Annotated in this window: 45 protein-coding genes and 2 pseudogenes (2 of these 47 cut by a window edge); 19 read left to right on the forward strand and 28 right to left on the reverse strand. The window is 41.0% G+C overall.

Going from position 1 to position 57,671, the window contains the following annotated elements; all coding sequences use genetic code 11:
• The 10 genes from KK487_RS17915 to KK487_RS17960 form a co-directional block, all read right to left on the reverse strand.
• Positions 1-676, reverse strand: the beginning of a protein-coding gene (locus tag KK487_RS17915) for a TonB-dependent receptor (RefSeq protein ID WP_128583668.1). 2,318 nt of this gene lie to the left of the window's left edge; only the first 676 of its 2,994 coding nucleotides appear in the window; it begins with the start codon at positions 674-676; its stop codon lies off the left edge, out of view.
• A 74-nt stretch (positions 677-750) separates the two neighbouring features.
• Positions 751-3,408, reverse strand: a complete 2,658-nt coding sequence (locus KK487_RS17920; RefSeq protein WP_016900600.1) for a glycoside hydrolase family 16 protein — start codon at positions 3,406-3,408, stop codon at positions 751-753.
• A 271-nt stretch (positions 3,409-3,679) separates the two neighbouring features.
• Entirely contained in the window at positions 3,680-4,468 is a 789-nt protein-coding gene (locus tag KK487_RS17925; RefSeq protein WP_016900601.1) for a sterol desaturase family protein, read from the reverse strand.
• Positions 4,461-5,111 carry a CDP-alcohol phosphatidyltransferase family protein gene (locus KK487_RS17930; protein ID WP_013463029.1) on the reverse strand — a complete coding sequence of 217 codons (651 nt, stop codon included), beginning with the start codon at positions 5,109-5,111 and terminating at the stop codon, positions 4,461-4,463. The genes KK487_RS17925 and KK487_RS17930 overlap by 8 nt, the downstream gene beginning before the upstream one ends.
• Before the next feature lie 28 nt (positions 5,112-5,139).
• Positions 5,140-5,778, reverse strand: a complete 639-nt coding sequence (locus KK487_RS17935; protein ID WP_016900602.1) for an ATP-binding cassette domain-containing protein — start codon at positions 5,776-5,778, stop codon at positions 5,140-5,142.
• Between the two features lie 24 nt (positions 5,779-5,802).
• Positions 5,803-7,518: an ABC transporter permease gene (locus KK487_RS17940; RefSeq protein WP_016900603.1), complete on the reverse strand. Its 1,716-nt coding sequence runs from the start codon at positions 7,516-7,518 to the stop codon at positions 5,803-5,805.
• Positions 7,515-8,792, reverse strand: coding sequence for an ABC transporter substrate-binding protein (locus KK487_RS17945; protein WP_016900604.1), 1,278 nt, complete (start codon positions 8,790-8,792; stop codon positions 7,515-7,517). Before KK487_RS17945 ends, KK487_RS17940 begins: the two co-directional genes overlap by 4 nt.
• Positions 8,779-9,603, reverse strand: coding sequence for a DUF547 domain-containing protein (locus KK487_RS17950; RefSeq protein WP_013463033.1), 825 nt, complete (start codon positions 9,601-9,603; stop codon positions 8,779-8,781). Before KK487_RS17950 ends, KK487_RS17945 begins: the two co-directional genes overlap by 14 nt.
• Positions 9,584-11,737: a dihydrolipoyl dehydrogenase family protein gene (locus KK487_RS17955; protein WP_036955083.1), complete on the reverse strand. Its 2,154-nt coding sequence runs from the start codon at positions 11,735-11,737 to the stop codon at positions 9,584-9,586. The genes KK487_RS17950 and KK487_RS17955 overlap by 20 nt, the downstream gene beginning before the upstream one ends.
• Before the next feature lie 14 nt (positions 11,738-11,751).
• Entirely contained in the window at positions 11,752-14,106 is a 2,355-nt protein-coding gene (locus KK487_RS17960) for a TonB-dependent receptor (protein ID WP_013463035.1), read from the reverse strand.
• A 586-nt stretch (positions 14,107-14,692) separates the two neighbouring features.
• Here KK487_RS17960 and KK487_RS17965 point away from each other — a divergent pair.
• Positions 14,693-15,016: pseudogene (locus KK487_RS17965) on the forward strand (hypothetical protein); the annotation flags it as partial.
• A 359-nt stretch (positions 15,017-15,375) separates the two neighbouring features.
• Here the strand turns inward: KK487_RS17965 and KK487_RS17970 are convergent.
• The 4 genes from KK487_RS17970 to KK487_RS17985 form a co-directional block, all read right to left on the reverse strand.
• Positions 15,376-17,043: a pseudouridine synthase gene (locus KK487_RS17970; protein ID WP_036955139.1), complete on the reverse strand. Its 1,668-nt coding sequence runs from the start codon at positions 17,041-17,043 to the stop codon at positions 15,376-15,378.
• Between the two features lie 151 nt (positions 17,044-17,194).
• Positions 17,195-19,243, reverse strand: a complete 2,049-nt coding sequence (locus KK487_RS17975) for a S9 family peptidase (RefSeq protein ID WP_036955082.1) — start codon at positions 19,241-19,243, stop codon at positions 17,195-17,197.
• 128 nt (positions 19,244-19,371) lie between these two features.
• Positions 19,372-20,598: a threonine/serine exporter family protein gene (locus tag KK487_RS17980; RefSeq protein ID WP_016900607.1), complete on the reverse strand. Its 1,227-nt coding sequence runs from the start codon at positions 20,596-20,598 to the stop codon at positions 19,372-19,374.
• A 123-nt stretch (positions 20,599-20,721) separates the two neighbouring features.
• Complete coding sequence (locus KK487_RS17985; RefSeq protein ID WP_016900608.1) at positions 20,722-21,945, reverse strand: glycosyltransferase; 1,224 nt, start codon at positions 21,943-21,945, stop codon at positions 20,722-20,724.
• A gap of 508 nt (positions 21,946-22,453) precedes the next feature.
• On the opposite strand from KK487_RS17985, the gene KK487_RS17990 reads away from it, so the two are divergent.
• Complete coding sequence (locus KK487_RS17990; protein WP_036955080.1) at positions 22,454-24,916, forward strand: S9 family peptidase; 2,463 nt, start codon at positions 22,454-22,456, stop codon at positions 24,914-24,916.
• Positions 24,917-25,153: 237 nt separating this feature from the next.
• Positions 25,154-25,771, forward strand: a complete 618-nt coding sequence (locus KK487_RS17995) for a LysE family translocator (protein WP_016900609.1) — start codon at positions 25,154-25,156, stop codon at positions 25,769-25,771.
• 43 nt (positions 25,772-25,814) lie between these two features.
• Here KK487_RS17995 and uvrA read toward each other — a convergent pair whose 3' ends face one another.
• The gene (uvrA, locus tag KK487_RS18000; protein ID WP_016900610.1) at positions 25,815-28,406 is read right to left on the reverse strand and encodes an excinuclease ABC subunit UvrA; all 2,592 of its coding nucleotides are present in this window, start codon (positions 28,404-28,406) and stop codon (positions 25,815-25,817) included.
• A gap of 139 nt (positions 28,407-28,545) precedes the next feature.
• On the opposite strand from uvrA, the pseudogene KK487_RS18580 reads away from it, so the two are divergent.
• Positions 28,546-28,632 (forward strand): annotated as a pseudogene (locus KK487_RS18580) (LysE family translocator); the annotation flags it as partial.
• Between the two features lie 33 nt (positions 28,633-28,665).
• Here the strand turns inward: KK487_RS18580 and KK487_RS18005 are convergent.
• Positions 28,666-29,550, reverse strand: coding sequence for a LysR family transcriptional regulator (locus tag KK487_RS18005; RefSeq protein WP_016900611.1), 885 nt, complete (start codon positions 29,548-29,550; stop codon positions 28,666-28,668).
• A gap of 121 nt (positions 29,551-29,671) precedes the next feature.
• On the opposite strand from KK487_RS18005, the gene KK487_RS18010 reads away from it, so the two are divergent.
• The 10 genes from KK487_RS18010 (at position 29,672) to KK487_RS18055 (ending at position 37,576) form a co-directional block, all read left to right on the forward strand.
• On the forward strand, positions 29,672-31,657 hold the full coding sequence (locus KK487_RS18010) for a ligand-gated channel protein (RefSeq protein WP_016900612.1): 1,986 nt from the start codon (positions 29,672-29,674) through the stop codon (positions 31,655-31,657).
• 582 nt (positions 31,658-32,239) lie between these two features.
• The gene (locus tag KK487_RS18015; protein WP_215522186.1) at positions 32,240-33,094 is read left to right on the forward strand and encodes a PA4780 family RIO1-like protein kinase; all 855 of its coding nucleotides are present in this window, start codon (positions 32,240-32,242) and stop codon (positions 33,092-33,094) included.
• A 308-nt stretch (positions 33,095-33,402) separates the two neighbouring features.
• The gene (locus KK487_RS18020) at positions 33,403-33,690 is read left to right on the forward strand and encodes a hypothetical protein (RefSeq protein ID WP_024602731.1); all 288 of its coding nucleotides are present in this window, start codon (positions 33,403-33,405) and stop codon (positions 33,688-33,690) included.
• Positions 33,691-33,895: 205 nt separating this feature from the next.
• The gene (locus tag KK487_RS18025; RefSeq protein ID WP_024602732.1) at positions 33,896-34,273 is read left to right on the forward strand and encodes a hypothetical protein; all 378 of its coding nucleotides are present in this window, start codon (positions 33,896-33,898) and stop codon (positions 34,271-34,273) included.
• Between the two features lie 108 nt (positions 34,274-34,381).
• Positions 34,382-34,828, forward strand: a complete 447-nt coding sequence (locus KK487_RS18030) for an energy transducer TonB (protein WP_024602733.1) — start codon at positions 34,382-34,384, stop codon at positions 34,826-34,828.
• A 344-nt stretch (positions 34,829-35,172) separates the two neighbouring features.
• Positions 35,173-35,628: a M23 family metallopeptidase gene (locus KK487_RS18035; protein ID WP_249365188.1), complete on the forward strand. Its 456-nt coding sequence runs from the start codon at positions 35,173-35,175 to the stop codon at positions 35,626-35,628.
• Between the two features lie 105 nt (positions 35,629-35,733).
• Complete coding sequence (locus KK487_RS18040; RefSeq protein WP_138687101.1) at positions 35,734-36,078, forward strand: 5-carboxymethyl-2-hydroxymuconate Delta-isomerase; 345 nt, start codon at positions 35,734-35,736, stop codon at positions 36,076-36,078.
• Positions 36,079-36,116: 38 nt separating this feature from the next.
• Positions 36,117-36,521 (forward strand): hypothetical protein, encoded by a 405-nt coding sequence (locus tag KK487_RS18045; RefSeq protein WP_138687100.1) that lies wholly within the window; start codon positions 36,117-36,119, stop codon positions 36,519-36,521.
• A gap of 57 nt (positions 36,522-36,578) precedes the next feature.
• Positions 36,579-37,055 (forward strand): hypothetical protein, encoded by a 477-nt coding sequence (locus tag KK487_RS18050; RefSeq protein WP_024601090.1) that lies wholly within the window; start codon positions 36,579-36,581, stop codon positions 37,053-37,055.
• Between the two features lie 149 nt (positions 37,056-37,204).
• On the forward strand, positions 37,205-37,576 hold the full coding sequence (locus KK487_RS18055; RefSeq protein WP_252190562.1) for an energy transducer TonB: 372 nt from the start codon (positions 37,205-37,207) through the stop codon (positions 37,574-37,576).
• Between the two features lie 385 nt (positions 37,577-37,961).
• Here KK487_RS18055 and KK487_RS18060 read toward each other — a convergent pair whose 3' ends face one another.
• Together KK487_RS18060 and KK487_RS18065 are read right to left on the reverse strand one after the other, a co-directional pair.
• Positions 37,962-39,551, reverse strand: coding sequence for a tetratricopeptide repeat-containing sulfotransferase family protein (locus KK487_RS18060; RefSeq protein ID WP_138687098.1), 1,590 nt, complete (start codon positions 39,549-39,551; stop codon positions 37,962-37,964).
• Positions 39,552-39,637: 86 nt separating this feature from the next.
• Positions 39,638-42,052: a TonB-dependent receptor gene (locus tag KK487_RS18065; protein WP_215522187.1), complete on the reverse strand. Its 2,415-nt coding sequence runs from the start codon at positions 42,050-42,052 to the stop codon at positions 39,638-39,640.
• A gap of 374 nt (positions 42,053-42,426) precedes the next feature.
• On the opposite strand from KK487_RS18065, the gene KK487_RS18070 reads away from it, so the two are divergent.
• Positions 42,427-43,521 (forward strand): NADH:flavin oxidoreductase/NADH oxidase, encoded by a 1,095-nt coding sequence (locus tag KK487_RS18070; RefSeq protein ID WP_215522188.1) that lies wholly within the window; start codon positions 42,427-42,429, stop codon positions 43,519-43,521.
• A gap of 76 nt (positions 43,522-43,597) precedes the next feature.
• Here KK487_RS18070 and KK487_RS18075 read toward each other — a convergent pair whose 3' ends face one another.
• The 3 genes from KK487_RS18075 to KK487_RS18085 all read right to left on the reverse strand — a co-directional run bounded on the left by KK487_RS18075 (position 43,598) and on the right by KK487_RS18085 (position 46,700).
• Positions 43,598-44,467, reverse strand: coding sequence for an EamA family transporter (locus KK487_RS18075; protein ID WP_016899600.1), 870 nt, complete (start codon positions 44,465-44,467; stop codon positions 43,598-43,600).
• 192 nt (positions 44,468-44,659) lie between these two features.
• Entirely contained in the window at positions 44,660-45,661 is a 1,002-nt protein-coding gene (locus KK487_RS18080; protein ID WP_016899601.1) for a Gfo/Idh/MocA family protein, read from the reverse strand.
• A gap of 37 nt (positions 45,662-45,698) precedes the next feature.
• A complete protein-coding gene (locus KK487_RS18085; RefSeq protein WP_016899602.1) occupies positions 45,699-46,700 on the reverse strand; it encodes an AraC family transcriptional regulator in 1,002 nt (333 codons plus the stop codon).
• Between the two features lie 89 nt (positions 46,701-46,789).
• On the opposite strand from KK487_RS18085, the gene KK487_RS18090 reads away from it, so the two are divergent.
• Positions 46,790-48,400 (forward strand): GMC family oxidoreductase, encoded by a 1,611-nt coding sequence (locus KK487_RS18090; RefSeq protein ID WP_029609937.1) that lies wholly within the window; start codon positions 46,790-46,792, stop codon positions 48,398-48,400.
• Here the strand turns inward: KK487_RS18090 and KK487_RS18095 are convergent.
• The 3 genes from KK487_RS18095 to KK487_RS18105 form a co-directional block, all read right to left on the reverse strand.
• Positions 48,397-49,206: a class I SAM-dependent methyltransferase gene (locus KK487_RS18095; protein ID WP_016899604.1), complete on the reverse strand. Its 810-nt coding sequence runs from the start codon at positions 49,204-49,206 to the stop codon at positions 48,397-48,399. The two genes, KK487_RS18090 and KK487_RS18095, sit on opposite strands and share 4 nt — an antisense overlap.
• Before the next feature lie 6 nt (positions 49,207-49,212).
• Positions 49,213-49,611: a hypothetical protein gene (locus tag KK487_RS18100; protein ID WP_016899605.1), complete on the reverse strand. Its 399-nt coding sequence runs from the start codon at positions 49,609-49,611 to the stop codon at positions 49,213-49,215.
• A 67-nt stretch (positions 49,612-49,678) separates the two neighbouring features.
• The gene (locus KK487_RS18105; RefSeq protein ID WP_016899606.1) at positions 49,679-50,098 is read right to left on the reverse strand and encodes a DUF3429 domain-containing protein; all 420 of its coding nucleotides are present in this window, start codon (positions 50,096-50,098) and stop codon (positions 49,679-49,681) included.
• Positions 50,099-50,395: 297 nt separating this feature from the next.
• Here KK487_RS18105 and ahpC point away from each other — a divergent pair, with 297 nt between their 5' ends.
• Positions 50,396-50,965 carry an alkyl hydroperoxide reductase subunit C gene (gene ahpC, locus KK487_RS18110; RefSeq protein ID WP_008115650.1) on the forward strand — a complete coding sequence of 190 codons (570 nt, stop codon included), beginning with the start codon at positions 50,396-50,398 and terminating at the stop codon, positions 50,963-50,965.
• Positions 50,966-51,131: 166 nt separating this feature from the next.
• On the forward strand, positions 51,132-52,709 hold the full coding sequence (ahpF, locus tag KK487_RS18115) for an alkyl hydroperoxide reductase subunit F (RefSeq protein WP_016899607.1): 1,578 nt from the start codon (positions 51,132-51,134) through the stop codon (positions 52,707-52,709).
• A 95-nt stretch (positions 52,710-52,804) separates the two neighbouring features.
• On the opposite strand, the gene KK487_RS18120 is transcribed toward ahpF, so the two are convergent.
• The 4 genes from KK487_RS18120 to KK487_RS18135 all read right to left on the reverse strand — a co-directional run bounded on the left by KK487_RS18120 (position 52,805) and on the right by KK487_RS18135 (position 57,310).
• Positions 52,805-52,996, reverse strand: a complete 192-nt coding sequence (locus KK487_RS18120) for a DUF3185 family protein (RefSeq protein ID WP_013463077.1) — start codon at positions 52,994-52,996, stop codon at positions 52,805-52,807.
• Positions 52,997-53,044: 48 nt separating this feature from the next.
• Positions 53,045-55,069, reverse strand: a complete 2,025-nt coding sequence (locus tag KK487_RS18125; protein WP_036955063.1) for a hybrid sensor histidine kinase/response regulator — start codon at positions 55,067-55,069, stop codon at positions 53,045-53,047.
• A gap of 337 nt (positions 55,070-55,406) precedes the next feature.
• Positions 55,407-56,270, reverse strand: a complete 864-nt coding sequence (locus KK487_RS18130) for a patatin-like phospholipase family protein (RefSeq protein WP_029609938.1) — start codon at positions 56,268-56,270, stop codon at positions 55,407-55,409.
• A 65-nt stretch (positions 56,271-56,335) separates the two neighbouring features.
• On the reverse strand, positions 56,336-57,310 hold the full coding sequence (locus KK487_RS18135; protein WP_016899609.1) for a GlxA family transcriptional regulator: 975 nt from the start codon (positions 57,308-57,310) through the stop codon (positions 56,336-56,338).
• Between the two features lie 151 nt (positions 57,311-57,461).
• Between KK487_RS18135 and KK487_RS18140 the strand changes: the two genes are divergently transcribed.
• On the forward strand, positions 57,462-57,671 hold the 5' end (the start) of the coding sequence (locus KK487_RS18140; protein ID WP_016899610.1) for a cysteine hydrolase family protein. 378 nt of this gene lie beyond the right edge of the window; the window shows 210 of its 588 coding nt (coding positions 1-210); its start codon is at positions 57,462-57,464; the stop codon falls past the right edge of the window.

The raw sequence follows: 57,671 nt of genomic DNA on the forward strand, positions 1-57,671 counted from the left end.
AATCACGGCGGTGGTATGAAAAGTTAGCTGAAAAACCAAACATTTCGTCAGCAAAAGTATTGCTGTAAATACCTGCAATTTCAGGTGTTACTTCATCACCTTCTTCTACCGATGTATCGTGAATGCCTTTAGCCATCAATGAAAAGCGCTGACCCGGCTTTTGTAGAGGTTTAGCGGTAACAATATTTACAGTTGCACCAAGGCCACCTGTTGGTGTATCCGCACGCGCTGTTTTCATAACTTCAAGTGAACTAACGCCTTCAGATGATAAGTTCTCAAAGTTAAATGAACGCGTAAAACCGGTGCCTGCCATTTGACGGCCGTTAAGTGTTACAAGGTTAAACGATGGGCCAAAACCACGTACGGTAATTTGGCTACCTTCACCGTTTGAGCGACTTACCGATACACCCGTAATACGTTGTAGCGATTCAGCTAAATTAGTATCTGGAAATTTACCCATTTCTTCAGCAGAAATGGCATCAACCACGCCTGATGCGTCACGCTTTACATCCATTGAACGGATTAATGAACCACGAATACCTTTTACTTCAATAACTTCTAGTTCAGGTTCGGCAGTATTTTCTTGCGCAGCATAAGCGAAGTTAAATGTGCTTGCAGCGATGATAAGTGACACAGAAGCCGCTAGTGGGCTTTTTTTAAACTTATTTGTGTTCATAATTGCTCTGCTTTTACTTAATTTATTACGGTAAGTAGGTACTTTTAATTTAGTACCTACCACTGAATTAGGGTTTATGGGTTAGCGATAACCACATTGTCGATACGATAAACTGCACCTTCACCTGTTCCCCACGCTGGGAAAACCATCAGTACATTGATATCGCTAATGTCTAAACCTGCATCAAATAATGATTGCACTGTAAACGTGTATGTTTGCCATTGCCCAATAACCGGTACTTCACCTTCAACGCTTTGTGCAAGAGGAAGCTCTACCGCCGTTGCTGCACCTGTTGACTCAATTTTAAATGTCCACACTGAGTCAGGATCATTTGGTGGTGTCACCATTTTCATTTCAAATTGCACAACACCATTTGCTAATATTGCTGATGCATCAAAAGAAACACCTTCGTCAGCTAAAAAGCCCATTACTGTTGGTGTAGCACCAATAACAAACTCAGCCACTGTGCCGTGTTCAGCATCGTCAGTTTCTTCAGTCGGTGTAGAGCCACCACAACAGTCCCAAATACTCCACATATCTGCGGCTGTATCTTGGAAAATAGTGATTTCATCGCCTGCTGATGCACTCGGATCGTACATTTTAGCGTTATCAACACGGTAAACCGCACCTTCACCTGTGCCCCATGCTGGGAATATCATCACTACATCAATGGCACTAACATCTAAACCTGCGCCCGCTAAGTCAGCGAATGTAAAGGTATAAGTTTTCCACTCACCAGCAACGGGTGCATCGCCAGCATCGGTTAATGGAAGCTCTACCGCTGTATCGCCTTCATTAGATTCAATCTTCATTGTCCAAACAGCTGCTGGATCATTTGGATTTGACATTACTTTTACATCAAACTGTAGTACACCATTTTCTAAAATACTTGTTGCATCAAATGGTTTACCACTACCACCGGCTGAGGTGCGAGTATTAAAGCCCATTACAGTGGGTGCTTCGCCAATGCTAAACTCTGCGGTTAAACCGTGTTCTTCATCATCTACTACCTCAATTGGTGTTGAACCGCCACAACAATCCCACATTGGCCAATCTAGATTTTGTCCGTCTGTGAATAGGTCAACTTCTGGGCTTCCAGGTAAATCACCTTCAATCGCAACATTGGTAATTAAATATTCAGCGCCTGCACCTGTTTGCCATGCTGGGAATACCATTAATACATCAATGGCACTTAAATCTAAGCCTCTTTCTTGTAGTAAAGAAAGTGGGAATGTATAGGTTTGCCATTGGCCAGTAACAGGAGTAACACCTTCATTACTATCGCTAAGGGCTACATCGCCGGTATTAGGACCACCATCACCCGCTTCGGCTTTTAATAACCAAGTAGTTGAAGATGTTGGTGGCGTTACTACTTTCATATCAAAGGTGAGTCGACCATTTAAATCAAGTAGAGGTGATGCATCAAATGGAGATGAAGTGCCAGTAAAATCATCAGGGAAGTGACCACCGCGGGTAGAGAAACCAAGCACAGTCCCGTTATTATCGTTAATGTTAAACTTAATTACGTCGCCTTTGTCAGCGTCAGTAATGGTTTCTGGTGTTGTTCCACCGCAACAATCCCATGCGATCCAGTTGGCATTTAAGCTGCCATCAAAAATATCAAGATTCTTTGCAACACCATCACTTGGCGGGGTAGGTACAGGGGCTTTACCTTCAACAAGTGCATCTTCTAGGCTATCGTAACCTGGGCGGACTGTTTCACAGCCTTTACCTGTGGTTGGGTTAGAGGCACATTCGTAAACACGCACGTAATCAATTTCAAAACTTTGACCTTCTGCAAATGCTGCAGCGTCAACGCCTAAGTTATTTACGTTTTCAGGCCAATCACCACCAACAGCATTGTTTAAAATAAGGTAAAAGTCTTTATCAAATGGGGCATTATCCCAATGCGTTGTTAGCTCGCCGCTACCTTGTTCAAAGTATTCAGCAAACCAACCTTTATGCTTTAAGCCAACAGGTTCATCTTTTGAATTGTAACGAACTTCAGAGCGACGTTGAGTGGCGTATAAATAGCCATCTACGTACCAGCGAATTTCGCCTTCTTGCCATTCAATTGCGTAGGTATGAAAATCGTCTGCAGGATTCATCCCTTCAGGGAATGTATACGCTTTACCTGAACTTGAGTTATTTGGCCATTCGCGACCATAGTGAAGTGTGCCATGAATATTAGCTTCAACGGTGCCATCTTCAGCAACTGTTTTTAAATTTACCGCTTCTAAAATATCAATTTCGCCAGAGCGCGGCCAAGTACCATATTCTTCATCGGTTGGCATCATCCAAAAAGCTGGCCAGCTACCTTGACCCGAAGGCAACTTTGCACGCATTTCAAAGCGGCCATAAGTAAAGTCTGCGTTGTAACGGGTGTTTAAACGGGCTGATGTGTATGGTTTTTCTGCGCCTTCTTCTGCAGGTAAGGCGACTATGTTTAGTACACCGTCTTTAATAAAGGCGTTTTCTTCACTGTCGGTATAACATTGTTTCTCGTTGTTACCACCGCCAGCGCAGTTTAATTCAAAGTTCCACTTGTTAGTATCAATACTAGTGCTGTCAAACTCATCGTTCCATACCATACGCCAGTCAGAGACTGGTTCAGTAGGGTTTACTTTTTCAATATCTGTAGTAGTGGTTGCTGCGTCACCACCACAACCCGCCAGAGATGCTAATGAAATAGCAGCCAAAAGGCGAGTAATGCGTGTTGTTTCAATGTTCATAACTGAACCCCGTTCAACTGATTATTGTCAGAATATAGTGTATTTGTTGATTTTTTCATTTTTGTAAGCGCTTACATTTTTATGTGTGATAAATGTAAGCGCTTACAAATAATATGGGGGATTTTTAACTGGGTCAAGAATTTGTTTAAATAATTTACAATTGATTTACTTTTAACGGGGTGTTTTTGTTAACAGGAACGGTTAAACGCCCAAGTAATGTTATAAATAAAGGTTTAAAAGGTGTACATGGGCGTTTTCATTAGCCGTATTGCTATTTTTTAAATGGCATTATTAACAATTGCCACAAGGATGAATTTTGTTCGGGGTTTGGGTATTGGCTCAAACCAAGTGCAATACGTTTATCAGGCTGGTTTGCCTGTGATTTATAGCTGCCAAAAAGTCTATCCCACCAAGTTACACTAAACCCAAAGTTACTGTTTGTTTCTTCGGGGTTTTGGCTGTGATGTATGCGGTGCAGCGCTTGGGTAATAAGGATGAGGCGCAGTGGTTTTTCTATTGCGTTTGGCAAGCGAATATTTGCGTGGTTAAACAGTGCTAACCCATTGAGTGTTATTTCAAATATAAGTACTGCAATGGCGGGCACGCCAAGAGCAGTTATGGCGGCAAGCTTTATCAATATGCTAAGACCTATTTCAATAGGGTGAAAGCGCAGCCCAGTGCTTGTATCTACGTGCGCATCAGCATGGTGAACACGGTGTAAACGCCATAAAATTGGAATTTTATGAAATAATCTGTGTTGCCAATAAATCAGTATATCTAGCAACAGCAGGCTAAGTATAATTGCTACTGAAAGAGGCATAGTCAGTTGATTAAACACACCGATACTATGTTCTTGGTTATAAAGCGCGGCGGCGGTTAACCCTAAAGGAACCGCTAACCGAGCAATCACTGAAGAGGTAAATACAAGACCAAAATTCGCAACCCAACGTTTAGTGGCTTTTATGGGCGATTGCCGTGCAGGGGCTTGCCACTCAAGCAGCATCATTATGACTAAAATACTTACAAAACATCCAAGCCGCCACCATAATTCGTTATCCATTGATAGCCTCCGTTTTACTGATATTAGCTTCTAGTTGTTTTAATGTGTGATAACCGCCATAAATACGGGTGAAAATCGTTATGGCGCAAGCTGCAGCAAATAAGCTGGCCATTATGGCAAAGTGCTGCGGCCAAATACAAAAGGCAACAAATAAGGCAATGGTTTCTGTGCCTTCGGTTAAGCCATTTAAGTAGTAAAAACTTTTATATTTAAATTGTGGTTTGTCGAGTTTAAATTTTTCAGCGGCAATTGCAAAGGCCAAAAAGCTGGAACCGGTACCTATAAAAGTAGCCAGTAAAATAGCACCTGCAATGGCATTTTGTGCTGGATTAGCCAAAATAAAGCCCAGTGGAATCGCTGCGTAAAATAAAAAGTCGAGAGTAATATCTAAAAACCCACCCGCGCTAGAACTTTGATTAGCATAGCGGGCTAATGCGCCATCCAGTCCATCTAAAATTCTATTCAACGCAATGGCGATTAATGCGCCATACCACATTTCAAAGGCAAGTAAAGGCACGGCAAACATACCCACTAAAAAACCAAAAACAGTGAGTTGATTAGCTGTAATGCCGCTTTTATTAATGAGCATAACAACCGGTGTTAGTAGTGGCTTTATAATGGGGGTAACAAATTTATCTAACATACGTATTGCCTTGAATATGAGTCAGGTTTTAAGCATCAGTGCCTAGAGTAATCACTTTGCCAGCTGTTGCCACGGCGTCACTGTGGTCGTGTGTAACCATAATGGCAGGCAATTTATGCTCGCGTATTTGACTAAACACCAGTTCGCGGGTATCAACACGCAATTGGGTGTCGAGTTTACTAAAAGGCTCGTCGAGTAAAATAGCTTTAGGTTCGCTGAGCAACATGCGTAGCAGTGCAACACGCGCTTGCTGCCCACCAGATAGGCTGTCGGGATGACGGGCTGCCAATCCTTTTAAGCCAACTTGTTCTAGGGCGTGGTCTATTTTTTCAAGACGCTGCTTTTTATTGCCTTTGGGCATAGCAAAGGCAATATTTCCTGCCACTGTTAAATGCGAAAACAATAAAGCGTCTTGGTAGAGCACCCCAATATGGCGTAAATGCGGGGGGGTGTTATCTATATTTTGCTCATTTAGCCATACTTCGCCTTGTGCCTTAAAGTCTTTGGGCAAACAGCCTGTAAGCCAATTTAATAAGCTTGACTTGCCACTGCCCGATGGCCCCATGATGGTGAGTATTTCGCCGCCATTTACTTGCTCGTTTAAGCTTAGTAACAGCTCGCCTTGACGGTAAAGCTGACAATCTTTGATGTGTAATGATGACTGCATTAAATAGCCTTAATGGTTTTATAGTTAAGCGCGCGCTTTAAAAAAGTATTTAGGTAACACCCATGCCACACCAAAACCAATTAGCGGTAATGCCATTTGTAAAATGGCGTAAACTGCACTGGTGCGTCTGCTTGCGCCATTAGCAAGGGTTACGGCTTCGGTGGTAATGGTACTTATACGCCCGCCACTGGCTAAAAGTGTAGATAAATACTGGCCAAAACTAATCGCCAGCCCAAGCGCTATCGCGATTAAAATAGGGGCGAATAGTTGTGGCAATTTAACCTGTAAAAACACCTTGCAGGGACTTGCCCCCAAGCTTGCGGCAACGCGCGCTAATCGAGGGTCTAAACGCCTGTAACTATCGGCAATAGATAAAAAAACATACGGTAAAACAAATAAAACGTGCACAAATATCACATTAAAAAAGGCATGCTGGCTATTGAGCAGTTGTTGTAACCACACAATACCAAATAAAAACGCAATACTGGGCACTAATAAAGGAAGATAAATAATTAACTGTGTCCATTTCGACAAGAGTTTCGCGTTTAACTGCTCGGCTTCTAAGCACAGCAATACCATAGTGATAGCAAACAGCGTACTTATTCCCCCTATTATTAAGGTATTAAACAAGGGAGTATGTATTTGTGTAAATGCATGTTGAAAATGCAGAAATACCACGCTTGAGGGCACGGTATCCGGAAAACGCCAATAGCCCGCTATTGACCACATCACTAACCCAATTAGCGTAGCAACAATAAAAATTAAAATTAGACTCGTGAAAACATAAGTAAATGTGCAGATCAATTGATGTGCATACTGGCGGCGGCCATTAATAAGTGATTGCTTAAAAACTAGAGCAATGATTTTTTCAAGCAATAGCCACGTTAAGAGTAGTCCAACAGTGACCGCTAATTGTAACAGGGCACCCGCCGAGGCTTTTATTCGCAGGTTTAAATCTACATCGTTAAACCAGTGCATTATAGCAACGGCTAAAGTGGGAGGGGTATTTGGGCCAAGAATGAGTGGCATTTCAACGCTGGCGCTGGCATAAGCAAGTACTGCAAAAATAGGTAAACGTAACAGTGGGTATAAACTGGGTAGCACCACTTTAAAAAACGCCACCATAGGGTAATAACCTAAATTAACCGCAATTTGATGCTGCTTGCGTAGCTTTTTACCAAGTTCGGGTTGCGCCAAAACACCCAATGCAATCAGTAGTAAAAAAGGTAACTCTTTAAGCACAAGCCCAATAATAATGCTCCAGCCAAAAGCGTCGTAAGGTAACGCGCCTTCTGGCGCTAATTGCCAGCCAGTTAACCATGGAGAAAATAAACGAGTAAATAACCCCGATGGCGCAATTAAAAAACTCACCGCAATCGCGGCAGCGGCATGCGGAATAACCAATATTGGACTTAAAATATATTCAATGCGTTTAAGCCACACACTATTAAAAAACGCGCCAAGCATAATGATCATCAGCACAAACGCGATTAAGGTACTAATAAGCCCTGTTCGTATGCTCAGCTCTACCATGTGTGTCAATCCAGGCGTTTGCCATAATGCGTTAAATCCTGCTAAGCCAATATTTGTTTCATTGAGTGCCGGCGCCCAACCAAAGGCAGGTAAAAGCACGCCGATTACCCCCCCTAAAACGGGTAAAGTAAGCAATGCAACCAAACAGTAAGGACTTAGTTTGACCAAAAAGGTAAATAGGCTATTTGAAGCGGGTACTTTATTCATTGGCTAACCCCATAGCGCGTTTGCCAACCTTGCATTATGGCATTAACCCAACTTGGGTGAGGCTCACTGAGTGTGCGTTTTATGCTATTAAAAGGCAGCGCACTTGGGTGCGGTTGTGTGGTTTTAAATAAGGCTTGTTGCTGGGTATTTAGCATTGATTGGATCAACACGGTTTTATCGCCCCAAATAGTGGGCTTTTGTTTATGAGCTTGCGCTTGAGGGCTTAATAAAAAATTAGCGACTAACTGTGCGCCTTGTGCATGGCTTGCATTATACGGTATTGCTACAAAATGGGTGTTACTTAAACTGCCATCATGCATAGCATAACTGCGGGTGCTGGTGGGTAAATCAAAGCGTTGTACTGCAGCGGGCACTTCTGGCGCTGAAAAGGTAAACCCGATACTAAGCTCAGTATCGTCAATTAAGCGGCGCATTTGTGCGCCACTTTGCATAAAATGTTTGCCGCTACGCCAAAGCGCAGGGTGTAATTTATTTAAAAATACCCACAAAGGGTTGAGCACCTCAGTGGTGTTTTTATCTGTAGCTGGCTGGTTTAGCTGTGCTTTTAATTCATCATCGTTGTTGTTATGTAGTACCACTAAAGCGTATTTTAAAAAGCTCATGCCTAAAAAATCAGGCGGCTTTGGGTAACTAAAACGCCCAGGGTTTTGCGCGCTCCAAGTTAATAACTGATGTAGGGTGGTGGGTAATTGATTCGTTGTGCTGCCATCTATTGCTAGGCTGTCGTAATAAAAAGTGAGCGACGCTTGCCCCCAAGGCGCTTCCATCCCGTTTGTAGGCAAACCAAAATCAAAGTTTACCGCGGGGTTATTATTAGGATCGGTTAATGCAAAATTTGGCAGCGTCTGGGCCCAGTCTTTAAGCAGCAAGTCATGCTTACTCATAGCGGCAAAGTTAGCGCCATTGATCCAAATTAAATCGACACTGCCTTGAGCGTGATTATTGGCTGATTTTTCTGCTAATACTCGGCTTACTGCTTCGCTGGTATCGCTTAATTTTACATGCACTAATTCAATATCATATTGCGCTTTGACCTGCTCAGCCACCCATTGAATGTAGGCATTTATTTGCGGATCGCCGCCCCATGCATAAAAATAAACGGGTTGGTTTTTACCTTGGCTTTGGATAGTTTGCCAGCGAGTATCAGAGGGAGAGGTTGCCATGGTTTTAAAGCTAGCAACTAAAACAATGCACAAAGCAATACTCAAAAAACAATATCGGCTGAGTATTTGTATTGGCTTAACGACGTGCATTTAAATTCCAGTTGTAATCTAAAAATTTAATTTTCATGTCATTATTTTGCAGCGCTTTTTGTTGAGCGGGTAGCAGTTTTAATGCATCAGCGTATTGTGCTAAAAACGGGTGTAATGTGTTTGCTCCTTTAAAGCCTTGTTCAAAATCACCGCCGTACCATTTAAAAATAGACGATACATTTAAAGTATTGCCTGTTGCCATGTTGCGGGTGTTGTCTGACAAAAAACGAACAGTTTGCTGGTGTAATTGCTCTTCTAGTTTATCGGCCGAGTAGGCTTCTTCACGAAGTGCAGGGCAACCAATACTGGCGCAGTTTACTGCAAAGTGAATACGCGGGTCGTTGTATTTACCACTACCACGAATTAACTCATGCTCTATATCATCAAGGCTGCGTGTTTTACCTAGCAGCGAAATAAACTCTTTGCTCCACGGTGAACTAAAAAAGCTACCTAACTCTTTGATTGATTCAATATTAGGGTACTGCGTTAATATTAGTTCAACGGTAAAGGCATTATAGGCATTAATTAAAAACGCCAACTGTTTGTGTTTACCCCACGTGTTAAATTCACCTGGTGTGATGGCTGTTAACGTATTTAAATATGCTTTTAATTGGGTATGCTCGTGTTTAATTGCAGCGTAATCAACCTCAGTGCTGTGCCCATGATTAATAGCGACAACATGTTTAGTTAATAGCGTGTTCCAACTATCGTGCAGGTTTTGTGCACTACTTTTAAACGCCGTGACCAGTAGTGCACTTAAAACTAAAAACTTCAATAACGTATACAAAGGCTTAACCTCGGCGCCATGCATGGTATTTTTCAAGCATGTTTAAAACAGTTTGTGGAGCATGGTTACGTTTCCATTCACCAGCGGCATATTTGTTGCCTTCTGCCCATGTTGGGTAGCTGTGAATTGTGCCTAGAATTTTATTAAGGCCAAGGCCGTGTTTCATGGCTAAAACAAATTCAGCAATTAAATCGCCTGCATGCTCAGAAACCACAGTAACTCCGAGTATTTTGTCTTTTCCTTTAGGGGTGATCACCTTAATAAAGCCATTATTGGCGCTCTCAGTAATGGCGCGGTCTAACTCTTCAAACTCAAAGCGGGTGATTTCATAGTCTATGCCTTTATCAATCGCTTCTTGCTCGTTTAGGCCTACGCGCGCGACTTCTGGATCAATGAAGGTGGTCCATGGAATAACACGGTAATCTACTTTAAACTTTTTAAAGTGGCCAAATAAGCCATTAACCGCCGCGTACCACCCCTGATGAGCCGCAACGTGAGTAAACTGGTACGGGCCTACAATATCGCCTGCGGCAAAAATATTAGGGTAGAGTGTTTCTAAGTAGTCGTTAGTTACTATGGTTCGATTAGTTTCTATACCAAGCTCTTCAAGGCCATAGCCTTTGAGGCGTGCGCTTCGGCCAACGGCACACAGTAGCTCATCATATTCAATATCAATTTCGGTGTCGTTGTGCTTCACCACGAGGTACTTTTTACCCTCGCGTGCTTCACAGCGCAGCGCTTGGTGTGAGGTTAAAATATTAACGCCACTATCGGCCAATGATTGGTGTGCAAAAGCTGACACTTCAACATCTTCTTTGATCATAACGCGCTGAGTCATTTCAACTTGCGTCACACTTGAGCCTAAACGAGCAAAGCTTTGTGCAAGCTCACAACCAATCGGGCCCCCACCTAAAACAACCAGTTTTTTGGGCGCTTCGTCGAGCTCGGCAAATTTGCTCCATAAAGTATCGCTGGTAACGTAACCGGTTTCTTCAATACCTGGCAGTGGCGGTATAAACGGGCGTGCACCGGTGGCAATAACAAGTGTGCGAGCGGTAAGAGTTTGCGTGCTGCCATCGTTAAGTTTAATTTCCACTGTCCACGGGTCAATCAATTTTCCATAGCCTTTTAAAACCTCCACACCTAAATTTGTGTAGCGCTCTATGCTGTCGTGCGGGGCTATATCAGCAATGACTTGATGTACACGTGCCATTACTTTTTTAAAGGAAAACTGCGGTGTAGTGTTTTCAAGGCCATAGTTTTCGCCATGGCGCATTTGCTGTGCTATTTTTGCACTTTTAATAATGGCTTTACTAGGCACACAGCCAGTGTTTAAGCAGTCACCACCCATTTCGCCGGCTTCAATTAAGGTGACTTTGGCTTTTACTGCGGCGGCAATATAGCTGGTAACTAAGCCGCCTGCACCCGCGCCAATAACAATCATGTTACGGTCGAATTTTTTGGGCTTAGTGTAGTTTTTATAAACCCGTTGTTTTTTAAATACATTTAAAATCGCTTTCGCAATCAGTGGGAATACACCTAATAGAGCAAATGACAGAATTAAATCTAGTGACAAAATGCCCGATAAACGCTCAATTTGTGCAAGTTGAGTACCGGCATTCACAAATACAAAGGTGCCTGCCAACATACCAATTTGGCTCACCCAATAAAAAGTCCACGACTTAATAGCGGTTAAGCCCATTAATAGGTTAATTAAAAAGAACGGAAATACCGGTACTAAACGCAAAGTAAAAAGGTAAAAAGCGCCTTCTTTATCTACGCCTTTATCTATAGCAGCTAAACGCTCAGGAAACCGTTTTTTAATGGTGTCGCGTAATAAATAGCGTGACACTAAAAAGGCAAGGGTAGCACCAATCGTTGAGGCAAACGACGCCACCAGTAAGCCTTCTACTAAGCCAAATAATGCGCCTGCGGCCAATGTTAAAATAGCTGCGCCGGGTAAAGAGAGAGCCGTTACTACCACATAGAGTAAAAAGAACCCGCCAATAACTAACAACGGCGATTGCGCTTTGTATTGGTTAAACTGATCCATCGACCCTTTTAAGCCATCGAGTGTAAGTAACTGGTGCAAATTAAAATGAAAGAACATGCCAATACCGGCTGCTGCAATCAATAATAACAATAGTTTTTTAATCATATTATCTCTTGGGCTTAAAAGTTATGCGTTAGGGTAAGCTTGGCGTTTATTGGTAATTCAGGGAATGCTAATGTTGCGCCAAAATAGCCGCCTTCAAACACTGGACGCCAGTTATCTTGATTTGTGACGTTGTTCACATCTAATCGCAACTTAGTGCTAGGCGTAAACGCGTAGCTGGTATTGACGTTTAACGTGTATTGGTCACGAATTTTCACTGTTTGTAAAAAATCTAGCGGGTAACTCTTTGTATATAAAGCTGAAAAACCTGCCTGCCATTTCTCATTAATTGAATAACTACCATTAACGCTTAACGATTGCTCAGGAATACCTTGTACTTGGCTATTTGAAGGGGCAAACGCTGTATAACTTGGCGCGCCTATACCATTACCGGCAATAATATCTGGGCGTGAGTTATCAAACGCATCAGCAATTTGCGCCGAGTCTTGGCCAGTCGCAGAGTTATCGTAGCGTGCGTCAATATAGCTATAACCTGCACTTAACCAATATGGGTAAGCGTCGTAAAATACTTGGCCTTCAAAACCTGAGGTACGAATACCGGTATTGCTGCCATCGCGGTTGCGTAAACTACGGCGCTGGCTAAATAGGGCGCCATCAGCATACCAATCGCTGTTGGTAGGCGCATATTTTAAGCCAAATTCTACCAGCGTGTTTTCGGTTGCAAAGTTTTGCGCACTAATCGTGTTGTCACCACCTAAGGTGTTACCACCGGCCATACTATTTGAAGTCGCTTCGTTGTAACTTGCTGCGCCGTAACTTGTAAAATCAGTATTGAGCTTGTAATTAAAACTGATTTGGCCAGATTGCAGCGTGTCGTTAATGCTATCACTGGCTGCTGTTTGTCCTTGTGGCGCTATGGGATCGTGTGCTTCTACATCATAATAATCAAGGCGGTAACCCACACTGGTACGCAGTTTATTTGTCCACTGTGAGTCTTGTTGTATAGCAAAGCCAGTTTGCCAAGAACGCGAGTCGGTGGTGTCTGATAAGTTAAAATCACCACTGCCATCACCGTTTATATCGTATTGACCACCTGGAGATACAAATACACCGGGGCGCAGCTCAACTAAGCGTGCTTTTTGCGCATCGGTTAATGGAATACGACGGTTTGAAAGTGGACCCGTTAAATCAATTGGCGTGTCGGCCTCGGTGGTAAATTGGCTGTATCCAAGTACTTTGTTGTAGCGCACATCAAAGGCTAAGATAGTCTGCTGTTCATTATTCCATTGATACGTTAGTTCAGTGCGGTTTTGTGCGGTATCGGCACCATCTATAATTTCAACAAAACTGTTTTGAGCCACTTCATCACGTTTTAAGTGCTGAAAATAACTAATATTTTTAAGCGACGCTTTATCTGAAAGCTCGCGCTTATAAATACTGTGTAGTAGGTAAGTAGTGGCTTCGTTTTGGTTATCAGGGTCGGTAAGTACGGTGCTGCGATCAATGTTAACTAACCCTGTAGGAGATACAATTGAACCCGCTGCGGGTACTGTGCTGCCGTTTGCTTGAACGCCTTGGCCGGTAATGTAAAGACCATGGTCGATGAGTGCTTGAGTAGGGCGGTTAATACCGGCGTTGTCGGTAAACTCAACCTGATATAGCTCAAAGTTAATATCCCAGCTGCTTTTATCATCAGGCAATACTCGCAGTGCTGCAAAAAGACTGTCACTTTTAGTCCCTGAGTAATCGTAGTAGCTTCCATGATCAAGGTGTTCATAACTCACACGAAAACCAATTTTGTCTTTTACAATCGGTGCGGTGTAATCAAGCTGAGCGGTGTATTGATCCCAACGACCCGCAGAGAGCTTCGCTTTACCTTTGTGTTCTTCAGTGGAGGCTTGCTTAGAGTGTAAATTTACAAAACCACCATTGCGCTGGCTTGAACCAAACAATACTGGAGGAGCGCCTTTAACTACATCTATTTGTTCTACCGCGTTAAATGATAACGGCACACCAAAGCCGTTATTACCTGCTTGGCGACGAGTTCCATCTTGAAAAAGCTCACCTAATTGGCCACGAATAGTGGGTAAGCTTGGTGCACCAAAGCCACTGGCGGCATACGTATTAGGGCTCACAGCAAGTACATCTTGCAAGGTGGTAATGTTAAGTTGTTCTATTAGCTCTTTTGAAATAGGCGTGACTGAACGTGCTATATCTTGCAGTGCTAAATTATCGCCAAAGGGGCCATTTATGGTTGCATCTTTAACAGAAAGTCCTTGAGAATTTAAACTTTGGCCCGCTACTTCAATACGCTCTATGGCATTTTCTGTTACAGGCTTTGTTGTAGCAAAAGCAATAGCGGGTGTATTTAATAAAGCGGCTATAGATACGGCCAAGGATGAATATTTCAAACGTTTTCTCTCTGTAATTGTATGTTGATGGTTATAAAAGACCGAAAGGCTTAAAAATAACTTTCAGCAATTTAACAATATTGTTATTTATTAAAATATTAAAAATAGCTGCTTTGTTAATCGATTTATTAAACAAGCTTAACAGCTATTTACAATTATTATGAAATAAAAGGGAGTTTGTACGGTCTTTATTGCTTATTAGTTTATTTATATCTTTTTTAAGGAAATTTTATGACAGGTTCAATGAATACTGATGTACAAAATCGTTTGCAGTGGTCTTTATTATCGCTTCGGTGTGGGGTGTTTATAGTGATGTAAAGGGCCTGTTTATCTTTCGAGGTTGAATTTGCAGCTGTATGTTTGGCTTTTAGGCAAGGCAGAGCCTGTGTAGTGTGGTTATTCCCCATAAATAGGCGATAACGCAGCATAAATGCCAAACAGACCCTGCCCTTCGGGTTCTGCCTAGGGGCGATTTACTCTTTGTTGCTCGGTTTTTACTTAGCCCACTAGGCTACAAACCTCGCGCCGCGATTAAATCGCCCCTAGCTTGAACAAATTTCAATCTGTAAAGGTCAACAGGCCCTAGTGGACACTGGATAAATTTGTAAATCCGGGGCATAGCGCCCGTATTTTTGAACATTTTTATGGGATCAGTGGCTCTACCGATACTATTGCTTATATTTTAGGTGCACTGCAATTATTGCTAGTAATAGCATTTTTGGTCGGTATTAAAAAACGTATTACTTACGGTGCTATTTTTATAATGCATGGTTTATCTACGCTTTCTTCATATAATCAATACATTGATGGCTTTAATAATTTACTGTTTTTTGCGGCGTGGCCTATGTGGGCTGCGTGTTTTGCGCTTTATTTATTACGCGATCAAGACGTAAAATTTACGATTAAATAATAAAGGCAAAAAAAATGGTTATAAGCGTTAGCCTATAACCAATAAAGTACACAGGGAGTGTAGGAAGTTCTGTTGTACGCAGTAAACGGTTAGTTACCCATTTACTGTGTGTCATCAAAAGCGCTTATTGGCGCTTTTAATCAAATAAAGTGGACTGTAATAAATACTTATTTTTATAAAAGCAAAGCTAATGCCAACTTTTAATGTATTGAAATATATAACTATTTATTATTTATAAGTAGAGGCTTTGCATAATGCAGGTAAATTTTTCTATATTGCAACGGTAAAGGTTACCGACTTTGCAATATAAAAAAATGGCAAGGCTTTTTAAAACAGAGGGGAGTTTTAGTATCGCTGATTTAAAAATCAGCGGCTACTTCAAATTCTAAACGTTGATGAGAAATAGGGTGGGTGAAGGCTAAATACTCGGCATGTAAATGTAAGCGCTCTGCCTCTTCACCATAATGAGTATCGCCAACTATCGGGGTATTTAAACCTAATTGATGAGCGCAATGTACCCGTAACTGATGTGTACGCCCTGTTTTAGGGTATAACTGCAGTCGGGTGGTGTTGTTTTTGCGCTCCAGTACATGCCATGTTGTTAACGACGGTTTACCGGTTTTATAACACACCATTTGGCGTGGTTTATCATCAAAGTCGAGCACAAGAGGTAAATTAATCACTCCGCTATTCTCAGTAATATTGCCCGCCACTAAAGCAACGTAACGCTTTTCAATTGTGCGTTCAATAAACTGTTTTTGCAGCGCTTTATGCGCGCGCTTATTAAGCGCAATAATTAACAGCCCTGAGGTCGACATATCTAACCGATGCACAATAAGTGGGCCAGAAGCCGCGGGGAACTGAGTTTTTATACGCATGTACACTGAATCATCAATATTAATCCCTGGCACCGATAAAAACTCCGCGGGTTTGTTTATTACCAGTAAATCATCGTCTTGATAAACAATAGTTAAGTCTTTTCCTTTTGCAGGGTTTGTTAGTAATGGATTTTCTTCAACATTTAAGCCTTTTAGCATATGACCTAAAATGGGTTGGCATTTGCTATAACACGATGGGTAATAATGTAAGTGATGCCTGATTGCTGATTTAGGCGGTGCACCCCACCAAAATTCGGCCATAGCCACTGGTTTTAAATCGTGCTTGTATGCATATTGTAATAATTTAGGGGCGGCGCAATCCCCCGCTCCCGAAGGTGGAGTGTGCTCAGGAAGTTTGGCAAAAATAGCATTCAGATCGGTCACTTCACCGTGTGCATTTAAAAATTGGTATTGAGCAAATAATTTCTTTTGTAGGTTTTTTGAGAGTGTTTTGCGGCGCTTTTTTAATCCGTTAATTTCACCCAGCATAGCTGCTTGGGTTTGCTCAAGCGCTGTAATTTGCGTTTGCCAGTCTTGCTTTAATGCCTGCAGTTGTTTTTTCTCAACAATACTCTGCCCAGCTAAGGTTGTTTTAAGTTGTTCAAAGTCATCGGCATTGAGTTGCTCTTGGCCAGTTTGGCGTTGCTCTTTTCGCTGTTTGCGGGTCACTTGCATGGCTTGTTGTTTGGCTACAAGTTGCTGTTCATAATTTTTACGTGCTGTAGCTAATTGCTGCTCAATGGCTTGATAATCTTCACTGTTTTCTAATGCCGTAATTTGCGCATTAATGGCGTTAATGATTTGGCTTTGCTGACTAAATACAGCATCGTCTATGTGTTTAAGTGCCACATTAGGTGCAAAATTCAGTTGCTCATCTATGCCCGCTATTTGCCCCGAATAGGCGCTAATAAACCCCAGTTGTTGCGCCTGATTTTGAACGACTAGCACACCAAACATTTTACCCGCATCAATATCATCCGTATCTAAAATAGCCTTATCTAGCTTTTTTAATTGCTGTTGTAATTGCTGTGCAGCGACAACGGCCAAAGGGTGCGGTTTATAATAAAATGGAAATGTAAACTGCTCAGGCAGAGCAAGGGAATCGACGTTTTCATCAAAAACGGTAAAGCAGCTAGCAGGGTTTGACATGGCAGTAAAATTAGCAGTTAACAAAATAATTGCCAAGAGTTTAACATAAGCTGTGCTATGTCACTAAGGATGCGTGCTCGCCAATTTAGACCTATAAAAAAGGCCAACATTTTTATGTTGGCCTTTTAAAATTAAACGCGTTTATAAGTGCTTATTTATTTGCGTCTTTGACTTCTTTTAACTTAGCAGCATGGTCAATTTCAAACGCTGGCATCTCTTTTTTGCCTTCCATTAAATAGTTGTCCATCCAGCGCATTAAACGCAAGCTGTAGTCGTATTGCGCTGCCACTTTACGGTTACCATGACCTTCACCTGGGTAATAAACAAGACGTACATCCTTACCTTGCACTTTCATGTAGCGGTAAAGCTCCATAGATTGTGCAGGGTGAACGCGAGGGTCGTCTTTACCATGCATAATAAGCAGAGGTGTTTCAGATTGGCCTGCCCAGTAAATAGGGCTGCGCTCTAAGTACCACTGCCATTTATCCCATGGGTATGAACGCGCATGAACTAGGTTCATTTCGTTAGAAATATCAGTAGTACCAAATTTAGACAGTTGGTTAGTGACACCCACAAACATAACGCTTGCAGCAAAGTGTTCGGTTAGTTTTGTTGCGCCCCACGCCGATGCATAACCACCGTAAGATCCCCCAGTAATACCAACACGTTTAGTGTCTACTAAACCCATATCAACAAGGTGATTTTTAAAATCAACTAAATCGTCAAACTCTTTACCTGCGTAATCGTTTTGGCCTAATTTTGAGTAATCTACCCCTTTTCCTGTAGAGCCACGGTAGTTAGGATAAAACACCGCATAGCCACGTGCTGCACCCATTTGACCTGGTCGCGAGTAGTTAGTTACCCAGCCGTCTTTATCATGGCTTTCAGGGCCACCGTGTACCGACATAATCAGTGGGTAGCGTGTGCCTTTTTCATAATTTAATGGGTAAACAAGCACACCATCAAGCTCAACGCCGTCGCGTGCTTTAAGGGTAATGGTTTCTTGCTTGGCAAAGCGTTTATCATTTAACCAGCTATTTGAATCGGTTAAACGTGTTGCTTTATTGCTGCGCACAATAAACACTTCGTTAGGGTGTTTTGCGGTATTACCACGAAGTGCGAGTGTTTTATCTGAATCTGAAACACTCAATTGTGAGGCAATAAATTCACCTTCTTTGACTAATTTTTTGTATTTATTAGAGCCCGTTTTAATGCTCGCTACAAAACTTTGCGTGCCTACATTGGCAATAAAGTTAAGTGTATTACGCTTATGCGACCATTCAAAATCAACAACGTGCCCCATAAAGTCAGGTAACCATTCAGTGATTTCAGCGGTTTTAGTGTCAGCAATAAATAAGCGGCCTGTTGCAGGGTCGTGCTTATCTTCTGCACCTAAAATAGCAATGTATTTACCATCATGCGACAGTTCTGCATCACCTAGCTTGCCTTCAGTTTTAAACGATAAGGTTACTTTATTGCTAGCAATATCAAACAAATGCCACATAGATTTTGTGTATTTATCATCAATCAATGCGGTAGGTTGAGTTTTAACCAGTAGCTTTTCACCATTAGCAGCCCAGTTAACATCACTCACGTAATTATCAACGTTGAGTGCGGTGGGGGTAAGTGGTTTATCCGCTTTAGCTAAGTCAACAATAAAAAGCTGCTTGTTATTTAAGCCCATTTCATATACTTCAGCTTTAAAGCCAAGTTTTTTAAGTTCTTTTTCTGACTTGTCTGCTGCAGGCATCGCTAAAATAGCCACCTGTTTGTTGTCTGGGCTTAATTTGTAGCTTGAAATTGATGTGTCTTTTAAAGCAAGAACAGGTTGTGCTTGGCCGCCATCAACAGGTATTTGGTAAAGCGAGGTAAATTTATCGTCTTTTAATTTCGCTAAAAAGTAAATTGTTTTACTGTCGTTTGACCATTCTATGCTTTTAATGTTAACCGAGCCGGTAATAAAAGGACGTTCAACGCCTTTATCATCAACAACATAAAGTTCACTGTAATTACTGCCGTTCTCATCAACATATAATGTACGCGGTAACGATCGTGTAAACGCAACGTTGTCGCCATCTGGGCTAACACTGGTTTGGATCACAGATTTAATTTTTGGAATGTCTTCAACAGTGATGGCCGATTGCGCAAATGCAACTGAGCTTGAAAGCCCAATTGCCAGCGCTAAGCTAGTTTTTAGCATTGTTATTTCCTTTGCTTTATAAGATTTACCTCATTATAACAATGTGTAACCAATATACTAAAAAATGCGATTAATCCTCAAAAGAGGACGTTAAGTGAAGTGATTCTTGTGCAATACCGCGCATACATTTATAGACTCTTTTTAGGAGGAAGCGCCACGTTTGCAAAAATAAGTCCTGCCACCAGTGACATAAATATTAAAAACGTTTGCTGCCCAATATGTTCAGCATAAACAAAGTCTTGACCTTCAATGAGTGAGTTTAAACCTATGTACGTTTTGCTCCCCGGTACCAACACAATTAAGCCTTGCATAGCTACAATGGAAGCAGGGGCATTAGCAACTCGATTAAATAAGTTACTAAATACACCGACAGAAAATGCGCCAACAAAGGTACCCAGCGTGTAATCTAAATACATGGCGGAGCCAATACTGGTGCCGTAGGCTATAAATCCTGAAGCAATAGACCAAGCAGCATGTTTAAACTTAGTTCTAAATATCACAATTAAGCTGCTACATAGTAAAAATATAGCTAACCAAGCTGTCCATTTAGGCAGTGGCTCTGGCTGTACAAAATCAGCTTGGCCAAAAATAGCAAAGCCAATAGCAATACCAATAAATGCACCAAAATAAAGTTTAAACAGCAACATAAACGAGTCCATAATGCGTGCTGTGCCAGATACTAAATGCCGCGCTGCGAGTTCAGCTAAACCAAGTGCCAGTGCTAGGCCTGGAATAAACACAATAATGGCCGACAGAACAATTAAACGAATATTAATATGCGCATCTAAATGAACGCTAATGGCACACGCCAGTACCGCTGAAACAATGGCCACTAAGGGTTCTAACATGTGGGCAACGCGCTTGGAACGTGCCGACCACAGCACAAATAAATAAACAACAAAGGTTAATAAACCAGACCACAGCACGTCATTCCAACTGGTGCCCATAAGCATTGCAAATGCGCCGCCAGAGGTAGCAAAGGCAATACCTGTAATCACTCTATTGTAAGGGTTTGGGGCATCAAAAATGATATCAAGTTGCTGATCAACTTCTTGCAACGTTAATTCACCATTAAGCATTTTATTAACGAGATCATCGGTATCTGCAAGTGAGCCTAAGTCATGATCGCCAGGGTCTACGCGGGCAACATGGGTGTATTCATCTTCGTGGCCATCAGTCCAAATAACAAAGGTAACCGATGTTGGCGACATGACAAACGATGATTTAAGACCGAGGTAAGTCGCCACTTCCATTAAATGGGCTTCTAGGCGATATGCCGGTGTACCGTACTTATGAAGCATTTTGCCCAATTTAACGATAAATTTGCGTTTTTCTGTAAACGTTGCGGTTTTCAAATTTGTTTTGAACCAACTATTAAATAACTAAGCTAAAAATATAGGCAATAATGCTAAAATTGCCCAAGTTTATTTGCGGCGATTTTAAACACAAATCGCCGTCTGTCTAGTCATTTCTCACCGTTATTTTTTATTTTTTTCTGCTATCCATTGCGACATGTATTGTGTGCTGCGCATGGTGTGATGTTTTAGCATTTGACCGGTGAAATTTTTCATTCTATGCGCCGATAAATTTTGGCTTACTAATTGAATTTTTTCGATTAAATTGTGGCTCAACTGCGCTTTATCATAAAGTGTATGAAGTAACTCATTACCAGCTTTTTGTGCAGCTATAAACTCAGCCTGATTGGTATAAATTGAGACAGCAGCGTTTGCAAACTCTTCTGCATTTTGAGTGATAGCCCCAGGCCATGGTAAATGGTTATGCATACCTTCGCTACCTATTGGGGTAGTGACGCTTGGGGTTTGCATGATCATGGCCTCTAAAAGTTTGCCTTTTATGCCAGCACCAAAACGAAGCGGGGCTAAACAAATGCGCGCGCTTTGCATTACTTCATAAGCATCATCTGCCCAGCCTTTAATTAAAAAACCGGTTTTAGGGTTATTGAGTGCGGTGGCTTTAGGTGGTGGGTATGAGCCATAAATGTGCAGCTCTGCCTGCGGTAGTTGTTTGCGGATGAGCGGCCAAATTTTTTGTAAATACAGTACTGCATCCCAGTTAGGGGCATGCCTAAAATTACCAATAGTCATAAAGTGTTGGCGCTGATCATACGATTTAGTTTGCTCAGGTAAGTCGCTTAAATCAACCATAAATGGTAAATGATGTAACACACTAGGCTCAACTTTAAACACTTCATTGAGTAGTTCCATCTCATAGCTTGAGATAATTAAGCTTAAGTCACAGCGTAAAATAGCGGCTATTTCACGTTTAGCTATGTCTGATAGTAAATCGCTATGGTTGAATTCACGCTCACCTTTATGGGCTTCATGGCGGGCATTGCGCAGGCATTGTAAATCTTCGGTGTCTAAAATTTTAAGTGCATTTGGGCAATGCTTATCTACGCGCCAGCCAAATTGTTCTTCCATCATAAAACGGTCGAACATAACAATATCTGGGTTGTAGGCTTTAACGTAATCATCAAAACTATCGCAGTTAAGTGCGATGCTTTGACTGGTGATGCCGTAATCGTTCAGATTTACCATGTGCTCTGTAGGTTGTGCAGGCGTAGCAAATTCAACATCCCAGTTTTGCGATTTAAACGCATTAAGTAACGACATCATGTGCGTACCCGCAGCAGACGAATTGGGCTCTGGCCATACATAGCCAATTACCAGCACTTTTTTCATTGGCTAGATCTCTTATTATTAGGGTCTGTTGACCTTTCAAGGTTAAATTTGCAGCATTCTGTTTGGTATTTAGGCAAGGCAGAGCCTATGTGGTGTGGTTGTTCCCCACAAATAGGCGATAACGCAGCATCAATACCAAACAGGCGCTGCCCGAAGGGTTCTGCCTAGGGGCGATTTACTCTTTGTTGCTCGGTTTTTACTTAGCCCACTAGGTTACAAACTTCGCGCCGCGATTAAACCGCCCCTAGTTTGAACAAATTATAATCCGCAAAGGTCAATAGACCCTAGTTTATTTGCGTGCTTTTTCAGCAGTGTAAATACGCTGCGTTTTATTAAGCCAAAGTACATAACGACAACACAGTAACGATAAGTAAATAGTCGCGTAGTTTAACTTATTCGCCTTACTTAAGCATCATTTAGCTGATTTTATCCTTGCTTAACACTTTATGAACAAGGTAAAACGTGTTTATATAGCGGGTAATATTTAACAATAAAAAAGGATGAAAACATGAATGCTTTTAGGCTATTTATTGCCTTGGTAGGCTGCATTGTTTTATTGCCTGCAAGTTATGCAGAGCAAGGATATCAAACCCCTTCACCGGCGCTTGCTGCACTCGTAGATGCTAAGTTAGCACCAACTAGCTCTTTATCGAATGATGGTCAGTGGCTTGCTCTGTTTGAACGCAAGCGTGTTGTGTCGCTTGATGAGCTGGCCAAAGAAGAATTTAAGCTTGCGGGAATTAAGCTTAATCCTGCTAACTTTTCACGCTCACGGGTAAGTGCAAAGTACAGCGCGTTAGAGCTTAAGCATGTTCAAAGTGGAACAGTAATAAACGTTAATAATTTGCCTCAGGGGATTATTCGCTCGCCGCGTTGGTCAGCAAATAGCGAACATTTAGCGTTTATTGTTGAACAACCGGATAACGCACGGCTATGGGTTTATAGCGTTAAAACCAAACAAGCTAAGCAGTTAAGTGAGCTTGCACTTAATTCTGTACTAACTGCTACACCTTATCAGTGGTTACCCGATAGCACGGCGATTGTGGCTAATTTAGCGGTAAACTTAGACAAACCAAGATTAACCAATGATACTCAAAGTACAGTGCCGGTTATTCAACAAAGCACTGGCGAAAAAGCCCCAGCAAGGACTTATCAAAACTTATTGACCAGCCCGTTTGATGAAGCACAATTTAAATTTTATGGTCAAGGTCAATTAGCGTATATCACGCTTGATGGTAAAGCACAGCCGATTGGCCGTGCCGGTTTATTTAAATCGTTTTCAATTTCGCCTGATTCAACCAATATTTTAGTCGCGACCATCGACGAGCCATTTTCGTATCAAGTCCCTTACAGTCGTTTTGCAACTACATGGCAAATATGGGGAATGCGTGGCTATGCATTAGTAGAGCTGGCAAAGCAACCCCTTGCCGACAACATTCCACAAGGCTACGACAGTGTACGCACCGGTCGTCGTGATTTTGAGTGGCGAGCCGATCAAGGTGCTGAAGTCATATGGGCCGAGGCGCAAGATGGCGGTGATATGAAAACTGAGGTTGAATATCATGACTACCTTTACAGTTTACGAGCGCCATTTAAACGCGACCCTAAATTATTTGCCAAAGTAGAGCGTCGTTTTGCTGGCATACAATGGGGTAATGATAATATTGCCATGCTAAGTGATTGGCGTTTTAGTGATCGACAAGTGCGCACTTATGTAATTCAACCACGTAATGCCGATAGTAACCGCGTGTTATTTTCAGAGCGCAGTTATAACGATGCCTATAAAGATCCAGGGAGTGCAATTTACGAGCGTAACGATTTAGGTGTTAGCGTAATAAAAGTTGTTGGCGGACGTTACATCTACTTACGTGGCGATGGCGCGTCTGAGCAAGGAAACATTCCTTTTTTAGATCAGTACGATGTTAAAACGAATAGCACCAAACGTTTATGGCAATCAGCAGCGCCTTATTACGAGCGTGTGCGTGCATTGTTAGATGATGAAGGCACAAAATTCATTACTATTCGTGAGTCTAAAACGCAGCAGCCAAACTTTTTCATTCGCGATTTAGATAAAGGCTCGCTAACACAGCTTACTCAGTTTGAGCACCCTTACCCTGCATTTAAAGGCGTAACCAAAGAGCAGTTACGTTATACCCGCGATGACGGTGTTGAGCTTTCAGGTACGCTTTATTTACCACCAGGATATGACAAAACACAAGGGCCATTACCGGTATTGATGTGGGCATATCCACTTGAATATAAAGATAAAGCAGTTGCATCACAAGTGCGTGAATCTGAATACGAATTTACCTACATAGGTTATTGGGGCCCTATGCCTTACCTTGCGAAAGGGATTGCGGTGTTTGACGATCCTAAAATGCCGATTGTAGGCGTTGATGGCAGTGAGCCAAATGATCACTTTAGAAAACAGCTGGTTTCTAGCGCTAAAGCAGCGGTTGATGTACTGGTTGAAAAGGGCATTGCCGATAAAGATAACATTGCTATTGCAGGGCACTCTTACGGTGCGTTTATGGTGGCTAATTTATTAGCACATAGCGATTTATTTAAGGCAGGTATTGCCCGCAGTGGTGCGTATAACCGCACATTGACGCCGTTTGGTTTTCAGGGTGAAGAACGTGATTTTTGGCAAGCACAAAGTGTGTACGCAAACATGTCGCCGTTTTTCCATGCTGAAAAAATTAACGAACCTATGTTAATGATCCACGGTCAAGAGGACCCTAATTCGGGCACTTTTCCAATGCAAAGTGAGCGTATGTACGCAGCGCTTAAAGGTTTGGGTAAAGAAGCGCGTTTAGTGATGCTTCCTTATGAGGCTCATGGCTACCGTGCCCGTAAAAGCTTATTACATGTACTGTGGGAGCAAGAGCAGTGGCTTGATAAGTATCTGTTTACAGATAAAGAAGCAGATACTGAAACAACTGAAGCGGTTGTAGACGTAAACGCAAATTAATTTGCTTAATGCCGTGAGATTAAGAATATCCTCTCTTAATCTCACGGCACATTGCGCTGAGTTATAGGCTTCGAGTATCGGGCTTAGAACCTCAGGCTAAGCTCGGTGCTCTTAACCCGATCCTCGAAGCCGTTATTTCTACTTTACTGATAGTTGTTTTATCTTTCACCTTTGGCTTTTTTCCTTTACCCTTTCATTCATAATTAACACTAATTTTTAATCTATTGCGAGCTTTAAATGATTGATGTAGCTGCACTTGCGGTATTTATTCCTACCTTCTTTTTTGTATCAATTACACCCGGTATGTGTATGACACTGGCCATGACCTTAGGCATGAGTATTGGCGTGCGACGAACTTTATGGATGATGATAGGTGAACTCCTCGGTGTAGCAACAGTTGCGGTAGCCGCGGTGCTTGGTGTAGCCAGTGTTATGCTTAATTACCCCAGTGCATTTGATATTTTAAAATGGCTAGGTGGCGCTTATTTAATCTACATTGGCATTAATATGTGGCGTGCAAAAGGAAAAATGTCGGTTGATACGCATAACACAACAGCCGTGAGCCGATATTCATTATTTTCACAGGGGTTTGTAACCGCCATTGCCAATCCAAAGGGATGGGCGTTTATGATTTCCTTATTACCTCCTTTTATTAACGTGCAATACAGTGTTGCGCCGCAATTAGCGGTGCTGGTGGCCATTATTTTGCTCTCAGAGTTTATCTGTATGATGATTTACGCAACAGGTGGTAAAAGCCTGCGGTTATTTTTAACCAAAGGCAATAACATCAAGTGGATGAACCGAATTGCGGGGAGTTTAATGGTGCTAGTAGGAGTTTGGTTAGCTTTGGGTTAAAAAAGAGCCCGAGGCTCTTTTTTATTTTGAGCATACAAAACTGCTAACCTTTTAATCTGAGTATGCGTGACTTTACAGCGCTATTCAAAAACGGCGCAGTACGGCTTTTAGTAGATTGCGCAACCTCTTCAGGTTTACCTTGTGCAACTATTACCCCGCCTTCGTCGCCGGCTCCTGGGCCAATATCAATAACCCAATCACTGTTACTGGCTACTTGCATATCGTGCTCAACCATAATGACGGTGTTGCCCGCATCAACTAAGCCATTTAACTGCGCCATTAGCATTGCTACATCTTTAGGGTGCAGGCCAGTGGTTGGCTCATCTAAAATATAAAGCGTATCGCCACGCTGTGTACGCTGTAACTCGGTGGCAAGTTTAATGCGCTGGGCTTCACCGCCCGAAAGCTCAGTAGCAGGTTGGCCTAAACGTAAATAGCCAAGGCCCACTTGTAGCAGCGCATTTAGCGCACGTAAAATGGCGGGTTCATCGGCAAAAAAGGTATGCGCAGACTCAACAGTTAAATTAAGTACATCGGCAATGGTTTTATCTTTATAGGTAATTTCGAGTGTTTTTTGGTTGTAGCGCTTGGCGTTACACACAGGGCAGGGCGAATACACGCTAGGCAAAAATAACAGCTCCACGCTTACAAAGCCTACGCCTTCGCAATTTTCACAGCGACCTTTTTTAACATTAAACGAAAAACGACCGGCATCGTACTTACGCGCTTTTGCCTCTTTGGTATTGGCAAACAGTTTACGTACGTGATCGAATAAGCCCGTGTAAGTTGCAAGGTTTGAACGAGGTGTGCGGCCAATGGCTTTTTGATCAACCGTTACCAGGCGCTTTATGTGTTCACTGCCGTGAGTTATTTGCCCGCCGGTTGTTATATCAATCTCTTGCTCGAGTAGCTCGGCTTCATCGGTAGGTACTTGTGGCTGCGATTTTTGCCCTAGTGCATCGTAAACCAATTCAACAAGTGCTTGGCTTACTAAGCTTGATTTACCTGAGCCTGATACCCCTGTAACACTTGTAATAACCCCAAGCGGAAATTCTACATTAAGTTTTTGTAAGTTATTACGCTCAACATTTTTAAGCGTTAGCCATGCTTTTGCTGGGCGTTGTTTACGTTGTATGTGAGTTTGTTGCGCTTCGATATTTTTAAATAAATACTGGCTCGTGTGTGAGCTGCTAATTTGCTTTAAGCCTTCAACTGGGCCGCTATAAACAATATTACCGCCATGGGAGCCCGCATTTGGCCCTACATCGACCACCCAATCAGCATGGCGAATAACACTTACGTCGTGCTCAACCACAAACACTGAGTTACCAGCGGCTATTAGCTCATCTAATGCCGCTAACAAGGCTTGTGTATCGGCAGGGTGTAAGCCTGCAGAGGGTTCGTCTAGCACATACACTACACCAAATAATTTTGAGCGAATTTGTGTTGCAAGCCTTAAGCGTTGTAATTCACCTGGCGATAACGATGGGGTGGTGCGTTCAAGCGATAAATACCCTAAACCAAGTTTGGTAAGTGCTTCAACGCGTTTAAGAATGTCGCCCGCTATACGCTTTGCAACTATGGCTTTTTCGGGGTTTGCAGCGTTACTTTTAGCGGGATTATTAGCAGCAAACCTTAGCTTATCTGCCAGCTCATTGAGTGTTAGCTGCGAAATTTCGCCTATATCAAGACCAGCTACTTTAACCGATAACGACTCTTTTTTGAGTTTTTTTCCTTCGCACTGCGGGCACTGTGATATTTGCATATACTGCGATACGCGCTTTTTAGTACGTGGGCTTTGAGTGCTCGCAAACGACTGTAAAACAAAACGTTTAGCACTTGTAAATGTACCCATGTAGCTAGGGCTTTCTTCATTTTTAATTGCCGCTTGTGTTTGCTCAAGTGTGTACTCAGGAAACACGGGCACTGTAGGTGTTTCGTCTGTAAATAAAATCCAATCACGGGCTTTTTTAGGCAGGGTATTCCACGGTTTATTAATATCGTAGCCTAAAGAGGTAAGAATACGGCTTAGGTTTTTACCTTGCCAAGCAGGCGGCCATGCTGCAATGGCGCGCTCTTTAATTGATTTAGTGGGATCGGGCACTAGTAGCTCTTCGGTGACGTTAAAAACGCGGCCAATACCATGGCACTCTGGGCAGGCGCCTTGTGGCGTATTGGGCGAAAACGCATCGGCGTAAAGTATGCCTTGCCCTTTGGGGTATTCGCCTGCGCGTGAGTAGTGCATTCGCAGCGCGTTAGATATAGTGGTTACACTACCCACCGATGAACGTACCGAGGGTGCACCACGCTGCTGCTGCAGTGCGACCGCTGGTGGCAGGCCTTCGATCGAATCTACATCAGGCTCGTCTACCTGATCAATTAATCTGCGTGCATAAGGTGAAACCGAGTCAAGATAACGATGTTGCGATTCGGCAAATAATGTTCCAAAGGCGAGCGATGATTTACCCGAGCCCGATATACCGGTAAACACCACAAGTGAATTACGGGGCAGGTTTACATCCACATCTTTTAAGTTATGAACACGTGCGCCTCTTACTTGAATGCTGTGCTCTGGGTTTAATAAAGCCGATTGTATCTTATTAACCTCATGTGACTTTTTAGGTGTGGTTGCCATGTAATGTATACTCCTGTGTAATAATCCTGTGTTTATTAATGTTCTGTAAAGTATTAATAATAATGCAGTCTTACTGAATGAGCGCTTAGCTATATGCTTGTTTTGCGTTTACATAACAGAAAAACTGCAAGTATAAATTCTAACCAAAGGCAACAATATTAAGTGGATGAACCGAATTGCGGGGAGTTTAATGGTGCTAGTAGGAGTTTGGCTTGCAATTAGTTAACTATAAACAAGCCTTAACCTGAATTTAGGTTATTTAAATAGCTGAAAATGATGCGTTAAGTGCTTTAATTGCAGCTTTTGTTTTTGCTGCTAACGTGTCGCGTGCAGGCGTTAGAGCAAATACATCATAATGGGGAAGCTGCCAATCTGAACATATTTCTAAAAGTTCTCCTGTAGCTAAGAAATTGCGTACTTCAGGCTCAGGCAAAATAGCATAGCCTAACTCATCGAGAACAAATTGAATCACAGTTTGCATATTATTAATGGTAATACGCGCTTTTGGTAGCGTTGTACTTACGCCGCGAGTAAGGTGCGTAAGCGCCGGATCAACAGCTATATGCGCAATACGGTTATGCGCTTTTAGGTCATCCAGTGTGATTTTTGGCTGCTGTGCTAGTGCATGATTTTTATGAACACACAGTATTAATGGCCAACTAGCGAGCTGGCGTGCAATTAAGTTTGAGTCTTCGAGAGGGCCAATCGCCAGCACTAAATCTATACCTGTTCTGATCATATCAATGGGCTCGTCAGAAAGCGTTAAGTGCACATCTATATCACTAAATTGGCTAATTAAATGCTTTACAGGCTCACTTAGTAAGCCACCTCCAAAACCAACAGGGGCTGCTAGTTTTAATTGCCCACTCGGGCAATTTTGTAAATGCTGTAATTGTTCTGATGTAGCTGTTGCAACGGCAAGCATTTGTAAACAACTTTGATAATAAAGTTCACCCGCCTCGGTAAGCGTTAATTCTCGAGGGCTGCGATTAAATAAACTCAAACCTACATCTTGCTCTATTTGTTTTATTTGTTGGCTAATTGCAGAGGTTGTCATTAAAAGGTCTGCGGCAGCTCTACTCATACTTCCCGTTTGCACAGTGCGAACAAATATATTCAGGGTTTTAGTTAACTTATCACTCATACCGTTAAGCCTTACTTAAATTAGCTTTAATAAAAATAGCGTTGTGAGAAAGGGAACTTCTCACTATTATCGCAAACGCTAATTATTATCATTTACATGCTAAATGTCACGGAGAAATATCATGAACACGGTAAGTTGTAAGTTAAGGCCGGTAACTGCATTTATTTTAAGTACTTTTGCAATTGCTAACCCTGCTTTTGCTGATGAAAAAAAACAAGATATGGAAGTAATGGTTGTCACTGCTTCTGGTTACGAACAAATGCTCAAAGAGGCACCCGCAAGTATTAGTGTTATTGACAGAGCGCAGCTAGAAAAACGCTTTTATCGTGACTTAACCGACGCAATGGCTGATATTCCGGGTGTAATAGTGACCGGCGGAGGTGACAGAAAAGATATTAGCTTGCGTGGTATGGCAAGCCAATACACGCTCATTCTTATCGATGGACAACGCCAAAGTTCAAGAGAAACACGACCAAATAGTGATGGCCCCGGCGTAGAAGGTGCTTGGACGCCGCCAATTTCAGCAATTGAACGTATTGAAGTAATACGAGGCCCTATGTCGTCGCTGTATGGCTCTGATGCAATTGGTGGTGTGATCAACATTATTACCCGTAAAGCGCCAGAGCAGTGGTATGGAGAACTGCGTTTAGACAGCACCATTCAAGAGCAAAGTCAGTCAGGTGATATAAACCAAGCCAGCTTTTTCACTTCTGGTGGCATTATTCCAGATCTATTGGGCGTGCAATTGTATGGGCAGTTTTCAAAGCGAAATGAAGATGATTTTACTGCAGGATTTCGAGGCAAAGAACAAAGTAATGTAAAAGCTAAGTTCACATTAACACCTAATGATAGTCACGAATTAATGTTTGAACTTGGCTCGGCAAAACAAACATTAGATGAAACCCTCGGCAAAACAGTTGCCGAGCTTGCTCCAGGAGAAAGTTGTGGTCGACGTGGCTGCCCTGAATCAGCAACTACTGAGTATGAGCAACAAACATACTCTATGTCACACAATGGTTTTTATGACTTTGGCTCGTCGCGTAGTTACATTAAATACGATAAGTTTGATAATAACTCACGTGAAATGTTTGTCGAAAATACCGACATTCAAACGACATGGAGTTTACCGCTATATAGCAATCATAACTCTACGTTTGGTGCGACCTATTTAAAAGAGTCATTGGATGATTATACAAGTAATAAAATCAGCGACTTAACCCATGTAGAAAACGAGCAATGGTCTGTTTTTGGTGAAAACGAATGGGCAGCAACGGATGACTTTAAGCTCACCGCAGGCCTACGTTACGATCATGATGGCAACTTTGCAGGTCATTGGAGCCCACGTTTGTATGGTGTTTATAGCGCATCTAAAGCGATCACCATTAAAGGCGGCATATCAACCGGTTTCCGTGCGCCAAATATTCGCCAATCTACCGCCCAATGGGGACAAGTGAGTCGTGGCGGTAATATTTATGGTAACCCTGACTTAAAACCTGAGCAATCAGTTAACTATGAAATGGGTGTTTACTATGATTCTGGACGCGATTTAAGCATATCGACAACCGTTTTTTATAATGAATTTGATGACAAAATAACCCGTATAGCTTGCCCATTAACGCAGTGCACAGATGGCCCAAATCAGTTCGGCTCTATGCCAACTACGTACATTAATGTGGATGAAGCCATAACCCAAGGTATTGAGCTATCAGTAGATTACGATATTTCAACTGAAATTGATTTGAGTGCTAGTTATACCTACACCGATTCAGAGCAAAAAACCGGTCAATATAAAGGGAGCCCACTTAATCAGCTACCAAAACATAGTTTACAAACGTCTTTAAATTGGCGTCCAACAGATAAGTTAGGCGGATGGTTACGTGTGCAATATCGTGGAGAAGAAAGCCAGCCTACCACAGGGCCTTCACAAAGTAGTTTAATTGCTCCTGATTATACCATTGCCAATTTAGGCGCTAATTATCAGCTAAGTGACAGCGTTAAACTTGGTGCTGGAATTTACAACTTGCTTGATAAAGAGATCACAGAGCAAGAGTATGGCTATGTTGAAGATGGCCGTCGCTATTGGGCGTCTTTAGTGTGGCAGTTCTAAACACTTTTTAATAATATAAAGTAAACGAGTACGCTAAACCGTGCTCGTTTTTTGGTTTTATCCAGGGTCTGTTGACCTTTGCGGATTAAAATTTGTTCAAACTAGGGGCGGTTTAATCGCGGCGCTCGGTTTGTAACCTAGTGGGCTAAGTAAAAACCGAGCAAAGCTTCCGCGTCCTGCTCATGCCCCTTACCTACATCCATGTAGGCAACAAAGAGTAAATTGCCCCTAGGCAGAACCCAAAGGGCAGTGCCTGTTTGGCATTGATGCTGCGTTATCACCTATTTATTGGGAATAACCACACCACATAGGCTCTGCCTTACCTAAATACCAAACAGACTGCTGCAAATTTAACCTTGAAAAGTCAACAGACCCTAGGCTCTTGTTCAATAATGTTTAAAAAGCAAAAAAGGCGGTTGGCTTTTTCGCTGTAGTCGCTTATTCTAGCTGAGTAATTTAGTCATTAAATGTAACTTTAAAGTTTACTAATAATTTATAACTTTCTTCAATCCCCAAAGGTATGCCTCGTTTGAACCACATAGCAAAACAAAAAGCCAACCCTGTATTTTTAGTAGGTGTCGTTTGAAAATACCTAAGCGCTTACAGCCATTAGTTGATGATGGTTTTATTGATGAAGTGATCAGCCGGTTAATGAGCGGTAAAGAGGCCGATGTATTTGTGGTGGCCTGTGGCGATGACATTCGCTGCGCTAAAGTATACAAAGAGGCCAGTAAGCGCAGTTTTAAAAAAGCAGCACAGTACCAAGAAGGCCGTAAAGTACGTGGTGGCCGCCAAGCCCGTGCTATGGGTAAACGTTCAAGCTACGGCCGCCAATTAGAAGAAGAAATTTGGCAAAATGCCGAGGTTGACGCGCTGTCACGTTTATCTTCAGCGGGTGTTCGCGTACCGCAAACTTACGGCTGCATTGACGGTGTTTTGTTAATGGAACTTGTAAGTGATGATGAAGGGGATGTTGCACCTCAGCTTGGTGCAGTTGATTTAACCGAACAACAAGCCATTGAGCAACATACATTAATGATGCATTACATCAAATTAATGCTGTGCGCTGGGATTATTCATGGTGATTTATCGGAGTTTAATGTACTTGTTGATAGCAACGGCCCAGTAATTATTGATTTACCCCAAGCAGTTAACGCCTCTGCTAATAATAGCGCCGAGGCGATGTTTGCCCGTGATGTAAATAACATGCGCCGCTATTATGGCCAATTTGCACCTGCGTTATTACACACGCAATACGCCAAAGAAATGTGGGCATTGTTTGCAGATGCTAACTTAACCCCGCACTCACAACTCAGTGGCGAATTTGAAGATGACAGCGAAGCTGCAGATGTAGATTCAGTACTTGACGAAATTCAAGCCGCCTTTGATGAAGAGCAAGAACGTAAAGAACGCATTCGCGACGCTGATGAGCAATAACCATTAATTTACGTGCTGAGTTTTATATAGTTTTAACTATTAGATCAAAACCTAGAAGGTAAGTAAGAGCGAGAACCAGACGCTTATAAAGTTATACTTAGTTCTGGTTTGATGAGTAAGACTCTAATTTTGTCCTATAACATTATTAACTGCCGTTTTAGTGCAAGATAACAAGCTTAAAATTTTAGCTGTTTACAAATGTAATTATTGATGAAATTATCAGGGTATGAATATATGTCGTTTTGGTGTGTTCTAAACCACCAAAATGATGTTCAACAAGCTGTTAAGTGTTTTTTTGAGGTTGCAGAATGGATTTTAATGGTCCTCAAAAAAGATGGTTAAAAGATTTGTGTAAGATTTCAAATCGAGACATTATTCTTTTAGATGAATTTAAAAAAGATAAACTAACTTGGGAAGAGTTTTGGAAAGCTAATTTATTACAAGTAGCAATAAATGATTTACATTGTAACTGTCTTTTCATAGAGTTATCTAACAGGCCTAAGGGAACTACCAAAGACCAAATGGAAAAAATGGCTGTCATTTTAGCGAGAGTGAATCTTATAGAGATGAGCATCAAAAAAGCGTTAGTATATTAATATGTGATTGTTGCGGACAAAAATGGAAAGAGCAAGAGTTTGAAGCTATGCAATATTGGTCATTCCATATGTACCCACAAAACACCTAACAAGGGTTTTCAAGTCGGACAAAAACAGTTGGCTTTGCTCGTATCTCACAAATTTTAGCCAACTATTTTTTGCCGTTTATTTACGGCGTTAGGTAACAAATCAGGTGTATAGACTCATGGATAGAGTAGTAATTTTCGTTTTGTGTTTCTGCCTATTTATAGGTGGTGCAACTCACATATTCGATAATTTATATTATGGATTTTTGCCTTATAAATTTGCTCCTGAATGGGTTAATATTTATTGGACAGCGTTGGCTGTTATAGATATTGTGGCTGTTTACTTGTTAGTTAAATGGCGTAACGCTGGTTTGGTGTTAACACTGGTTATAATGCTTAGCGACGTAGCAATTAATTCTGTTGCTTTTTATTCATTAAACGTTCTTTCGGATAGTTCTGCTTTACAACTTCAAACATTGTTTCTAGGTTTCTGTATTGGTTCTTCTATTTGGTTATGGCAGTCAAAAAGTAAGGCTAACGTGGTAAATGTTACCTAACAAACAATTAAACAAGGACAAAAACAGTTGGTTTTGCTCCTTCGTCGCTTATTTTAACCAACTATTTATTGCCTGTTATTTGGGCGTTAGAGCTAAAAGGAGAAAGCTTTGAATAAATCATACCTATTATTACCACTTACACTTTTTGTGGTTTCTTGTGCTACAACAACTAAAGTTGAGGAACCAAAAATAAATTACCTCGATATATCAGGTAAAAATCAAATTAAATTAGTTGATGAGTATTGGACTGTTGCAAAAAGAATCGAGCCTAGATATCCAATTTCAGCTGCTAAAAATAATATATCTGGTTGCGTTGATCTAATAGTTGGTATTGATCAAAATGGAAAAGCTCAAGAGTATAAGGTTCGTTCATCGTACCCTAAAGGCGTATTCGATAAAAACGCAGTAGCGGCTATGGTTAAATGGAAGTGGCAAGCTACAGAGAAAAATATAGACAATTCGCCTGTTTTAACTTCTATCCGTATGGATTTTTCAACTAGCAGGAATCCTAGTGATCCGGAATATCTACAAAACTGCCCAAAACGGGAAATTTAACTCTTACAAGAGTCTAAGGTTACGACAGTCCGCTCATGGCACTTTGCAGACAATCGATAATGTAAGTCGAAATTAGTGTGTTGATTTAACGCGCTTAATTCGGTTTAATATCAGCTTAACTAATATGCTGAGTAATGCAGGGATGGCTTAGGGCAGCGGATTTCATTAACTTGGGCCTGGTTAGGGCATTAAAATCTTCCCTTTATAAAGTAAAGCCCATTGTATGAATAGTTCCCACGCTGACACCCAAGCTGGTAGTACTTCGGTTAATATGTGCCAAGGATAGCTCATTGAAAAAATTAAGATTTATACTCGTTCTACTTACCGCAGTTTTCCTTATAGGTATGATCATACCAGATGACATTGTTATTCCTGTTGAGGGTGCAACACCCAATGATTGGAACCATAATACTTTTTGGTATGAGCCATGGGGAAGCTCTGTGGTCCATAAAGGGATTGATATATTTGGTAAAAAAGGGACTACCACACTTTCTTCTAGCAAAGGCTTAGTCATTTATACGGGCACAATACGTAAAGGCGGGAATGTAGTGGCAGTATTAGTGCCTAAATGGCGTATTCACTATTACGCGCATATGGACAGTTACTCTGTTACAACGGGTACTGTTGTTAAGGCTGGCTCAGTTATTGGTGTTTTGGGAGATTCAGGTAATGCCCAGGGAAAACAACCGCATATTCATTATTCAATCTTATCAATAATTCCAATTCCTTGGTTAGCTACAACACAGACTCAGGGTTGGAAAAGAATGTTTTTTTTAAATCCTCACGAAATGTTTATATAAGCTGTATTGAAAAAATGTATTTAAGATAAATACCAATAGGAACCTTATTTACAAGTAAGATGCGGTCAAACTATTCATATTAGCGATTAATATCAAGGAGAGTATATGCCTCATTTTATAATGGACTGTTCTGAAAGTGTTTTTGGGTCACATAGCGAGGAATACATTATTGAACAAATTCATTTTGTAGCTCACGCTACAGGTTTATTCGATGAAGGTGATATAAAAGTTAGAGTAAATCCATTTAATACTTTCTCTGTGGGGAATAAGCGTGAAGACTTTATCCATGTGTTTGCCCATATAATGCAAGGAAGAACAGCAGAGCAAAAAGCGAACCTCTCACGAGTAATTGTTAGTAAGCTTGTTACTTTATTTCCTGAAATTCCTAACATTGCAATGAATATTAGTGATTTTGAAAAAGCGACATATTGCAATCGTACGATGCTTTAGCCAGCAATTAAACATAGTTTTGGATGTTTATAAAACGTATGAGTAATTCTCAATTACAAAAAATAATATCTCTTTATACTGCTTTTGTTTTTATACCTACGTTATTGCTTTATTTGATTTATAGTATATTTGGTTGGGTTGTATTTTCAGTTACATTAAATCCTTTATTGGGCTATTTTTTGCTGGGTGGTGCATATGGTTTATGGTCACTACATTCATTAATAAAAACGATGAAAAAATTAACGGTATTAAAGCATCCTATTATTGTGATAGTTGGATTGTTATTAGGTTGTAGTTTTTGTCCTGTCGTTTTAACTACGACTGAATTTAGTACGATGAAACCGCAAGAATTTATTTTTATATATATTATTATTGCACCCTTTATAGCGACCTTTCATTTATTTTATTTATATAAAAAAAAACAGTCGACTAGCGCCTCTTGAGGATACTTTAACGAAACTATTTCTCAGTGGGCTTTATTAAACAAGGAGAACACAGGTATGGAACCAAATTACTCAGAATATTCAATTTCAGAGCTAGAAGAGTCATTACGTGCTATCGATCAAGAAGCGTATCCTGAAAGAACAAATGAACTAAAGAAAGAGTTAAATAATCGCCTTGAAAATCCAATAACGAGTCATGAAGTAGAGGATGGTTTTGAGGCGAATGAACAATTTTATAAATGTCCTCATTGTGAAGAAAAAATTGGATTTTTTTCTAAAGCGCTACAAAGTTGGAGCAAGATAAGAGAGTGCCCACAATGCAAAAAACCATTTGCAGTAACCTTTAATGTAAAAGTGTTTTTCGTTGCGCTTTTACCTATGGTTATTTTTAATTATTTTATGATAAAACCTGTTTTAGGATCACTGGGATTAAGTAAGTCCATTGGTTTGGGGATAGTTTGCGGTGTGTTAATTATTATATCAACCCGCTTGATCAGAGTTCGTGATGAAAATGACACTAAAAAAGAGGTTTAAGATAAATTTTGAAATGTTTTGTCTAGGTTTATACGTTCATAGAAAAGCGTTTTTTGTTGGGAGTATTTTAGTAAGTTCGTTTAGCGCTGCTGTACACCTTAGTAAACTTAACAACTAGTTGTACATTTAACTGAGCTATATTTTTAGGAGTGTCTTTGAAGTACATAACTATATTTTTAGTCCTTTTACTGGTTGGTTGTAATAGTACTGATAAAGCGGCAAATTCAAGTATTGTGTATATCAATGCGCAAACAGATTCACCTGCTAAATGGGTTGTGAAGATTGAACCAAAATATCCTGAAGATGCGGCTAAAAATAGCGTAGAGGGCTACTTAAAATTCAAAGCAATAATTAATGAAGTTGGAGCGTTAGAAAGAGTTGAAGTAATTGAATCTGCCCCAAAAGGTGTATTTGAAAAGGAAGGTTTACGGGCTTTAAAGCTATGGAGATTTAAGCCTGCGTTATTAAGTGGTAGGCTGGTTAAGGTTGAGTACACTAACACTCTTGAGTGGAAGTTATAATGTCTCTAGGTATGAGCATATCATGGAGATCTAAGCAACCTAAACAAAAACGATGTGATAGGTGTGAACTGTATTATTCTGAGTTTTTGGATAAATGTACGCATTGTTCCGATTTAAACGAAGCACAATTACTTATGCTTAAGGCTAAACATCAAGAATCTCTTAAACACAATGCTAAGCTTGGTAAATACTTATTTATAGCTGCTGTAGTAATTGGTGCATTACTTTTTATTAGTTTTTTATGGTAGCGTTGGGTTTTTCCTTAAGTGGAAGAGGGTAAGTTAACAGAGAAAAACCCCCAAATACATTCAGCTTAAAAACTTATATCCATCCGGTAACTCTAAAATTAATCACAATGAACTACCCGCCCACGTAACATTTGTTGTTATTTCATTAAACCTATCACTCCTTCATTAACTAAATGGGTCTGCGCTTCATTGGTATAGGGTTTAAACTTTTTCCAGCGGCCTATGGCTTTGTTGTTAAGCGGTTGGCGCACTTGCATTTTGCTAGCGGTTGATACAGGTGCGGTGTTTAAATGAAAATCAAGGCACTGTGGTTGCCAGTCTAAGTCGCAATAGCTCACTAATTCTTTTATTTTTTGCTCTGGTGCGGCGATGAGTTCTTCGTATTTTACTAGTTTAATATTGCTGTGCAGGGCGCTGAAGTGCTGTATCAGTTTATAAAAGCGGCTGTAAAATTTAGCGGTGTCGAGTAAGTCTAACGAGTAAGCATAATACGGGTTGTTAATAGTAAATAGCTGACGATAGTTACCAATGCAGGTGTCCATGGGGTCGCGAAGTAGGCAAATTATTTTGGCGTTTGGCAGGGCTTTGGTAATTAAATCAATATAAAAAAAGTTAAACGGTAGTTTATCAATAAAGTGTTTATGGCTGCCGGTTACAACGCGCGTTGCTTCAAGGTAAGTACTGCCAAGTTTTGCAAAATCAAGCTGGTAAACTTGGTTTAAGGTGTCTATATCGAGTACTTGAGGCGTGTGCGTTTGGCTAAGTTTTTTTACACTTAGGCCAAAGTCTTGCAGCTCGCCCGCCGATTGTACGTCGCTGTGGCTTGATAAAATGCGTTCAACTAATGTGGTGCCAGAGCGCGGCATGCCTAATACAAAAATTGGCTCACTGCTTTGGTTGCCAGCTGTTTGTTGGTTTTTGTATTTATCACTGAGCTGTTTTATATGTGCAAATAAAGCCTCAGACGCTTGATTATCAAACGCCTTATTAGCGAGTTTTGCTGCTTTACCTTGTTGTAACGCGGCAAAGGCTGCTGAAAACTCTCCTAAGTCTTGATATTCTTTTGCGAGCGCATGACCTATATGCAGTTTAGCGTCAGGATGATTGACCTGTTCAAATACGTTTTTTAATCGCGCTATGTGGTTGTTTTGCTCAGTGACTTTAGTTAAATCAGCTAAAGCAAAATGACTTTGATGATGAAGCGGATTCAGTGCAATGGCATTTTCAAACGCGTGCTGCGCCTTTTCAAACTGGCCTAAAAATTTAGCACATACCCCATAGTTATAATAAAACTGCGGCTGACCAGTATTACTCGCTTCAGCCAAACTTAACGCGCATTTAAAATAGTCAGCAGCATGCTGATGTAAACCCGCTTGGTTGAGTGCGACGCCTAATGTATCGGCATCAAGTGCTTTACTAATATGTTCAAGCTTAACGCTGAGTGCGGTGCTTTTCGCTTTTTGTAAATCGCCAGTAAGGGCGTAACACTTGGCAAGTTGCGCTGTATATTCAATAGACTTAGTAAAGCTTAATGCTTTTTCAATTAGCTTTATTGCTTTATAAATTTGGCCAACCTGTAAATTAACCATGGCGAGTAAAAAGTAGCCATCAGCAAAGTCAGGCTGCTGTGTCACTAGCTCAACCAGTGCTTTATGCGCTTGCTGAATGTTGCCTTGGTTTAAGTTGTTTATAGCGCTTTGGTGTAGTTGCTTTAAGTTTGGCTGCATGAATACTCTTATAAATAATGTACTTACAAATAAAAAGGCTCAAAATTAATTTGAGCCTTTTTATTGTACTTAAACTTATCGTTTAATTATATTTCAAACTTATAGTTAAATTTAATGCCAACAGTAAGCGGGCGATTAATATAGTAACCATAGTTACGTTGTATGTCTGCGCCATTGGCTGTTGTAATATCCGCATCTGAACGACGAACAGAGGTAACCGCATATTTATTAAATAGGTTATCTACATATAAAGTAGTCGACCATGCATCGGCGGTTAATTTAGCTGAAATATTACTTAAGCTATAACCTGGGAGTGCTTCACCATTATCACGTAGGCCTACTTTTGAAATTACATCACTTTGTGCAGTTAAACCGTAGTTAATATCTAAGGTTTTGTCGTTAAACACTTCTGTTTGGTAGTTAATCCCCATAGAGAACTGATGCTCAGGTGAGCCCGGTAAACGGTCGCCATCTTTTGCGCCATCAGTGCCATCGGCATTAAATAAATACGGAGCGTCTGAGGTTAGCTCTGCTTTTGTATAGGCATAAGTTGCATAGGCAGTAAATGAGTCTGATAAGATTGCACGCGTGGCAATCTCAATCCCTTTCGCATTTGCGCTACCAGCATTTGATAAATACGGTAATTGACCTACTGTTGTTGCACCGGCAATTTGTGCGTTATCCCAATCTACATTGAATAGGGCAGCGTTAAAGTGTAGTTGGCTTCTAAACCAGGTACTTTTAAAACCTAGCTCATAGTTGGTGGTTGTATCTGCCTCATACAACATTTCATCAGGTGTACCACAGCCTGTTTGTTGATCCTCAGGTAGAGGTGTTGGGCAAGGCACTAAGCCATTTGAGCCACCAATTCTAAATCCTTCGCTAATAGTTGCATACGCCATTACTGAATCTGTAAATTGGTATTTAGCATTAAATTTGAACAGATTACCGTTGTCACCGGCTTCGTTCTCTTCAAAGTTAACTGAAATTGCATCAGGTGCAGCACCTTCATACAAGGTATTTGCTAATGGGAAGTCAAAAGCCGCTTTTGACTCAACATCGTATTCGTAAAAACGCGCGCCAATGGTAATGTCGAGTTTATCGGTTACCTGGTAACCCACTTCACCAAAAAGTGCAGACTCAGTGACTTTGCTGCCAGTAATTTCTAAATATTCTAAAGAGTCTGGTCTAAGTTGTGCGCCACCAAAATTATCAACCGCGAACTGATCAAACCCTGGTGTGTACTCTCTGCTTGATGCATCGGTGTCAGTTTTGTTGTAAAAACCACCAACAATCCAGCTTAAATCGCTATCGCTTTGTGAGACTAAACGCAGTTCTTGGGTAAACGTGTCTTTTTCGTCAATTTCACGAGTAAAGGCTGAAAACGAAGGAAACTCTTCGTAGCCATAGTCTAAGCGAATTAAAAGATCAGTTTGGTCGCGTTGCCCATCGGCGTCAAAGTGTGAAATACCGGTAGCTGATACTAGCTCAGCAAAACCTAAGTCGGCTTTAAGTTCAAGGCTCAATAATTGGTCTTCTTTTATCCGTGGCTCTTCATAACGGTACGCTGACTCGTATTTGCCAATGCGATCACTTAAGCCATTGTTAGCATTAAGGCTGTTGTGATGAACAATGGAACGACCCTCAGTATCTTGCTTTTGATAGAAGTAGTTTAATGTACCTTCGAATGACTCATTTGCTTTGTAACGCAATGAAATACGGCCAGTTGTGGTTGTTTCACCGTTGGCGTCTTTTACATTTTTAAGATTGCTGTTGACTGCATCAAGGTTTGTCCAATCAGGGTCGGTTATCGACACACCTGGTTCACGAACGGTATAGCCGTAGTCAATAAACCCTGGGTCTTCATAAATATTTAAGCTGGTACGAACAGCAAGTTTGTCTTCAATTAATGGTAAATTGAAGATAAAGCCCGCTTCACCACCGATTGAATCACTTTCTTGAGTTTGAAAAACATCACCAAATACTTCACCTGAGGTGAAATCAAGCTCTGGCTCTTTAAGCATGTAACGAATAGCGCCACCAAGTGTGCCTGCCCCATATAATGTGCCTTGCGGCCCAATAAGCACTTCCACACGCTCTACATCAACTAAACGCATATCAACTGAGACAGGAATTTCATTAATATAAGTGGCAACAGTGCCACCATCTGATGAAGGCCCTGATGAATTAGTATTTAAACCACGGACTATAATAGGTGAACCGGCACGGCCACCTTGATCTGTAATTGTTAAGCCCGGTACCCAACGTGCTACATCGGCCAACTCACTGATGTTTTGATCTTTCATTACATCAGCATCGAGCGCGGTAATGTTAAGAGGCGCAGCTTGAATTGAGCCACTTCGGCGCGTTGCTGTAACCTCAATAACTTCAAGCGATTTGTTCTTTTCAATAACTTGCTCTTGTGCCACTGCATTACTGCTAAATAATACACCGCTCAGTGCGCTTGATACAGCCAAGGTTAACAGGCTTGGTTTAAACATAAAAATTGATCCCAGTTAGATTTAGTACGTTAATAAATGAGCGCTAATAATATCAGGGAGTTTTGTTGATGGAAATAAAAACATGAATTTTAATTCACTTTTTTAGAATAAAAATATAAAAGTGGGTTTGAGTGTTTCACGCTGTATATTAAATAAACAAAGGCATTGCTTTAAAATCAACCAAAATAATAACTGTGCCTAATATAGATAAAAACTGGATAATGAATAGTTTAAAACGTCATTACTTATATTTTTATAAACACTATAAAAATGAATATTCCCCCCCATAACCTTTATAAATACACGTTTAATTATTGATAACACCAACAGCACAATTTAGTTGTGGCTGTGAGTTAGTTATATGAGGATTTATAATGTCAAAGCTGTTTTCACCATTGTCACTTGGTAAGTTAAGCCTAGATAATCGAATTATTATTGCACCCATGTGCCAGTACTCGGCCAACAATGGCGCTGCAAGTGACTGGCATACCATTCATTTAGGGCAATTGAGTTTAAGTGGAGCGGGTTTACTTATTTTAGAAGCGACGGCCGTTAATCCCGAAGGGCGAATTAGTTACGCCGATTTAGGATTATGGGATGATACAACCCAAGCTGCATTAGCAAAAAGTTTAACGGCCGTAAGACAATACAGCCCAATGCCTATTGGTATTCAATTAGCCCATGCAGGTCGTAAAGCGTCAACCGATAAACCATGGGATGGCGGTGGGGCACTTATACCCGATCACCTCAATGGTTGGCAAACGGTTGCGCCATCAGCCATTGCCTATGATGAAAACAGCCCCACTCCCAAAGCGATGAACCAAGATGATATAGATTCGCTCATAAGTGACTTTGTTAATGCGGCAAAGCGCGCTGACGAGTTGGGCCTTGATTTAATTGAAATACATGGCGCGCACGGTTATTTGCTACACCAGTTTTTATCGCCGCTGGCAAACAAACGTGATGATCAATACGGTGGTAGCCTAGAAAATAGAATGCGATTATTACTCGACGTATTTAAAGCTGTAAGAACGGCATTTCCAAGCAATAAAGCGGTGGGTGTACGTATTTCAGCAACCGATTGGGTTGATGATGGTTGGGATTTACCGCAATCAATTGAACTGGCAAAAGCGCTTGACGCGTTAGGGTGTGACTTTATTCATGTAAGCACTGCGGGTTTAAGCCCTGAGCAAAATATACCTGTTGCTAAGAATTTTCAGGTGCCGTTTGCAACCGCCATTAAACAGGTTGTGAATATGCCAGTGATAGCAGTGGGTTTAATTACCGAGGCACAGCAAGCTGAAAGTATTATTAGTGATGAACGTGCTGATGGTGTCGCTTTAGCGCGGGGTATTTTATATAACCCACATTGGCCTTGGCATGCTGCGGCCGAGTTGGGCGCGCAAGTACAAGCACCAAAGCAATATTTGCGCTCAAGCCCACATGGCCAGCCATCCCCTATAAAATAGTGAATGACTTAACTACAAAACCCTAGCAAATAGCGTGGGTTTTGTGTGTCTCGGTAGTTTAATATTTAATTAAATATTAAGCAGGAACTGGCTGCTTTTTACTGTTTGACGTTGAGCTGCCAACCGAGGCAATAATAACTAATAAAATAGCAAGCCACTGCCAAATGCTAAGTAGTTCACCTAAAATAACTAAGCCAGCGAGTGCTGCAATAGCGGGTTCAAGGCTCATCATAATGCTAAACCCTTGCGGCGACATATTCCGCAATGTGATCATTTCTAAAGTGTAAGGTAGGGCACTTGAAAGTACCGCAATGGCAATACCTAACGGAATAATATCCCAAGTAAATGCGGCACTTTGTGATATGCCACCATAAGGTACAAGCACAATAGCTGAAATGGTCATGCCCATCGCTACCGTTGCGCCACCAGAGCTTTGGCTGCCGGTTTTTTTACCAAATAAAATATAACCTGCCCAACACGCACCCGCTGCTAGAGCTAAAATCACGCCAATTGGATCTAAACTTTCTTGGCCTTTCATATCGGGTAACAGTAATAATATTCCGGTAATTGCGCAAGCAACCCAAAATAAATCACGCTTTCGTCTTGATGAAAATAACGCAACGGCAAGTGGCCCGGTAAATTCAAGCGCAACACCAATACCCAGTGGAATACGTTCAATGGCGTAATAAAATAGAATGTTCATGCCGCCTAGGCTCAAACCATAAATTAAGATGGGTAAACGCTGGCTTGCAACCGGAAAGTGTCTCCAAGGTTTAAAAATTAAACAAAGAATAGCGGCAGAAAAACCTAAACGTAAGGCCGTTGTGCCCTCAGGGCCAACAATAGGGAAAAGCTGCTTAGCCAGTGAAGCCCCAGACTGAATAGTGATCATTGCAAGCAATATGCATAAAATAGCCAGTAATAGCTCTTTGGTTGATTTTTGCATGGTCGTCCTTAAATATTGCCATTTAATTGCGGCGCATATTACCTGCTTTTACCTACGCAGGTAAATGTAAATTAACGTTTTACATGGAGTCCCCAGTGATGAGAGACTATCACTGGGCTGAATGAAAAATAAGCGTTACTCTTTTTAAGATTGAGGTGGCGGGTAATGAGGGCTGACTGATTGAGTAAAAATTTATAGCTCAGCTTTACTATCGGCAGGGTATATAACGCCCAATTGTGCGCGGGCGGTATCGAGTACCGTCATCACATCGCGTGAAAGCTGGTGGTTGTTAATATGTGACTCTAATGCATTTTGCTCAATCATCTCAATAAAGTGCGCCACTTCATACTTCATAAAATGCTCATCAAAATCTGCACTTATTGTTTCTTTTTGGCCATTATTAGCGATGAATTCCACTTTTTTAAGTTGCGATACAGCTTCAATACGAATACGGCCTAACTCACCTTGTATTTCGGTTATGTTCTCGCCTTGCGATATTTTTGAATAACTAATTACCGCTTGTTTATCTGCATAATTTAAAAGTACATCGCCGGCACCATCAACACCGGTTTCTAGTAATACGCCACTGGCGTGCACACTGTTTGGTGCGCCCCACAGTGCTATAAGTAAATAAAGTGGGTAAATACCCAAGTCTACTAATGCGCCATTTGCAAATTCAGGCAAAAAGGTATTAGGGCGCTCGCCGTTTTTGAGCTTATCGTAACGTGACGAATATTGGCTAAATTGGCCAATAAATTTACGCGGTGTACCGATTCTTTTTAATGCGTTTTTTAAAACAGCAAAGTTAGGTAAATGCGTTGTCATCATCGCTTCCATGTACAAACGTTGATGTTTTTGAGCAGCCGTTAAAATAGCAGTAAGCTCATGACTATTTGCTGCTGAGGGTTTTTCGCCAAGTACGTGTTTGCCCGCAGCTAAACATTGCACAGCATAGTCTTTATGCAGGCTATTTGGTGCGGCAATATATACTGCCTCTACAAGCTCGTCTTGGCAAACAGCGTCAATGGAGGTAAATATTTTTGCTTGAGAATGAGTGGGGTGATTAGCTAAAAATCGCTCAGCGCTACTTTCTGCCCGAGAACACACACCGTATAAATTAAAATTACTCAGAGTACTTGCCGCATCAAGTAGGGTGTCGCTAATAAAATTGGTACCTACAATCACAAAATTCATGTTTAGCCTTTTTATGTATTTTACACAGTTTTGCAGTTTAACAATATTTTGCTCTAAATGCGCGGGCAGAGCAGTTAAACCAGCGTTTTACACTGGCACTTAATGTGGCTTGTTCTTGATAACCTAACAGCTCGGATATTTGTGAAATAGAAAATTGGTTTTGCATTAAATAGTGTTCACATAATGCGCGGCGAGTGGCATCTTTTAGTTTTACAAAGCTGGTGTTATGTTTTTTAAGTTCACGATGCAAGGTGCGAGGATGCAGATTAAGTGCCGTTGCTATCGTTTGGTTTGAGCATTGAAAAAGGGGCAGCATGGGTCGAATAAGTGCACTTACTTGCGAAGGTAACGACTGAGTATGCGCATTATTAGCGGCTAAAAAGTTTAATGCGGCTTGTACTTTGTGTTGATCAGAAACATTAAGTGGCAATAATAAATCGTTTTTGGCGATTAAAATACCGGCGCTATTTCTGTGTTCAATAACGTTACAGCCAAAGTGTTGATGATAAGCCCGTATATTTGCATCAATCTTTTGCGGTAAAAATACCTTAATGGGTTTACATTGATTTTGGCTCACTTTTTTTAAGGTAGCGAGCGCCAGTGCAATTGTTAATTCAATAACTTGATTTATAACAGGTAAAGGCTTGAGTTTTATTTCGAATGATAAAAATATATTTTGGTCATCTTCAAGTGTATGCGTGGTTAAATTAAGTGCGGGTGTATGTAAGTGCAGGTATTTAATTACCCATGTAAGCGCTTCACCTAAATCAGTTCCACTTTTAGCGGCGATAGCGATATGCCCTAAAATATCAAAACTTTGTTTGCTAGCGAGTTTAAGACCAAAACTTGGGCAGTTTAAGCTATGAGCGCAGTATTCTAAAAGTTCGGCATAATGGCGATAAGTTAAGCTTTGGGTTTCAAGGGAGTTTAACGATACCTCAATGGCGCAATGGCGCATAATGCTTGCTGTATCACCACCTAGTTCGGTAATTAATGTATCAATTCCCTGTAAAGAAGTGGCTTTAATTAGGCTGCTCATAACAATTGCATTAGTGAAGAGGTGTCTAAAAATATCAAGTTTTTAGTAGATAATCCATGCAAAGTAGTTTTTTTAATGGGAGATATTTTATGCATACCACCTCATTTGATTACATTGTGATTGGCGCAGGCAGTGCCGGCTGTGTTGTTGCCTCGCGATTATCTGAAAATAAAAATGTGAGTGTGTGTTTAATTGAAGCCGGCGGCCGTGACCAAAGTGCTCTGGTGCAAATGCCTGCGGGAGTTGCAGCTAGTGTGCCTTATGGCATTAATAGCTGGCATTACAATACGGTGCCACAAAAAGAGCTTAATAACCGCTGTGGATTTATGCCCAGAGGTAAAGTGCTTGGTGGTTCAAGTTCAATCAATGCCATGGTGTACATTAGGGGGAATAAAAAAGACTACGACAACTGGGCCGCTATGGGAAATACCGGCTGGGATTATACCAGTTTGCTGCCTTATTTTATCAAAGCTGAAAACAACAAAACCTTTACCAACAGCCCATATCATGGTGTAAATGGCCCCTTACATGTGCAAGAGCTAAGTTTACCAAGCCCAGTTAATCAGCTGTTTTTAAAAGCATGCCAAGAGCAAGGCGTGGCCCTTAATGACGATATTAATGCGCAGCAACAGCTAGGTGCGCGGTTATCGCAGGTCACTCAACATAAAGGGGAGCGTTGCAGTGCGGCAAAAGCGTACTTAACACCTAATTTAGCTCGTAAAAACTTAACCGTGCTCACTGATGCGCAGGTAAATAAAATTAATTTTTGCGGGAAATCTGCAACTGGTGTAACAGTTGCAGTTAATAATAAAAGCTATGTGCTAAATGCCCATAAAGAAGTTATTTTAAGTGCCGGTGCGATTAACTCCCCCCAACTTTTAATGTTATCGGGAGTGGGGTCTGCAGATCATTTAAAGCAGCATAACATTGAGCTTGTAACCCCATTAGAAGGTGTAGGCAGTAATTTGCACGATCACTTAACCGTTGTGCCATTATACAAAGCAAAATATTCGCAAGGCACATTTGGAATAAGTGCCAGCGGTGCGTTTAATATTGCAAAAGGATGCGTTGATTGGTTTGCCAAACGTGAAGGAAAGCTAACCAGTAACTTTGCCGAATCACATGCGTTTATAAACTTATTTACAGATTCTATTGTGCCCGATGTGCAACTTGAATTTGTTATTGGGTTGGTGGACGATCACAGCCGTAAACTGCATTATGGCCATGGATACAGTATTCATAGCAGCATAATGCACCCTAAAAGCCGCGGCACTATTCGTTTAGCGGATGCCAACCCTTTAAGTGCGCCACTCATTGATCCTAATTATTTAAGCCACCCCGATGATTTACAGGTTATGCTACTTGGGCTTAAAAAAACATTGAGCATAATGCAAAGCAAAGCGTTTGATACTATTCGTGCAGATATGGTGTATCCGCTTGATATTAATGATGATGCGCAGCTTATTGAGTTTATTAGGCAAACAGCCGATACAGAATATCACCCCGTAGGAACCTGCAAAATGGGCCAAGACGATATGGCTGTGGTTGATAGCGAATTACGTGTTCACGGTGTGCAAAATTTACGGGTGGTAGACGCCTCTATTATGCCCAGTATTATTACCGGAAATACCAATGCTGGGGTAATAGCAATTGCAGAAAAAGCAGCTGACTTAATAAAGCAAGCTGCACTTTGTGACTAACTTGACTTATAAAACGCTGTTAACCATTGCTGCCAGTCTTGCTCTAGTTTGAGCATTTGCTGGTGCTTTTTAGCGGAAAAATGTTTGTTTTTATCTTCATCCGCTAAAAACGGCCCCACACGACAAAGCGGGCAATAATTATCAGTTAGATAGTTAGGAGTTGCTAACATACCACTTAATTCGGGTGGTGTATTTTCACTAAATACATAAGTAATACCGCTGGTGTCTTTGACGTGTTTGTCACGGTCGACATTGCGAATTTTATAGCCATCAAAGCGACTGATATCGAATGGCATTTGTCCTCGGTATGCCGCTTTTAAATGGGTATTTAAACTCCCCTCAATATTCCACTCACGATACGGTTTAACATCTTTTGAGGTTATATAGCATAACCCAGGGCCTTGTGGGTTCAAGGCAAACTGATGAGCATATTTTATAAACTGATGCAGTAACGCACGGTTAAGCACGTTCATGCTGTTATTACGTGTATTTTTCTCAAATGCGTCGCGACCAATAAACGCAGGAATAAGTGGAAATTGAAAAATCACCACATCAAAGCTGTTTAGGTGCTCGGCTAGTTGTTGCCAACATTGTGTGTTGGTGACATCAAATTCATTAAGCACATCAATTTTATGTGCTTTAAGTGAGGCAAGCGCGTTATCGGGGTATTTTTCTGTAAGAGTTGCAGCTGCATCATAGGTTGAGGCAACTAACTTTTGCGGTTTAATGTGGTTGTAAAGCGCGTTTGAAAACGATAAGTCGCCATCACCTACCGTGAGTATGTTCCAATTTGGGTTTAAATACATATTAAATTATATGTTTTTATTAGTAACAGGCGATGTGCCAGGATGCGGTGTATTAATCAGCTGTTGATGCAACCTATACATAGCTAAACGCGTTTTTAACCCTTCAATGGCAACTTGTTTAAGAATTAAGTTAAAGGTAATCAAAATAGCAAACACAATATGAATAGGGCCATGAGTAAAACCGGCTTGAGGGTCGTAAATGGCTAAGCCAAATAAAACAAACAACACCACCATAAATATTTCAATGAGCTGATTTGAATAAAAAGAAAGACGCCCCTCACTTTTATGATCTTTTTTTATGCTAATAGCGCAAAAAAACGGGATAACTTTAATTTTAAAAGCCGCGTTTTTTTCTACAAAATTCTCACCAAGGTCAGTAAGCTGTTGGCGTAATTGGTCTATCATGGTGTGTCCTCTCAATACAGTGCGCGGATGTTACCCTATTACAGACCAATGGTTAAGCCATGGCGTGTTATTTAGGGTAAATACTCATACCAATAATTAAGATATGACACACAAATACCACTGATGTGAGCACAAAACGCATTTTTTGATAATCTTTATGATAACCCTGCCACTGTATTGTGGCCTTTTCAAAAATCAGTACTAACCAAAAACTCGCGCCTAACCAAGCAAGCATCCACTCAATCGGTAAGAATGATAAAAACGGAATAGGAATAACCGGTAGTACAGCTTTAATCGCATCAGCAAAGCTCTGCTGGCCTGCATGCCATAAGTTACCCGCCATAAACGCTAAAATAGCAATGCTGTAAAAACTAAAAAACTCTAAATTTACACTGTTACTGCCAACCATGAGTGGCCAGCCCACACAGCCTAAAAATGGCAATAAGCCCAAATAGCCAAGTTGAATGTGATTGACGAATTTTTCCATAAATGAAATGCCTTTGAAGGTTGTGTAATGTAAACCACGTTATTGTAGCAAGGATGTGCAGTGTAATCTTATTAAAATCTATATAACGCAACTGACTATGAGTGGTAGTTGAGTTGTAACTGCTTTAACACTTAAAAGTAAGCAGTAGATCACTCCTTGGGTTTGCAATCTTAAAAATCGATTGTTTTAATCTAAACAATCAATTTTATTTAATTTCTCAATGGCCTTATTGTATTAATCAAGCCAACGCACAAGGCGTTAACTTTTTAAATACACTAAACATAAATGAGGAATACTATGAGCACTTCATTGATTAACACAAAATTACAACCTTTCAATGCAACAGCTTACCACAATGGTGACTTTGTAGAACTCACTGAAAAAGACGTATTAGGTAAGTGGTCTATCTTTTTCTTTTACCCAGCTGACTTTACGTTTGTATGCCCTACAGAGCTAGGTGACCTTGCAGATCATTACGCACAGTTACAAGAAATGGGCGTTGAAGTTTATTCAGTATCAACAGATACACACTTTACGCACAAAGCATGGCATGACACGTCAGACACCATCGGTAAAATTACTTACCCAATGATTGGTGACCCAACAGGGCGCATTACACGTAACTTTGGTGTCATGATTGAAGATGATGGTTTAGCACTTCGCGGTACATTTGTAATGAACCCTGAAGGCGAAATTAAAGTTGTTGAAACACATGACTTAGGCATTGGTCGTAGTGCTAAAGAACTTGTTCGTAAAGTGCAAGCAGCCCAATACATTGCAACACACGATGGCGAAGTTTGTCCTGCATCTTGGCAGCCAGGTGAAGACACACTAGCACCTTCACTAGACCTAGTTGGTAAGATTTAAACCTTACCACTAACTAAAAATTTAGAGTAGAACATGACTCTAATACCAGTGAGCCTGTATAGGTTCACTGGGCACTCTCCCACGCCATCACACGTTTCTAAAATTTCGCACATGCACTGATGGCATGGGAACCTTGCTGTTTTAATTTTCCTTAAGGGGCTAAGCCATGTTAGACAACAACATAAAGAACCAACTAAAAAGCCATTTTGAATCGCTGACTCAGCCTGTTGAGCTGCTTATCGCCTTGGACGACAGCAAAAAATCAACAGAAGTAGAAAGTCTAGCAAACGATTTAGCGTCACTAAGCGATAAGTTTAGTGTAATAAATAATCCCGATACTAGCGCCCGCAGGCCTTCTATGGTGGTGCATTCACCAGAAAAAAACACCCATATTACCTTTGCAGGTGTACCTATGGGACACGAATTTACTAGTTTAGTGTTAGCGCTATTAAATACGGGTGGTCACCCTAGTAAAGCAAGTAAAGATGACATTGAACAAATACAAACACTTGAACAAACACTTAATTTTGAAGTGTATATTAGCTTGAGTTGCCAAACCTGCCCGCAAGTTGTGCAGGCACTTAATACTATGGCAGCAACAAATAGTAATATTAAAGCCACCATGATTGATGGGGCATTATTTCAAGATGAAGTTGAGCAAAGAAACATACTGGCTGTACCCGCTGTTTATTTAAATGGTGAACCTTTTAGCCAAGGGGCCATGAGCCTCACTGATATTTTAAATAAAGTGGATAGCAAAGGTGCACAGCGCCAAGCAGCATCACTCAATGAAAAGTCGGTGTTTGATGTACTTGTCGTCGGTGGTGGGCCAGCTGGTGCTTCGGCAGCTATTTATTCAGCACGTAAAGGGCTCAATACTGGGGTTGTAGCAGAGCGATTTGGCGGTCAAGTTGCTGATACATTAGCGATTGAAAATTTTATTTCAATTAAAGCAACGCAAGGGCCAAAAATGGTGGCTCAGTTGGAAGAACACGTTAAAGAATACGATGTTGATGTTATGCACAACCAACGCGCGGCAAACCTGCAAAAAGGCAGTAATGGGTATGATATTACTTTAGAAAATGGCGCTGTATTAAAAGCAAAATCACTCGTACTAGCAACCGGTGCACGCTGGCGCGAAATGAATGTACCCGGTGAGCAACAGTATAAAGGCCATGGCGTTGCATACTGCCCGCACTGTGATGGGCCTCTATTTAAAGGTAAACCGGTTGCGGTTATTGGTGGTGGTAATTCAGGTATTGAGGCGGCAATTGATTTAGCCAATATAGTTGAACACGTTACTGTGCTTGAATTTGCTGATACGTTACGCGCCGATGAGGTACTTATTCGTAAAGCTAATAGCTTAAAAAACATCACTATTATTAAAAACGCCCAAACCACGGAAGTACTTGGTGATGGCAAAAAAGTAACGGGGTTAAGTTATACCGACCGCCTTAGCGGCGAGAGTAAACAGTTGAACTTATCCGGTATATTTGTACAAATTGGTTTAATACCTAATACCGAATGGTTGAAAGACAGCGACCTTGAACTGAGCCAATTTGGTGAAATACTCATTGATGCCAAAGGCGCAACATCGTTACAAGGCGTTTATGCTGCAGGTGATGCAACCACTACGCCATTTAAGCAAATTATTATTGCGATGGGGGCGGGCGCAACAGCAAGCCTAGGTGCGTTTGACTATTTAATTCGTCAAACGCCCGATGCAGAGCAAAGCGCTGCTTAATAGTGTTTTAGCTTAAAGTCTCTTGATATAACAGCTCTCACCCATAGCTGTTTGTTCACCCAAGCCGCCCTCTCCAAAGGCGGCTTTTTTGAGCGCTATTTAAGTCGGGTAATACCCACTAAAATACAGACTGCGCCACCAATAAAGCCAAGCCAGGCTTCCATAGGTGTTTCGCCGTTTAATGCGCGGGTAACCTGAGAGGCTGCTGAGTCATAAACGTCATAGCCCCATATTGCCAGTGCGATACCAATAACAATAAGTACAATACCAATAATTTTATTTGTCATAATGATCCTTTGTTTTCTAGTGCAAGTTAATCTGAGCGACACTCGTTATTATAATGTGGCTACGCTCAGCCTTTTTAATGTATTTGTAATTGCTTCTTCTATTGCTGGAAGCTTAAATGGTTTGGCTATAAACATATCCATGCCCGCTTGTTTACAGCTTAGTTTATCTTGGGAAGAAGCATTAGCCGTCAGAGCGACGATATATGTGCTTTTGGGGCTACAAATGTTATTAGATCTTAATTGTTTGGTAGCCTCAAAACCATCAAGTATTGGCATAATACAATCCATAAAAATAAGATCGTAATGCTTTTGTTTGCACTTTAAAATTGCGTCTTGGCCGTCTATGGCAAAGTCTGATTTTATATTAAACTTATCCAGCGCAGCTTCTAATACAAGGCGGTTTATTTCGTTATCATCAACCACCAGTACTGATAATTTGGCACCATGATTATTAATCAATTTAAGACTCGGTGTCTGTATTTGTTGTTTGCCAAGTTCAATCGGGATAGTTAAGGTAAAACACGTACCCACATTAACCTCACTCGTTACTTCAATTTTGCCATTCATAAAACCAACGAGTTCTTTAACAATTGCTAAACCTAATCCGGTGCCGCCTTTATTGTTGTTAGCATCAACCTCTTGGGTAAAAGGCTTAAATAATGAGTTTAAATACGCTTTACTCATGCCGCGACCCGTGTCGGTTATTTTAATGGTAAGTAAAGGGTGTTTTGTGTCTAATGCTAATTGCGAATAGAGAGAAACAGATCCATGCTCTGTAAATTTTAACGCGTTACTTAGTAAATTAGAGACAATTTGGCTTAATCGAGAGGTGTCGCAGTATACCCAAACATCATTAGGAATGAGATTAGTGGCTAGCAGTTCAATGTTTTTATTACTAAACAATACCGAATATAAAGAAACCAAATCGGTAAATACCGTTTTAAGTAGAGAGTGGTGAGGCTCCAGTTTTAACTCACCATGATTTATTTTTGAAAAATCGAGTACTTCATTAATAATACTTAATAAAATGTCAGCACTTCGAAGGGCGACTTTAATTTTTTCTGCCCGCTTGTCATAATCGTGTTCATCAATGAGAGTCGCTAACATTCCCGTAATACCATTAAGCGGGGTTCTAAGCTCATGACTAATTTTGGCAAACAGCATACTACGGTCTTGGAGGAGTTGTTCTGCAAGTGCTTTTTTTTGTTTTAACTCTTCGCGTAACTTAACGGCTTCAGTTATATCTTGAAAAGTACCAAATAATCGCACACATTTGCCGTTGTTAAACTCGGCCTCTCCAAAAGTCGACACCCAAATATTTTGCTGCTTTGCGGTAACTATTTCCAGCTCTAAATGCCATTTTTCACCCTTAGATACCGCATTTTCTACCGCTTTATTAATGCTATCTCGACTTTTACCCGCTTTATAAAATTCAATGGCTGTTTCCATGTTTGGAGTATAGCCTTCTTCGGCTTGATGAATACGTCGAGTTTGCTGGCTCCAAAAAATGCTATTGTCTATTAGGTCGACTTCCCATGTGCCTATATTTGCAACGCTTTCAAGTTTCAATAAGGTGTCACTATTTTTAGTGAGATTAACTTTATCCTGATTGCGCGCAAATTCTGAGCCCAACCACTGAGCCAATAATTCAATATAATCATAAGCTTCATCGCTAAAAGGGGCGCATTCTTGAGCTGATGAAAAGTTAACAGTTCCAAATACGTCTGTACCTATTCGTATAGGCGCTCCAATATACGCCTCCAATTGGAAATTAATATAGCAAGGATGATTTGCAATACTACTTTGCGACGCATTATGAAATGCCAGTGCAGAGTTGGCCAACAAAGTATGTGTACAATAGGTGCCGTTTAACTCAAACTCAGTACCAATAGCAAGAGAATTGTCAGGGGTAATAGCATGTAAAACAGTGTAAGAATTATTTTTTACGCGGCTGATAATAGCCAAATCGAGCTGAAAAACATCGAGCCCAAAAGCAAGTAAGTCTGCAATTTTTTGATCAAAGCTAAGCTGTTGATCAGAGACTATATTATGAAAGCATCGAAGAAAATTCACAAAAAACCTTAATTTATTTAGTACGTACACAAAAACACAAGCAAGCACTATGCCTAAACATAATCTATTTTTTGACAATAAGCCATTAACACATAATTCCTTACTACATTAACTCGCGGGTTTAAAAATTAATAGCTTGAATTAGATGTAAATTCAGGGTTATATCACTATGTAGTTCTTCTTAGTCCACGCTGTTTATTAATAACCCTTCTTGTATTACCTGTGTATGCTCAAGCACGTTGAGTAACGTTCACCATAAACATATTTTATAATTTCAATAGCTTTGGGTGTATGAGTAAATGCAATTTCGACTTCGAGCAATCTGTTTGGAATGGTTTTATCGCTCATAACCATTGCTACCAAATCTAGGTTTATCCAAGTAACTTTTAGCTTCACTTATGCCCATTTGATAGCCTGAATTGAGTATAGCTCGATTTTTAGTGGTGCGGCCGACTTTAAACCCTGTTGGTGGTGCAATAATATTTATTTTGCAATCTGACGGAGCATTGTGCAAAAAATCAATACTGTCATTATAATTTTTAGAACGTTGTATGGCGGCCTCTGCAAGCGCAGGGCTCTGTTTATAGAGTTGTTTAGTTAACCACGGTACTTTGTTGTCTTTTTTACGATAGCCTAAAGGTTGGGAGAGGATAACTGTTATTTCTGATGCACCCATTTCATAGGCTTTTTTTACCGGAATAGAATCGGCAACGCCACCATCGGTCATTGCGATCCCGTTTATTGTTGGGTAATCCCGATAAGCGATTGGGATGGCGCAAGAGGCTTTTAATTGCTCAACCATTTCATTGCCCGTTGCTTGCAAATAGTGAGCTTTACCTGAATCTATTGCTGTTGCAACAATATAAAAATCGTAAAGAGATTGCGAGAATTCGTCGGTATTCAAGGGGATTTCACGAACTGTTTCTTGCCACAGCCAATCTAAATCAAATAGATGGCCGCCTTTGATAAAACGTGCGAGATTAATAAATTCTGGCCTGCAGGAGTAATCGGTGATCACTTTGTAGTTGCGTGTTGGCTGCTTACATAAATAGGCTGCCACATTTGTAGCACCAGCTGATACTCCAAAATACCGATTAAAGGGTTGATATCCTTGCTCTAAAAACTCATCAAGCACACCTGCAGCAAAAATACCGCGCATTGCACCACCTTCAACGACTAACGTATGATTATTGTTCGTCATGCTCATTTCCATCCTTTGATAATACCTCATGCTAACAAGTGATTTGCGTATGTGCGAGTAACTTTTTATTGCGGCTCGCTACTTTTAAATTGCTTTCTGTAAGCGGAAGGTGAAATAGAGAAAGCGGCTAAAAACTGTTGTCGAAAGCTAACACTCGATGAAAACCCAGATTGATTAGCAATTCTATCTATATTGTGGTTACTTGTTTCTAATAGCTGCTGCGCGATGGTTAGACGTTGACTCAGCAGCCATTGTGTAAATGTAGTGCCCATTGCTTTTTTAAAAAGTCGAGAAAAATTACGGCGACTCATACTTGCTTTACTGGCGAGTTCATCGATTGTTAAAGGTTTAGTTAAATTTTTTAGTGCCCAAGTGATAGCCGGCTCTAAACGGTTACTATCGATGTGTCGAGGAATGGGTTTTTCTATGTACTGTACTTGTCCTCCACTGCGGTGAGGCGCCACAACCATGCGTCTGGCCACGCTGTTGGCAATATCTGCGCCGTGATCACGACGTAATAAATGTAGGCAACAATCAATTGCGGCAGCGGCGCCTGCTGAGGTAAAAACATTTCCTTCGTCAATGTACAGTACATCGTTATCAAAGTTTACTTTTGGGTATTTTTGTGCGAAGTCGTTAGCCCATACCCAGTGTGTTGATGCTGTTTTGCCATCCAATATACCTGCTTCAGCAAGCACAAAAGCGCCTAAACATAAACCTACCATTCTTGCTCCACGAGCATGTGCACGGCGAAGTGCATTAAGTAAAGCTGTTGAGGCGGGTATATCAGGATCGCACCACGCGGGTACTATGACAGTATCAGCAGTTTCAAGTATTGACAGGTCTTGTTTTATTTCTATGGGAAAGCCAGAAAGTGTTGGCACCAGACCTACCGTTTCTGTACATACTGTGACTTTATATGGACGAGCGCCCACGCGGTCTAAGTCTTCACCAAAAATACTACACGGAATAGATAGGTGAAACAAACTGATATTGTTATAAGCAACAATCGCAACGGTATGTTCACAGAGTAATGTCATTTTGGCCTAATATCATCGACTACCGTCCTTTAGGACACTATTTGCAACCGACTATAAAGTATAAGCTGTCACGGTGCAAACGCAGCAACACGGCTGTCACAGCCGTGATAGCTTATAAACTTAAATTTAACTCGGTATTAAAGGATAAATTATGACGACGACACTTCGTGAACTTAATGGGCTTGACTCCACACCCGCTTCACTTACAGACGCCACACTTATATTTGTTGATTATCAAAATACTTATACACAAGGTGTTATGGAGTTAGAAGGGTGGCAAGATGCTCTTAATAATGCGGCAATTTTACTGGCTGATGCACGTGCTGCTGGTTCTAAAATTATTCATATTATGCATGATGGT

Origin of the sequence: Pseudoalteromonas sp. SiA1 (assembly GCF_018732205.1) — a bacterium.
In the GTDB taxonomy this organism is placed as follows: Bacteria; Pseudomonadota; Gammaproteobacteria; order Enterobacterales; family Alteromonadaceae; genus Pseudoalteromonas; species Pseudoalteromonas tetraodonis.

Excerpts from the sequence above, each read along its gene's own strand:
- KK487_RS17920 (WP_016900600.1), bottom strand. The coding sequence starts at position 3,408 with ATGAACATTGAAACAACACGCATTACTCGCCTTTTGGCTGCTATTTCA.
- KK487_RS17925 (WP_016900601.1), bottom strand. The coding sequence starts at position 4,468 with ATGGATAACGAATTATGGTGGCGGCTTGGATGTTTTGTAAGTATTTTA.
- KK487_RS17930 (WP_013463029.1), bottom strand. The coding sequence starts at position 5,111 with ATGTTAGATAAATTTGTTACCCCCATTATAAAGCCACTACTAACACCG.
- KK487_RS17935 (WP_016900602.1), bottom strand. The coding sequence starts at position 5,778 with ATGCAGTCATCATTACACATCAAAGATTGTCAGCTTTACCGTCAAGGC.
- KK487_RS17940 (WP_016900603.1), bottom strand. The coding sequence starts at position 7,518 with ATGAATAAAGTACCCGCTTCAAATAGCCTATTTACCTTTTTGGTCAAA.
- KK487_RS17945 (WP_016900604.1), bottom strand. The coding sequence starts at position 8,792 with ATGCACGTCGTTAAGCCAATACAAATACTCAGCCGATATTGTTTTTTG.
- KK487_RS17950 (WP_013463033.1), bottom strand. The coding sequence starts at position 9,603 with ATGCATGGCGCCGAGGTTAAGCCTTTGTATACGTTATTGAAGTTTTTA.
- KK487_RS17955 (WP_036955083.1), bottom strand. The coding sequence starts at position 11,737 with ATGATTAAAAAACTATTGTTATTATTGATTGCAGCAGCCGGTATTGGC.
- KK487_RS17970 (WP_036955139.1), bottom strand. The coding sequence starts at position 17,043 with ATGTCAAACCCTGCTAGCTGCTTTACCGTTTTTGATGAAAACGTCGAT.
- KK487_RS17975 (WP_036955082.1), bottom strand. The coding sequence starts at position 19,243 with ATGCTAAAAACTAGCTTAGCGCTGGCAATTGGGCTTTCAAGCTCAGTT.
- KK487_RS17985 (WP_016900608.1), bottom strand. The coding sequence starts at position 21,945 with ATGAAAAAAGTGCTGGTAATTGGCTATGTATGGCCAGAGCCCAATTCG.
- KK487_RS17990 (WP_036955080.1), top strand. The coding sequence starts at position 22,454 with ATGAATGCTTTTAGGCTATTTATTGCCTTGGTAGGCTGCATTGTTTTA.
- KK487_RS17995 (WP_016900609.1), top strand. The coding sequence starts at position 25,154 with ATGATTGATGTAGCTGCACTTGCGGTATTTATTCCTACCTTCTTTTTT.
- uvrA (WP_016900610.1), bottom strand. The coding sequence starts at position 28,406 with ATGGCAACCACACCTAAAAAGTCACATGAGGTTAATAAGATACAATCG.
- KK487_RS18005 (WP_016900611.1), bottom strand. The coding sequence starts at position 29,550 with ATGAGTGATAAGTTAACTAAAACCCTGAATATATTTGTTCGCACTGTG.
- KK487_RS18010 (WP_016900612.1), top strand. The coding sequence starts at position 29,672 with ATGAACACGGTAAGTTGTAAGTTAAGGCCGGTAACTGCATTTATTTTA.
- KK487_RS18020 (WP_024602731.1), top strand. The coding sequence starts at position 33,403 with ATGGATTTTAATGGTCCTCAAAAAAGATGGTTAAAAGATTTGTGTAAG.
- KK487_RS18025 (WP_024602732.1), top strand. The coding sequence starts at position 33,896 with ATGGATAGAGTAGTAATTTTCGTTTTGTGTTTCTGCCTATTTATAGGT.
- KK487_RS18035 (WP_249365188.1), top strand. The coding sequence starts at position 35,173 with ATGATCATACCAGATGACATTGTTATTCCTGTTGAGGGTGCAACACCC.
- KK487_RS18040 (WP_138687101.1), top strand. The coding sequence starts at position 35,734 with ATGCCTCATTTTATAATGGACTGTTCTGAAAGTGTTTTTGGGTCACAT.
- KK487_RS18045 (WP_138687100.1), top strand. The coding sequence starts at position 36,117 with ATGAGTAATTCTCAATTACAAAAAATAATATCTCTTTATACTGCTTTT.
- KK487_RS18050 (WP_024601090.1), top strand. The coding sequence starts at position 36,579 with ATGGAACCAAATTACTCAGAATATTCAATTTCAGAGCTAGAAGAGTCA.
- KK487_RS18060 (WP_138687098.1), bottom strand. The coding sequence starts at position 39,551 with ATGCAGCCAAACTTAAAGCAACTACACCAAAGCGCTATAAACAACTTA.
- KK487_RS18065 (WP_215522187.1), bottom strand. The coding sequence starts at position 42,052 with ATGTTTAAACCAAGCCTGTTAACCTTGGCTGTATCAAGCGCACTGAGC.
- KK487_RS18070 (WP_215522188.1), top strand. The coding sequence starts at position 42,427 with ATGTCAAAGCTGTTTTCACCATTGTCACTTGGTAAGTTAAGCCTAGAT.
- KK487_RS18075 (WP_016899600.1), bottom strand. The coding sequence starts at position 44,467 with ATGCAAAAATCAACCAAAGAGCTATTACTGGCTATTTTATGCATATTG.
- KK487_RS18080 (WP_016899601.1), bottom strand. The coding sequence starts at position 45,661 with ATGAATTTTGTGATTGTAGGTACCAATTTTATTAGCGACACCCTACTT.
- KK487_RS18085 (WP_016899602.1), bottom strand. The coding sequence starts at position 46,700 with ATGAGCAGCCTAATTAAAGCCACTTCTTTACAGGGAATTGATACATTA.
- KK487_RS18090 (WP_029609937.1), top strand. The coding sequence starts at position 46,790 with ATGCATACCACCTCATTTGATTACATTGTGATTGGCGCAGGCAGTGCC.
- KK487_RS18095 (WP_016899604.1), bottom strand. The coding sequence starts at position 49,206 with ATGTATTTAAACCCAAATTGGAACATACTCACGGTAGGTGATGGCGAC.
- KK487_RS18100 (WP_016899605.1), bottom strand. The coding sequence starts at position 49,611 with ATGATAGACCAATTACGCCAACAGCTTACTGACCTTGGTGAGAATTTT.
- KK487_RS18105 (WP_016899606.1), bottom strand. The coding sequence starts at position 50,098 with ATGGAAAAATTCGTCAATCACATTCAACTTGGCTATTTGGGCTTATTG.
- ahpC (WP_008115650.1), top strand. The coding sequence starts at position 50,396 with ATGAGCACTTCATTGATTAACACAAAATTACAACCTTTCAATGCAACA.
- ahpF (WP_016899607.1), top strand. The coding sequence starts at position 51,132 with ATGTTAGACAACAACATAAAGAACCAACTAAAAAGCCATTTTGAATCG.
- KK487_RS18120 (WP_013463077.1), bottom strand. The coding sequence starts at position 52,996 with ATGACAAATAAAATTATTGGTATTGTACTTATTGTTATTGGTATCGCA.
- KK487_RS18130 (WP_029609938.1), bottom strand. The coding sequence starts at position 56,270 with ATGACGAACAATAATCATACGTTAGTCGTTGAAGGTGGTGCAATGCGC.
- KK487_RS18135 (WP_016899609.1), bottom strand. The coding sequence starts at position 57,310 with ATGACATTACTCTGTGAACATACCGTTGCGATTGTTGCTTATAACAAT.